We start from the raw sequence: 57,671 nt of genomic DNA, 5'->3' as shown, positions 1-57,671 counted from the left end.
CTGTCGAGCTTCTCCCACGGTGAGCAGGTGACCCTCGGCGGCCTCCTCGCCTACGTCTTCGCGAACCAGCTCGGATGGAACATCTGGCTCGCCGGGCTGGTGACCGTGCTGCTCTGTGCCGCGACCGGGTACCTGCAGGACGCGGGCATCTGGAAGCCCCTGCGGAAGCGCCGGATCAGCCTCACGCAGCTGATGATCGTGACGATCGGTCTCTCGATCGCCGCCCAGTACGCCTTCCAGTACTTCTTCGGGGCCTCGACCGTCCGCATCCAGCAGGGCAACCCCGAGACCGTGACCTTCGCGGGCATCACCCTGACGGTGCAGTCGTACGTCGCGATGGGGATCGCGCTCGTCGTGCTCGTCGGCACGGGGCTGTTCCTCGGCAAGACGCGCTTCGGCCGCGCCACCCGCGCGGTGTCGGACAACCCGGCGCTCGCCGCGGCGTCCGGCATCGACGTCGACCGCGTGATCCGCTTCGTGTGGACGCTCGCCGCCGGTCTCGCCGGTCTGTCCGGTGTGATGCTCGGCCTCGTGCTGAACGGCGTGAACTGGCAGACCGGTCTCCAGCTGCTGCTGCTCATGTTCGCCTCGGTGACCCTCGGCGGTCTCGGGACGGCCTACGGCGCGCTCGTCGGCTCGATGATCATCGGCATCGTCGTGGAGCTCACGAACCTGGTGCTGCCCGGTGACTTCAAGTACGCCACCGCCCTCGTCATCCTCATCCTCATCCTGCTGTTCCGGCCGCAGGGCATCTTCGGCCGTGCCGAGCGGATCGGTTAAGGGAGCACCCGCATGGACTACATCCTCACCCTGCTCACCTCGCTGACGCAGGAGGCCCTCGCCCCGACGACCGCGGCGTTCGCGCTCGCGGCCATCGGCCTCAACGTGCACTTCGGGCTCACCGGCCTGGTCAACATGGGCCAGGCGGCGTTCCTGCTGCTCGGCGCCTACGGCTTCGCGATCTCGATCTCGAACGGCCTGCCCGTCGGCCTCGCGGTGCTCATCGCACTGGCCATCGCGATCGTCTTCGCGGTCATCCTCGGCATCCCGACCCTGCGGCTGCGCGGGGACTACCTGGCGATCGTGACGATCTCCGGTGCCGAGATCATCCGCATGGTCGGCCGATCGAGTCTGCTCACCGACACCACCGGTGGCTCGAACGGCATCACCGGCTCGAGCTACCGCGAACCGTTCAACGCGTTGAGCTTCCTGCCCGACGGGACCACGACCATCCTGTGGTTCACGTACTCGAACAACGGCGTCAACGGCTGGTGGATCCGCATCGTCGGCTGGGGCCTCGTCGCCCTGTTCACCCTCGTGCTGTTCCTGCTCATGCGCAGCCCGTGGGGCCGTGTCGTGAAGGCCATCCGCGAGGACGAGGACGCCGTCCGCTCCCTCGGCAAGAACGTCTACTCGTACAAGATGCAGGCGCTCGTCTTCGGTGGTGCGCTCGGTGCCCTCGCCGGTGTGATCTACGTCCTGCCGAGTTCGGTGCAACCGGACGCGATGGGCCGCTCGATGACCTTCTTCATCTGGACGGCGCTCATCCTCGGCGGCGCCGCGACGGTGTTCGGACCGGTGCTCGGCGCGATCCTGTTCTTCGTCGTCCGTCTCTTCATCCGCACGCTCGCGGGTGACTTCATCCCGAACTCGATCATGAGCGCCCAGCAGGCCGAGCAGTTCTCCTACGTGCTGGTCGGTGTCGCGCTCATGCTCCTCATCGTCTTCCGCCCACAGGGACTCCTGGGGAACAAGAAGGAGCTGACGTTCAGTGTCTGAACCCACCGGAACCACGCCCGGCGTCCCCACCGCCCTGACGGCGGTGCAGCACGCCCCCGGTTCGCCGAAGCCGGACGCCATCCTCACGGTCGACAACATCAGCCGCCGCTTCGGCGGTATGACCGCGGTCGACGTGGACCACCTCGAGGTGCAGCGCGGTGCCATCACGGCCCTCATCGGTCCGAACGGCGCCGGCAAGACCACCTTCTTCAACCTGCTCACCGGCTTCGACAAGCCGACGAGCGGCAAGGAGGCCCGCTGGCAGTTCAACGGGAAGACGCTCGGCAACACCGGGGCTGCGAAGGTCGCCCGCGCCGGCATGGTCCGCACGTTCCAGCTGACGAAGGCACTGTCGCGCCTCACCGTGATGCAGAACATGCTGCTCGGCGCGAAGGACCAGCCGGGCGAGAACTTCTTCGCCGCGCTCGTCAGCCCGCTGTGGCGGAAGCGTGAGCAGGAGATCACGGCGAAGGCCGAGGACCTCCTCGCCCGCTTCAAGCTCCTCGAGAAGAAGGACGACTACGCCGGATCGCTCTCGGGCGGCCAGCGGAAGCTCCTCGAGATGGCCCGCGCGCTCATGTCCGACCCGACGATGATCATGCTCGACGAGCCGATGGCCGGCGTGAACCCGGCGCTGACGCAGTCGCTGCTCGGGCACATCCAGTCCCTCCGCGACGACGGCATGACGGTGCTCTTCGTCGAGCACGACATGCACATGGTCCGACACATCTCGGACTGGGTCGTCGTGATGGCCGAGGGCAAGGTCGTCGCCGAGGGGCCGGCCGCCACCGTCATGGACGACCAGGCCGTGATCGACGCCTACCTCGGCGCCCACCACGACACCGACCTCGGTGACGACTCGCTCCTCACCGAGGAGACCTACGAGGAACTCGCCGACGAGGTCGCAGAAGAGGACGCGGCGGACGCCGCCGACGAAGGGAAGGCGACCCGATGACGGACGCGACGAACGGCACCGGCGCGGACCGGGCCTCCAGTGCGGAGCCGGCAGCGGTGGCCGTCACCCCCGGCAGCACGGGCCCCGCGACCGCGCGCGCCGCGACCGGCGGTGCCACCGCGGTCCAGGACCGCGAGCCGGTCATGCGGGCCGACAACCTCGTCGCCGGGTACCTGCCGGGCGTCAACATCCTCAACGGGTGCGACCTGGTCTGCTACCCGGGCGAGCTCATCGGCATCATCGGCCCGAACGGCGCCGGCAAGTCGACGCTCCTCAAGGCGCTGTTCGGCCTCGTGAACATCCGCGAGGGGTCGGTCACGCTGCAGGGCGAGGACATCACGAACCTCAAGGCGAACAAGCTCGTGCAGGCCGGCGTCGGCTTCGTGCCGCAGACGAACAACGTCTTCCCGTCGCTCTCCATCGAGGAGAACCTGCAGATGGGGCTGTACCTGCGACCGAAGAAGTTCGCCGAGCGGCTCGAGGTCATCTACGACCTGTTCCCCGTCCTCGGGCAGCGCAAGGGCCAGCGTGCCGGGTCGCTGTCCGGCGGTGAGCGGCAGTCCGTCGCGATGGCACGGGCGCTCATGATGGACCCGAAGGTGCTGCTGCTCGACGAGCCGAGTGCCGGCCTCTCGCCGGTGCGCCAGGACGAGACGTTCATCCGCACCCGCCGCATCAACAAGGCCGGCGTCTCGGTGATCATGGTCGAGCAGAACGCCCGTCGGTGCCTGCAGATCTGTGACCGCGGCTACGTCCTCGACCAGGGACGGAACGCCTACTCGGGCACCGGGAAGGAGCTCGCCGACGACCCCAAGGTCATCGAGCTCTACCTCGGCACGCTCGCCAAGGACGTCGACGCCACGAAGTAGGGCCGTCGACACCGCGGGTGCCGCTGTGGGGGCAGCATCCGCGACAGGTGGGGCCGTGCTGGCTGCGCATGCGCGCCGCACGGCCCCACTCTCGTGCTGCGGGGCGGTGTGTGCCCGAGACGCCCCCGTCTGCGCGAGACGCCCCCGTCTGCCGGCGACACCCCCGTCTGCCGGCGACGCCCCCGTCTGCCGGCGACGCCCCTGTCTGCCGGCGACGCCCCCGTCTGCCGGCGACGCCGCGGAAGGCGCGCGACGCCGCGAGATCCGGCGGCGTCTCGCGCACACCACGGCGCCGTCCGCTGACGGGGGCGTCTCGCACGACCGCCACCGGGCCTCCCGTCCGGCCCGGAGGCCCGTCCCGCCTCCGGCGCGTCGGGTACCGTTCCAGCGTGGAACGCTTCTCGGCCCGGGCGATGGACGCCCTCGTGTGGGTGGTGTTCGTCGTGCTCTTCGTCGGCGCGGCCCTGCTCGTGAAGGTCGCCGCCGCGCTCCTCGTCGTGCTGGTCGTGCTGGCGCTGCTGCTCGGGCTCACGCTCCGGGTGCTCCGCCGACGTCGCACGCGCTGACCCCGCCGACCGTCCGGCCGTGCCACCCGCACACCCCGCCCGGTAGGCTTGCCGGGTGAGCGAAGTCGAGATCGGTGCAGGCAAGCGCGGACGTCGGGCGTACGCGTTCGACGACATCGCGGTGGTCCCCTCGCGGCGGACGCGTGACCCGCGTGACGTCAGCGTCTCGTGGTCGATCGACGCGTTCACGTTCGAGTCGCCGATCCTGTCCGCGCCGATGGACTCCGTCGCCTCGCCCGCGACGGTCATCGAGATGGGTCGTCTCGGCGTCCTCGGGGTCCTCGACCTCGAAGGGCTCTGGACCCGCTACGAGGACCCGGAGCCGTACCTGGCCGAGATCCGCACGCTCACCGACGGCAACGTCACGAAGCGCATGCAGGAGATCTACGCCGAGCCGGTCAAGGCCGAGCTGATCACCCGTCGCCTGGCCGAGATCCGCGCCGCCGGGGTGCCGGTCGCCGGCTCGCTCAGCCCGCAGCGCACGCAGGAGTTCTCGCAGACGGTCGTGGACGCCGGTGTCGACCTGTTCGTCATCCGCGGCACCACGGTCAGCGCCGAGCACGTGTCGCAGAACACCGAGCCGCTCAACCTCAAGAAGTTCATCTACGAGCTCGACGTGCCCGTGATCGTCGGCGGGGCCTCCACGTACACGGCGGCGCTGCACCTCATGCGCACCGGTGCCGCGGGCGTGCTCGTCGGCTTCGGCGGTGGCGCAGCATCGACCACCCGAGCAGCGCTCGGCATCCACGCGCCGATGGCCACCGCGGTCGCGGACGTCGCGGGGGCTCGTCGCGACTACATGGACGAGTCCGGCGGCCGGTACGTGCACGTCATCGCCGACGGCGGCCTCGACACCGCCGGGGACGTCGTGAAGGCGATCGCGATGGGCGCGGACGCCGTCATGCTCGGCACCGCCCTGGCCCGTGCGCAGGAAGCGCCGGGCGGCGGCTTCCACTGGGGTGCCGAGGCGCACCACCCGGAGCTGCCCCGCGGCCGTCGCGTCGAGGTCGGCACGATCGGCTCGCTCGAGAGCATCCTGAACGGCCCGACCCCGTCGTGGGACGGCCGTGCCAACCTGGTCGGCGCGCTGCGTCGGTCGATGGCGACGACCGGGTACTCCGACGTCAAGGAGTTCCAGCGAGTAGAAGTGGTCGTGGCGCCCTACCACCGCTGACGGCGGTGCGCCCGTGGACGATCCGCGGGCGCTGCTCCGGCGCCGGACGGCGATGGAGGCGATCATGACAACGACGGTCACGAACGATGCGGCGAGCACCGCGGGGTTCGACCCCGCGACGAAGCTCGGTCCGGACGAGCGTGCGGCCGCGATCGAGACCCTGAAGACGCGGGAGCTCGACGTCCTGGTCGTCGGCGGCGGGATCGTCGGCGGCGGTGCCGCACTCGACGCCGTCACCCGGGGCCTGTCGGTCGGGATCGTGGAGGCCCGCGACTGGGGATCGGGCACGTCCAGCCGGTCGTCGAAGCTCGTGCACGGTGGCATCCGGTACCTCGAGCAGCTCAACTTCACGCTCGTGCGCGAAGCCCTCATCGAACGCGGCCTCCTGCTCCAGCGCATCGCACCCCACCTGGTCAAGCCGGTCCGCTTCCTGTACCCGCTCAACCACCGGGTCTGGGAACGCTTCTACATCGGCATCGGCATGGCGATGTACGACGTCTTCAGCTGGTCCGGCGGTCGCCCGCCCGGTGTGCCGCACCACCGCCACCTCACCCGCACGCAGGTCCTCCGCTCGATGCCGTCCCTGAAGAAGGACGCGTTCGTCGGCGGCATGACCTACTACGACGCCCAGGTCGACGACGCCCGCTACGTCGCCGCGCTCGTGCGCACGGCAGCCTCGTACGGTGCGCACGCCGCCTCGCGGGTCCGGATCGAGGGCTTCATCAAGGTCGGGGAGCGGGTCGTCGGCGCACACGCGCACGACATCCAGACCGGCGAGCACTTCGACATCCGGGCGAAGCAGGTCGTCAACGCGACGGGCGTCTGGACCGACGACACCCAGGCGATGGTCGGCACCCGCGGGCAGTTCAAGGTCCGGGCATCGAAGGGCGTGCACCTCGTCGTGCCGCGTGACCGGTTCCAGTCGAACTCGGGCATGATCCTCCGGACGGAGAAGAGCGTCCTGTTCGTCATCCCGTGGGGCCGCCACTGGCTCATCGGCACGACCGACACCGACTGGTACCTCGACAAGGCGCACCCGGCGGCGACCGCGGCGGACATCGACTACATCCTCGAGCACGTCAACAAGGTGCTCGCGGTGCCGCTCACCCGCGAGGACGTCGAGGGCGTCTACGCGGGCCTCCGACCGCTCCTGGCCGGGGAGTCCGAGGCCACGTCCAAGCTCAGCCGCGAGCACGTCGTCGCGCACACGGCCCCGGGACTCGTGGTCGTCGCGGGTGGCAAGTGGACCACCTACCGGGTGATGGGCAAGGACGCCATCGACGAGGCCGCCGCCGCGATGGACGGCAAGATCCCGGAGTCGACGACGCAGGACATCCCCCTGCTCGGCGCCGAGGGGTACCCGGCCGCCTGGAACAAGCGGGCCCGCACCGCGAAGACGTTCGGCGTGCACAAGGTCCGGATCGAGCACCTGCTCAACCGGTACGGCACGCTGGCGACCGAGGTGCTCCAGCTCGTGCACGAGGACCCCTCGCTCGCCGAGCCGCTGCCCGGTGCCGACGACTACATCGGCGCCGAGGTCGTGTACGCGGCCTCGCACGAGGGCGCCCTGCACCTGGAGGACGTCCTCGCCCGCCGCACCCGCATCTCCATCGAGGCCTGGGACCGCGGCGAGTCCGCGGCGCCGGTGGCCGCGCGGCTCATGGCGGACGTGCTCGGCTGGGACCAGGAGACCACCGAGAACGAGGTGTCGAACTACCTCAAGCGGGTGGCCGCCGAGCGGGAGTCGCAGCTGCAACCCGACGACGAGTCCGCTGACCGCGTGCGGCTCGAGGCGCCGGACATCGCGTTCGGGTTCGAGGAGGACGACGTCGTCGTCGGCGGCGGCCGCTCGAGCGGCGCCGAGGGCGCGACGGCGGACGACGAGCAGGTCGTCGGCGAGAAGACGACCGAGCCCAGCTGACGCGCATCGGACGGGAGGCCCGTGGCGGCGCCGCCACGGGCCTCCCGTCCGACCCGCGGCGACACGCGACGTCGGCGGCAGTGCGCAGCGGTGCTGCGCTGCGAGCGCACGCTGGCGGTGCGTCCGGAGGGTCCTCAGGCGGCGCTGCGGGCGCGGCGGAGGGTCTGCACATTCGTCACGAACAGGACCGCCGGGATCGCGACGAGGGCCGCCAGGCTCGTGCCGTAGAGGACGCCCGCCCACGGGCCGTGTGCCCCGCCGGAGACCCCGAAGGCGTCGGCGACGTCCATGCCGAGGAAGAAGCCCGACTGGAACGTCGCGAGCGCCCCGAGTGCGACGAGGCCGAGGTGCATGACCGCGATCATGTGCGTCGAGTAGCGGTCCGACAGGCCGATGAAGGCACTGGCCACCGCGAGGGCGACGCCGATGCCGACGGTGACGAGCACCCCGACGACGTCCTGCGCCACGGAGTTGCCCATCGCGTCGACGGTGTCGTAGATCTCCGGCAGCGACTTCCCCGGGACCGCGGCGAGCGGGTCGAGGACGAGGGCGTTCACCGCCAGCAGCGCGGCGTACGCGGTGACGACGAGCGTGCCGCTGACGGTGACGGCGGTCCTGGAGGTCATGCTGCCATCCTCGCCAGGCGCGGTGGACCGCCGCGTCCACCGCCGGGATGACCTGTGGAGAACGGAATGGCCGGACCCTCCCGGTGGTTAGCATGGGTGTCCTGGGAAAGGGAGCCAACATGGTCGACGTCCATCGCGTCAAACTCCCCGGCGTCGGCGTGCTGCACAGCTTCTACACCGACGACGGTGGCAAGTGCGGTGTCATCACGCACCGGTCGGGTCACTCCGACCTCATCTCGTTCGCGGACGTCGCCGACGGCGCGGACAAGTCCGAGAAGGTCTCGCTCCGCCTGAGCGAGGACGAAGCACACACCCTCGCCGAGCTCCTCGGTGGGACGCGGATCACCGAGGGCCTCGACAAGCTCGACGAGATCCCCGGCCTGTCGATCGACTGGTTCAGCGTCGACTACGAGGACGCCATCGCCGGCAAGCCCCTGGGTGACCTGCACGACTCCGGCTTCATCGGCCTGACCGTCGTCGCGGTGGTCCGCGGCGACAGCGCCAACCCGGCGCCCTCGTCGGACTTCGTCGTGTTCCCCGGGGACACGATCGTCGTCGCCGGCGCACCCGAGAAGGTCGCGAAGGCGTTCTCCTTCTACCGCAGCGGTCAGTTGGCAGCAGCCGCTGCCGAGGCGCCGCCCCGGAGCTAGGGCATGCACCTGGGTGGTGAGCTGCTGACCATCGGCGGCCTGTTCCTCATCGCCTACGTCCTCGGACGGCTCGGCAAACTGATCGGGCTCCCCGCGATCCCGGTCTACATGGTGGTCGGGCTCATCGCGAGCCCGCACACCCCGTGGATCGGGTTGAGTGTCGAGTCCCACACGATCGAGCTCATCGCGACGTTCGGGCTCATCCTGCTGCTGTTCAACCTCGGGTTGGAGTTCGACCAAGAGGAGTTCTACGGCAACGCCGGCAAGCTCCTCGTGTCGGGCGGCACGTACGTCGCGATCAACATGGGCGTCGGCTTCGCGTTCGGGTTCTCACTCGGGTGGGGGACGCGGGAAGCCCTGATCATCGCGGGCATGACGGCGACGTCGTCGAGCGCCATCGTCACGAAGCTCCTCATCGAGCTCCGGCGCCTGGCGAACGACGAGACACCGATGATCCTCGGCGTCACCGTCATCGAGGACGTCTTCATCGCCGTCTACCTGGCGATCGTGTCCGTGGTGCTCTCCGGCGACACGAACGTCTGGGCGGTGATCGGCAAACTCGCGCTCGCGTTCGGGTTCCTCATCGTCATGTTCAGCCTGGCGCGCTGGGGCGGCAAGCAGGTCTCGCGGATCTTCGCGACCCGCGACGACGAGCTCTTCACCGTGCTGTTCTTCGGGCTCGCGGTGATGTTCGGCGGCATCGGTGACCTGCTCGGCGTGACCGACGCCATCGGTGCCTTCGTGATCGGCCTGCTCTGCGGCGCGACGCGCTACCGGGACCGCATCGAACAGCTGGCGCTCCCGATGCGCGACGTGTTCGCCGCGTTCTTCTTCGTGAACTTCGGCCTCGGCTTGGACATCTCGACCTTCGGCGAGGTCCTCTGGCCAGTCGTCGCCGCGATCGGCATGACCGTCGTGCTCAACGCCGTCGCGGGGCAGCTCGTCGCCCGCATGAACGGCTTCAGCGTCCAGCAGGGCATCAACACCGCGGTCATCCTCGTCAACCGGGGCGAGTTCGCGCTCATCCTCGCGACGCTGTCCGCGGCGGCCGGGCTCGAGGAGCGCATCACCGCGTTCGCCGGGCTCTACGTCCTCATCATGGCGGTGCTCGGTCCGCTGCTCGCGGTGCACTCCGACCGCATCGGCCGGCTCGTGCTCCGGCCGGGCCGGGTGCGGAAGCTCCGCGGGCGCGAGCTGGCGGCAGCGCAGGCCGCGGCCGAGCGCAGGGCCGAGCGTGACCGTCGGTTCGCCGAGGAGATCGCGCTCGTGGAGGCCGCGGGCAGGGAAGAGCGCGAGAATGGGGAACCGGAGACGACGCCGTCGCGCGCACAGCCGGTCGCACCGGAGCCCGTGCGCGTGAGCACGTCGTCGATCGAGATCCCCGCCGAGCGTCCCGAGCGCCCGGTCCGACCACGCGATCCGGAGTACTGACACGCATGTGGGCCGTTGCACGACGTCCGAGGTGGATCGCACTACTCGTCTTGGCGATCGTGCTGGCGGGCGTGTTCGCCGCGCTCGGCAAGTGGCAGCTCGAGCGCAGCATCGAGAACGGCAAGCCGCTGCCGGCCGGGACGGAGACGCGGCGCGCCCTCGATGACGTCACGACGCCCGAGAAGCCCGTCGGCTCGACGCTCGCGGGACAGAAGGTCACCGTCTCCGGGCGGTTCGTCGCCGGGGACACCACGATCCTCACCGGCCGCAGCGGCGGCGGCACCTACCAGACCGTCGGACACCTGGTCGACGACGTGACGGGGGCGAGCCTCCCGGTCGTGATCGGGTGGTCCGACCAGCGGTCGGCAGCCGTCGCCGGGGGTGACCGTCTGACCGACGGCGCGACCATGACCGTCCAGGGCCGGTACTACCCGGCCGAGTCGCCCGACCAGGACGCCTTCGAGCAAGGCGAGTACTCCGCCGTCGCCCCGGCCCGGTTCGTCAACACGTGGAAGGCGTTCGACGACCGGATGTACGGCGGGTACGTCGTCGCCGGTGCCGCCGTCGCGGACGCCGCCGGCCTCGGCACGATCGCCGACCAGGCGCCCACGCGCGAGGTCCAGTTCGACTGGCTCAACCTGTTCTACGCCGTGGAGTGGGTCGTCTTCGCCGGGTTCGCCGTGTTCCTCTGGTACCGCTTCGTCAAGGACGCCTGGGAGCGCGAGCAGGACGAGGAGCGCGAGGCCGCCGAGGCCGCCGCCGGGGCAGCACCCGAGGACGGACCGGTCGTCGAGCTGCCGCCTGTGGACGACGCCCGGGCCGAGCCGGGTCGCCGGTAGGATCGACGGCATGGCTCTGACCGTCCGGACCCGCGACATCCCGAAGATCCCCGGGGCCGTGCGGTTCTACCGCATCTCCGCGTACATCACCGGTGTGCTGCTGCTGGCCCTGATCGTCGAGGTCGTCATCAAGTACACGCCGATCCAGCGCGAGATGCAGCTCGGCGGGGGAGCGTTCTTCGTCCCGAACGGCACCGCGGGTGAGGCGCCCGGCACGTTCAACCTGTCGGTGGCGATCCTCATCGCCCACGGCTGGCTGTACGTCGTCTACCTCTTCGCGGACTTCCGCCTGTGGAGCATCATGCGCTGGCGGCCGACCCGCTTCCTGCTCATCGCCCTCGGCGGGATCATCCCGTTCATGTCCTTCGTGGTCGAGCACCGTATGCAGAAGGCCGCCATGACCACCTACCACGAGCTGACCGCGCAGCAGTCGCGGGAGAAGGAGAGCGCTCGGTGAGCGAGACCGAACAGCGTCCCGTCCTCGTCGTCGACTTCGGCGCGCAGTACGCGCAGCTGATCGCACGACGGGTCCGCGAGGCCAACGTCTACAGCGAGATCGTCCCGCACTCCGTCACGGCGGACGAGATCCGCGCGAAGGACCCCGCGGCGATCGTCCTGTCCGGAGGCCCGTCCTCCGTCTACGAGGACGGCGCGCCGTCCCTGGACAGCGAGATCCTCGACCTCGGCGTCCCGGTGCTCGGCATCTGCTACGGCTTCCAGGCCATGGCGAAGTCGCTCGGTGGCGAGGTCGCACACACCGGCCTCCGCGAGTACGGCGCGACCGACGTCACCGTCAGCGGGACCGACAGCGTCCTGCTCGGCGGGCAGCCGGCATCGCAGACCACCTGGATGTCGCACGGCGACTCGGTCGCGAAGGCTCCGGAGGGCTTCGAGGTCCTCGCCTCCAGCGACTCGACACCCGTCGCCGCCTTCGCCTCCGACGAGCGCAAGCTCTACGGCGTGCAGTGGCACCCGGAGGTCAAGCACTCGGCGTTCGGCCAGGCCGTGCTCGAGAACTTCCTGCACCGTGCCGCCGGGCTGCCGGGAGACTGGAACTCCGCGAACGTGATCGAGGAGCAGGTCGAGCGCATCCGCGCACAGGTCGGCTCGTCGCGCGTCATCGCCGGCCTGTCCGGTGGTGTCGACTCCGCGGTCGCCGCAGCGCTCGTGCACAAGGCCGTCGGTGACCAGCTGACGTGCGTGTTCGTCGACCACGGGCTCCTCCGCGCCGACGAGCGCAAGCAGGTGGAGGAGGACTACGTCGCCTCCACCGGTGTCCGGCTCGTCACGGTCGACGCCCGCGAGCAGTTCCTCGACGCACTGGCCGGCGTCAGCGACCCGGAGCAGAAGCGCAAGATCATCGGGCGCGAGTTCATCCGCACGTTCGAGGCCGCGGCCGAGGCACTCGTGCTCGAAGCACGTGCGTCCGACGGTGACGCCGAGGTGAAGTTCCTCGTGCAGGGCACCCTGTACCCGGACGTGGTCGAGTCCGGCGGCGGATCGGGCACCGCGAACATCAAGTCACACCACAACGTCGGCGGGCTGCCCGACGACATGACGTTCCAGCTCGTCGAGCCCCTCCGCACCCTGTTCAAGGACGAGGTCCGTGCGGTCGGCCGCGAGCTCGGACTCCCCGAGGTCATCGTCGGGCGTCAGCCGTTCCCCGGCCCGGGTCTCGGCATCCGCATCGTCGGCGAGGTCACCGCCGAGCGCCTCGAGATCCTGCGGGCCGCGGACGCGATCGCCCGCGCCGAGCTCACGGCGGCCGGCCTGGACGACGAGATCTGGCAGTGCCCGGTCGTCCTCCTCGCCGACGTCCGGTCGGTCGGAGTGCAGGGCGACGGCCGCACCTACGGGCACCCGATCGTGCTCCGCCCGGTCTCGTCCGAGGACGCCATGACGGCGGACTGGACGCGCCTGCCGTACGACGTGCTCGCGAAGATCTCGAACCGCATCACGAACGAGGTGCGCGACGTCAACCGGGTCGTGCTCGACGTCACGTCGAAGCCGCCGGGGACGATCGAGTGGGAGTGACGCTCCCCTGACGCCCGAGGGCCCGGTACGCATTGCGTACCGGGCCCTCGCTCGTCCTGCCGGGCGCACCCCGCGCCTCCCGTCCCGGCTCGACGGAACCGTTCCGGCGTGCCCGATTGCGCTCCGCCGACCGGTCACGAGTCGTCGTTCCGGTGCGTGCAGAGCGACGAGCCGTGACCGCTCGGCGGAGGTGAGCGGGGCGTCGTGACCTGTCGGGCCGGCCGTCGCGCGCACCTCGCGCCGGCCGTCCGGGCGTGCCCGACTGCGCTCCGCCGACCGGTCACGGGTCGTCGTTCCGGCGCGTGCAGAGCGACGCGCCGTGACCGCTCGGCGGAGGTGAGCGGGGTCGGGCCGGCCGCCGCAGCCCCCTGGGAACGACGGAGGGCCCCGGCGACTGCCGGGGCCCTCCGTGTACTGCGGGCTAGTTGCGCGAGCTGCTGGCGATGATCGCCAGGATGCGCAGGATCTCGAGGTACAGCCAGACGAGCGTGACGATGAGGCCGAACGCCGCCGTCCACGCGTAGATGCGGGGGGCGCCGCGCTCGACACCGGTCTTGATCTGGTCGAAGTCGAGGATGAGCGAGTACGCCGCCATGAGCACCACGAAGATGCCGATCAGGACGCCGAGCGGGATGCCGAACACCGTGACGCCGAGGAGTCCGAACGCCGACTGCGTCACGCCCAGGAGCATGAGCACGACGTTGACGAGCGAGAACGCCATGTAGCCGACCAACGCGACGAGGAAGAACCGCGTGGCCTTCGGGGTCGCGCGGACCTTGCCGGACGTGAAGAGCAGGAGCGTGACCGCGAAGACACCGAGCGTGCCGAACACCGCCTGCGTGACGATGCCGTCCCACATGGTGTTGTACATGCCCGAGATGCCACCGACGAAGAGGCCCTCGAAGAACGAGTACGCCAGCACCAGGGCGGGCGACGGCTTCTTCTTGAAGGTGTTCACCAGCGCGAGGACGAACCCGACGATCGCGCCGACGATCCACACCACCGGCGGGAGGTTCCAGCCGGCGACGGCACCGACGATGAGCACGCCGAATGCCAGGAGCGTCTTGACGATGGTGTCCTCGTACGACATCCGGTCCGTGTCGACCTTGGTCGCCGACGGACGGTCGTACATGTCACGCAGCTGGTCGGGCGAGAACCCGGGCTGCTGCGGCGCCTGGCCCCAGCCGGTCTGGCCGTACGGCGCCTGCGGGTAGCCGCCCTGCTGCGGGTAGCCCTGCTGGGGGTACCCCTGCTGCGTGTTCGAGCCGGCGCCCCATGCGTTCCGGCCCGCGTCGTTGAAGGCGGGGGACTGGTCGAAACCGGGCTTGAAGGCCATGGTGTCCTCTGATTTCCTCTGGTGTGGAGTCGTGGAACCGGTACCCGGATGGCATCGGCTCGTGGGCTCGGGAAGGAGTGCGGCGGAGCCGTTCCTTCGTGTCCTCACAGCGTACGGGCCGAAGGGGCCGGACGGCTGTGGATTCGCGGGAAGCGGAACGTCTCCGTGCTCTCCTGGTGTCGAGCCTATGGACCGCTGCTGTCGGTCCACCGAACGGATTCCGCACACTGCCTGAACGTCTGCGGCGGGCTCGCGCAGACCGTATCGTCGCGTGCATGCAGCCGCTCGTCATCGCCCACCGCGGTGCCTCCGGGTACCGGCCCGAGCACTCCCGCAGCGCCTACGAGCTCGCGATCGAGCTCGGTGCGGACGCGATCGAGCCGGACCTCGTGCCGACGAAGGACGGCGTCCTGGTGCTCCGGCACGAGAACGAGGTGTCCGGCACGACCGACGTCGCCGACCGCCCGGAGTTCCGGGACCGGCGGACGACGAAGACGATCGACGGGCACCGGGTCACCGGCTGGTTCACCGAGGACTTCACCTGGGCGGAACTGCGTACCCTGCGGACCCGTGAGCGCCTGCCGGAGCTGCGCCGGGCCTCCCGGCAGCACGACGGCGAGGACACGGTCCTGCGGCTCGAGGACCTGCTCGCGATCCTGGACGCCGCCCCGCGGCGGGTGGGTCTCGTCGCCGAGGTGAAGCACGCCAGCGCGTTCGCCGCCGCGGGGTTCCCGATGGCCCCGCTGCTGGACGGCGTCCTCGGCGAGGCAGGGTGGCGCGGGGACGACCGGCTGACCGTCGAGTCCTTCGAGAAGGGCGTCCTGCGCGAGGTGGCCGCGCTCCGCACCGGCGGGCGGCTGGTGTACCTCCAGGAGGCCCGGGGCGCGGCCGCGGACGAGGTCGCCACAGCCGGCGCCGCGGCCCCGACGTACGCCGCCGAACGGACGGACGCGGCCCTGGCCCGGCTGGCGAGGGAGTTCCACGGGATCAGCGTGGACCTGCCGACGCTGATGGCCGGCGTGGACACCCGCGCGGTCGAGGACCCGGGACCGGTCCGGAGCGACGTGGTCGAGCGCGCGCACGCCGTCGGACTCGCGGTGTACGCGTGGACGCTCCGACCGGAGAACCGGTTCCTGCCGGCGGCCCTCCGGCGCGGGGGTGACCTGGCGGCGCACGGCGACTGGGAGCGGTGGTTCACCTCGGTCGTCCGGACCGGCGTGGACGGGGTCTTCGCGGACCACGCGGACCTCGCCGTCCGTGCCCGATCGCTCGTCGCGGACGGCGTCCCGCGGGCCTGATGGGTGTCGGGGGACGCGCCTAGACTGTCCCGGACATGACGATCGTGCTCGACCCCTCCGACTCGACGCCCGGCCGCACGAACGGTCCCGGCGCGGGTGACCGTGCGTACGAGGACCCGTTCACCGCGGGCCTGAACCCCCAGCAGAAGGAAGCCGTCGAGTACCGCGGCGAGTCCCTGCTCATCGTGGCCGGTGCCGGTTCGGGCAAGACGAGCGTGCTCACGCGACGCATCGCGCTCCTGCTGGCCAACCGCGAGGCCTGGCCGTCCCAGATCCTCGCGATCACGTTCACGAACAAGGCCGCGGCTGAGATGCGCGAGCGGGTGCAGGCCCTGGTCGGGCAGGCCGCCGAGGGCATGTGGATCTCGACGTTCCACTCGGCGTGCGTGCGCATCCTCCGGCGCGAGGCCGAGCGGTTCGGGTTCCCGCAGTCGTTCACGATCTACGACTCGGCCGACTCCCGGGCGCTGCTGAAGCGGATCATCAAGGACCTCGAGGCGGACTCCCTCGGGTTGACCGTCGGGGCGGCGGCATCGAAGATCTCGAAGCTCAAGAACGAGCTGCAGGACATCGACACCTACGCGCGCAACATCAACACGGACGACCCGCAAGAGGTCATGTTCACCGAGGTGTTCCGGCGGTACACGAGCGAGCTCCGTCGCGCGAACGCGTTCGACTTCGACGACCTCATCGGGCAGACGGTGTTCCTGTTCCGCGCGTTCCCGGAGATCGCCGCGCTCTACCAGCGCCGCTTCCGGTACGTCCTGGTCGACGAGTACCAGGACACGAACCACGCGCAGTACGCCCTCATCCGCGAACTCACCCGGCCCGTGCCGGTCGAGCAGGTGGACAAGCTCGAGGACGCCGGGCAGCACGTCGAGCGGATGCGGGAGACCGACGGGTCGATCGCGCCGGCGTCGCTCACGGTCGTGGGTGACTCCGACCAGTCGATCTACGCCTTCCGCGGCGCGGACATCCGCAACATCGTCGAGTTCGAGCGGGACTTCCCGAACTCGAAGGTGATCCTGCTCGAGCAGAACTACCGATCGACGCAGAACATCCTCGACGCCGCGAACGCGGTCATCGCGAACAACTTCGACCGGCAGGCGAAGAACCTGTTCACGGACGTGGGTGCCGGCGAGAAGATCGTCGGCTTCACCGGGTACACCGGGCACGACGAGGCCCAGTTCGTCGCGGACGAGATCCAGCGTCTGCACGAGGACGGCATGGACTACCGCGACATGGCGGTGTTCTACCGGACGAACTCGCAGACCCGTGCGCTCGAGGAGATCTTCATCCGCGCCGCGATCCCGTACCGGGTGCTCGGCGGCACGAAGTTCTACGAGCGTGCGGAGATCAAGGACGCGATGGCGTACCTGATCACGGTCGCCAACCCGGCGGACCCGCTGTCGCTCCGACGCATCCTCAACGTGCCGAAGCGCGGCATCGGCGCCGTCACCGAGACCGCCCTGCAGCGGTACGCCGACGAGCACGAGGTCTCGATGCGCGAGGCCCTGCGGCACGCGGACGAGCTCGGGTTCGGACCGAAGGTGCGCACCGCGATCACCTCGTTCGCCGGGCTCCTCGACGAGGTCGCCGCCAAGGCCGCGGACCAGCCGGTGGTCGACACCCTCACCCAGCTGCTCGACGGCTCGGGGCTGCTCGACCAGCTCCGGAAGTCCCCGGACGCCCAGGACGCCGCCCGTGCCGACAACATCGACGAACTCGTCGCCGTGACCCGGGAGTTCCAGAAGAACAACCCCGAGGGCACGCTCGCCGACTTCCTCACCGAGGTCTCCCTGGTGGCCGCGGCCGACGAACTCGACGACTCGTCCGGCACGGTGTCGCTCATGACGCTGCACACCGCGAAGGGCCTGGAGTACGACGCCGTGTTCCTGACCGGTGTCGAGGAAGACCTGCTCCCGCACCGGATGTCCGCGAACGAGCCGGGCGGTCCGTCCGAGGAGCGCCGGCTGTTCTACGTGGGCATCACCCGGGCGAAGAAGGTCCTGTTCCTGTCGCTCGCGATGACCCGGGCGCAGTTCGGCGACGTCAACGTGGCGATGCCCTCACGCTTCCTGCAGGAGATCCCCGAGGGGCTCGTGGAGTGGAAGCAGTCACCGGGCATGGCGAACAGTCGCGGCGGCACACAGCCCCGCGCGCTCAACGCCAAGCGCGACGGCGGCTTCGGCGGCGGCACCGGTGGCGGTGGCTACCGGGGCGGTGGCGGCTGGGGCGGCGGGTCCTACGACCGTGCGGCCGCCGCGGCGAAGACGAAGCCGAAGACGGAGTGGGCGAACCGGGTGTCCGGGCAGGTCCGGGACAACGGCGACATGGAGCTGGCCGCGGGCGACCGGATCTCGCACGTCGACTTCGGGCAGGGGACCGTCTCGGCGGTGACCGGTCAGGGCGCCAAGCGGATCGCGGAGATCGCGTTCGACAGCGCCGGGCGGAAGAAGCTGCTCATCAAGATCGCGCCGATCGAGAAGCTCTAGCCGACGGCTCAGCGCACCATCCGGGCGGCGAGGAGCGCGTTGTCGCCCAGCCGTTCGGTCTTCGTCGTTCCGTCGCGTCGGAACCCGTTCCGCCGGTAGAAGGCCTGCGCCCGGGGGTTGTCGTCGGCGACCCACAGGAACGCCGGTGCGTTGCCGAGGACGGCGTCGAGGAGCAGCTGGCCGGCGCCCGACCCGTGCGCCGATGCCAGGACGTAGATGCCGGTGAGCTCGACGTCCCGGATGGCGGGGTCGTCGCGAGCCGGACCCGCGGTGGCCCACCCGACGACGGCGCCGCCGTGCTCGGCGACCGCCACGCTCGTGCCGGCTGCGCTCGCGCCCGCGATCGTCCGCCGCCACCGTGTGGTGCGCACGACGGGGTCGAGTGACGCGAGGAACGCCGCCGGCAGCAGGTGGGCGTACGCCTCGCGCCATGCCTGCACGTGCACGTCGGCGATGCCCGGCGCATCCGTGTCGACGGCTGGTCGGACGGTGAGCTGCTGGACGTGCCCCATGCCCCGACCGTACCGGGAGCCCCGGCCCGGACGCATCCGAGGGTCACTCGCGTCCGCCACGCCCGGTGCCCCGGACGGGTGACAGGGGGAGAAGGTGAGGTTAGCCTCACCTAACATGACCCCGCTCGACACGACCCCGCTCGACACGAACCCGCTCGACCTGATCAGTCCCGAGACGGCGCAGCGCTACCGGCAGGCCGTGGGCGCGACCGTCGACCGACTCGCCGACCGCATCGCCGTCGCCGAGGTCCCGACGACCGACACCCCCGCGGTGGACCTCCACCAGCGCGTCGCCACGGTCGACCTCGACGGACCGGCACTCGGCACCGAGCGTGCGCTCGCCGAACTCGACGACCTGTTCGTCCGCGAGGCCGTCTGGTTCCACACGCCCGGGTACCTCGCGCACCTCAACTGCCCGGTCGCCCTGCCCGCGGTCGCCGCGGAGGCCGTGCTCGCCGCCGTCAACCCCTCGGTCGACACGTGGGACCAGTCGCGCATCGGGACCGACATCGAGCGGCACGTGGTCGACTGGCTGGCCCGACGGATCGGCTTCCCGGCGGGTGACGGGATCTTCACGTCGGGCGGGTCGCAGTCCAACCTGCAGGCCCTCCTCCTGGCGCGGGAGGCCGCGACGGCCGCCCCCGCGACGGTCGCCGCCCCCGCCGCGTCCGCGACGGCTGCCTCCGCGACGCCCGCCCCCGCGCTCGCCGACCTCGCCGTGTTCGCCACCGCGGAGACGCACTTCAGCGTGCGCAAGTCCGCCCGCCTGCTCGGCCTGCCCGACGCCGCGGTCGTCGACGTCGTGACCGACACGTCCGGCCGGATGCTCCCGTCCGCCCTGGCCCTCGCGATCGCCGACGCCCGTGCCGACGGTCGCACCCCGATGGCCGTCGTCGCCACGGCCGGCACGACCGACCGCGGCGTCATCGACCCGCTCGCGCCGATCGCCGACGTGTGCGACCTCGAGGGCGTGTGGCTGCACGTCGACGCCGCGTACGGGTGCGGCCTGCTCGTGTCCCCGACGCGCCGGCACCTGCTCGACGGCATCGAGCGGGCCCGCAGCGTCACGACCGACCTGCACAAGTCCTTCTTCCAACCGGTCTCGTCGAGCGTGCTCGTGGTGCGCGACCCGGCGGACCTGCGCCGGGCCTCCTGGCACGCCGACTACCTCAACCCGGAGGACGCGGCCGAGCCGAACCAGGTCGACAAGTCGCTGCAGACCACCCGCCGGTTCGACGCGCTGAAGCTCTGGGCGACCCTCCGGGCCTCCGGTGCGGACGCGATCGGCCGCGCCTTCGACGCCGTCGTCGACCTGGCCGCCGAGACGCACGCACTCGTCCGAGCCGATCCGGACCTCGTCCTCGTGGCGCCGACGCAGCTGAGCACCGTCCTGTTCCGCTGGCAGCCGGCGGGGGTCACCGACGAGGAGTCGGACGCGATGGTGGCACCGCTCCGGGCAGCGCTCCTGGTGGAGGGGCGGGTGCTCATCGCGAGGACCGTGGTCGACGGGCGACCGTGCAACAAGCTGACCCTGCTCGACCCCGCGACGACGGCGGAGCAGATGCGCGCCTCCCTCGACCACGTCCTCGCCACCGCGGAGCGCCTGCGCGCCGCCTCGACCCAGCCCACCGTGACCGACGGAGCAGTCCGATGACCGCCGTGGACACAGCCACCACGACCCCCGTGCACGACCTCGTCGGCATCGGCATCGGCCCGTTCAACCTCGGCCTCGCCTGCCTGACCGACCCGGTCGACGACCTCGACGCGGTGTTCCTCGACGCGCGTGACGGCTTCGCCTGGCACCACGGCATGATGCTCGACGACGCGACGATCCAGGTGCCGTTCCTCGCCGACCTCGTCACGATGGCGGACCCGACCTCGTCGTTCTCGTTCCTGGCTTGGCTCAAGGAGACCGGTCGGCTCTACCCCTTCTTCATCCGGGAGGACTTCCACCCCCTCCGCAGCGAGTACGACGCCTACTGCCGCTGGGCCGCCGACCGGCTCGACACCCTCCGCTGGGGACGCCGGGTGGTCGCGGTCGAGCACGACGCCGAGCAGGACCTGTTCACCGTGCACGCCGAGACGGCGGACGGTGCCGAGACGTACCGGGCCCGGCACATCGTGGTCGGCGTCGGGACCGAGCCGTCGGTGCCCGCCGCGCTCCGCGACCTGGACGGCCCGGTGCTGCACTCGGCCGACTACCTGCCGAACCGGGACGCCCTCCGCGGTGCCGGGTCCGTCGCGGTGATCGGCAGCGGCCAGTCCGCCGCCGAGGTCTACCGCGACCTCCTCGAGGGCACCCGCGACGGCGGGTACCGCCTGGACTGGATCACCCGGTCGCCGCGGTTCTTCCCGATGGAGGACACGAAGCTCACGCTCGAGATGACGAGCCCGGAGTACACCGACCACTTCCACGCGTTGCCCGAGGACGTCCGGGACCGCCTCGGGCGCGAGCAGCGCGGGCTGTACAAGGGCATCAGCGCGGACCTCGTCAGCGAGGTCTACGACGCCCTGTACCGGATCAGCGCCCGGGGTCCGGTGCCGACGACGCTGCGCACCGAGACGAGCGTCACCGCTGCCGCCTGGGACGCCGACCGCGCCGTGTACCGGCTGACGCTCCGGCACGAGCAGCTCGGTGCGACGTACGAGCACGAAGTGGAGCGCCTCGTCCTCGCGACCGGGTACACACCCCGGCCGCCACGGTTCCTCGACCCGGTCGCGCACCTCGTCGCACGCGACGCCGCCGGTCGGCTCGCCGTCGCCCGTGACCACCACGTGGACACCCTCGGCGGCCGGATCTGGGTGCAGAACGCCGAGGAGCACACGCACGGCCTGACCGCTCCCGACCTCGGCATGGGGGCGTGGCGGAACGCGTCGATCATCCGGTCCGTCACCGGGCGCGAGGTGTACGGCCTGGAGGCCCGGATCGCCTTCCAGGAGTTCGGCCTGCCCGCGTCGGTGCGCGCCGAGCGCGCGGACCACGGCGAGCATGCGATGCGCGCCGAGCGCGCGGAGCTGCGCGCATGAGCGGGGTGCAGCTCGACGCGACCGGCGTGACGGACGCGCTGCCGGGCCTCCTGTCCGTGGCACCCGTGGACCCGGAACGGGACGCCGCCCGCATGCAGTCCTGGCTCGCAGCACCGGCGTCGTCGTGGTGGGGCATGCAGCACGTCGACGTCGACGGTGTGCGGACGTACCTGCGCACGGTGCAGACCGACCCGGCGCAGGACGGCTGGCTCGTCCTGCGTGACGGTGTCCCGTGCGCCTACGCCGAGACGTACGACCCAGCAGCGGTCCTGCTCGTCGACGTGTGGGACGCCCGTCCCGGTGACGTCGGCATGCACCTGCTCGTCGCGCCGCCTCCCACCACGGGACGGGTGCACGGCCTCACGAGCGCCGTCATGCGGGCCGTGGTCGAGCACTGCCGGGACGCCCTCGGGGCCCGGCGCGTGGTCGTCGAGCCGGACGTCGGGAACACCGCCGTGCAGGCGAAGAACGCCGAGGTCGGCTTCCGGACGCTCCGCGAGGTCGACGTCGACGGCAAGCGCGCCCTGCTCTCGGTGCTCGACACCGCATCGATCGGTGTCCCCGACGACGACGGCCCGGCCGCGCACCTCCGGCCCGAGCACCTGGCGGTCGCGCAACGGCACCTGGTGGCGAAGGCCGTCGCGGAGTTCACGCACGAACGACTCGTCACACCGCGGCCGGACGGCGACGGGTGGCTGCTCGACACCGGTGGCTCGCGCTACCGCTTCCGGGCGCGGCGACACGAGCTGGAGCACTGGTCGATCGACGAGCGCTCGCTGCGGCGCGAGTCCGCCTCGGACGCTCCCGCGCCGCTGCCGCTCGACGCGCAGGACCTCGTACTGGAACTGCGCGACGTGCTCGGGATCCCGGACGCCCTGCTCGGGACGTACCTGGAGGAGGTCTCCTCGACGCTCGCGAGTGCGGCCGCGAAGCACCGCCGCGGCGGCCCGTCGGCGCGACAACTCGCCCGCGGTCGACGCGACGGGGACGTGGTCGCCGGGTTCCAGGACGTCGAGGCCGCGATGACCGAGGGGCACCCGGCGTTCGTCGCCGCGAACGGCCGGATCGGGTTCGGCCTGGACGAGTACCGGGCGTACGCACCGGAGTCCGGCGGTCGGTTCCGACTCCGCTGGCTCGCCGCCCGCCGGGAGCACACGCACCTCGCGCTCGCCGCGGACCGGACCGAGGCCGAGCACTGGGCCGCCGAGCTCGACGCCGACACGGTCGCCGAGCACCGCCGGACGCTCACCCGCCGCGGCCTGGACCCCGACGACTACGTCTGGCTGCCGGTGCACCCGTGGCAGTGGCAGCACCGCATCGCCGTGACGTTCGCGCCCGACCTCGGCCGGCAGGACCTCGTCGACCTCGGCGAGGGGCCGGACCTGTTCCAGCCGCAGCAGTCCATCCGCACCGCGTTCGACCGCAGCCACCCGGACCGCTCGTACGTGAAGACGGCGCTCGCCGTGCAGAACATGGGGTTCCTGCGGGGCATGTCACCGGCGTACATGCGCTCCACCCCCGCGGTGAACGACTGGGTCGCGTCGCTCGTGGCAGCGGACCCGACCCTGCGGGACGCCGGGTTCCGGGTGCTGCGCGAACACGCGGCGATCGGGTACACCGGCGATGCCTACCACCGGGTGGACGTCGCGTCCCCGCAGCGGAAGATGCTCGCGGCGCTGTGGCGGGAGAGCCCGGTCCCGCGGACGGCGCCGGGGGAACGGCTCATGACGATGGCGGCACTGCTCCACCGGGACGCCGACGGGTGTGCGGTCGCGTCGGAGCTGGTGCGGGCCTCCGGGCTGGACGCGGCCGACTGGGTGCGGCGCTTCCTCGGGGCGTACCTGCGGCCGGTCGTGCACTGCCTGACCGTGCACGACCTGGCGTTCATGCCGCACGGCGAGAACCTGGTGCTCGTCGTCCGGGACGGTGCCGTGACCGGGGCGTTCATGAAGGACATCGGCGAGGAGGTCGTGGTCCTCGGCGCGCACGACGACCGCCCGGTGCCCGAGGACATCCGCCGCATCGTGCACCCGGTCGACGACGACGAGGCGGCGCTCGCCGTGTTCACCGACGTGTTCGACGGGGTGCTGCGCTTCCTCGCGGCGGTCCTCGACGACGACGGGGTCCTGCCCGGGGACGCCTTCTGGCGGCTCCTCGGCGAGTGCGTCGACCGGCACGCGGCGGAGCACCCGGACCGTCGGCGTCCGCTCGACCTGCGGGTGCCGACGTTCGAGCACTCCTGCCTGAACCGGCTGCAGCTGCGCAACACGCTCGCGATGGTCGACCTGGCGGACCAGTCGTCCTCGCTCATCCGGGCGGGGGCGATGCCGAACCCCATCGGGCGGGGCTGATCCGCCCCGTCGCCGCACGCTCGCGACCCATCGGCGGTTGCCGGGGCGCCCCTGGCGCGCTGCTCTACGGCTGGAGGCGGGTCGCCGACCAGGCGCCGTGGGCGTGCGCGTACTGCAGGCGGCGGTGCATCCGGTCGCGGCTGCCGTGCCAGAACTCGACGAGGTCCGGCTCGAGCCGCCACGCGACCCAGCCGGCCGGGCGCGGCACGTCGTCGTCGGACTCGTCGAGGAGCACGTTCGCGTCGTCGATGAGGTCCTGCAGCGTCCGGGGCTCGAGCACCGCGGACTGGTCGGCGACGGCCGTGGCGGCGCGCGACTTCGGCGACCGGTCGGCGAAGAGCGCGTCGGACTCCGCGTCGGAGAGCTGCACGGCGCGGCCCTCGAAGCGGAGCTGCTGCATCGTCTCGCGCCAGTACACCTGCAGGGCGGCGTGCGGGTTCTCCGCGAGCTGCCGTCCCTTCGGGCTGAGCGTCGAGGTGCCGAACACGAGGCCGCGGTCGTCGATCCGCTTGACGTCGACCGTCCGGGCACCGACCCGGCCGTCCGCACCGGCCGTGGCGAGCGTCATCGAGAGCGGCTCGGACACCTCGTGCTCGGCGGCCTGGTCGAGCCAGGTGCGGGCGAGGTCGAGCGGGTCCGCGGGCGGCGCGTCGAACTCGGGCAGGAGCAGGGAGTCGTCACCGGACAGGGAGGAGGACATGGCCCCACTCAACCGTGGTCGGCGCGGGGACGTCCAGGCTCGCGGGGGACGGACACCCGATCGCTCAGTGGTGCGCGTGCCGGGCCGCGGTGCGGTGCATCCCGCGCAGCAGGAGGACCCGCGGCAGGCGCAGCAGGGGTCCGGGCACGACGGCGCGGACCGCCCGGATGCCGGCGAGGGTGCGTCGCCAGCGTCGTTCCTCGCGGGGTCCCCACGCGAAGCCGTAGTCGTCGCGCACGGCGTCCGGCAGCATGCCGACGGTGACGATCCGCACGAGGGGCATCGCGGAACGGACCCAGAGCGGTGCCGCCCGGGGGTGCAGGAGGTCCCGGACGACACTGCGGGCGTCGTCCGTCACCCGGAGGGTCCCGAGCGTGTCGGCCCAGTACGCCTCGAACGCGGCGACCGACGCCGGCCAGCGGTCCGCTGGGACCCGGAGCGCGGTGGCGATCGGCGCGTAGGCCCGGAGGACCGCCTCCGCCCGCTCGGCGTCGACCGGGGTGCCGAGCAACCGGTGCGTCCGGATCGCGGAGTCGTACAGCGTCGCGGCCACCCACAGCTGTCGGTCGACCTCGTTCGCTCCCGCGACCGGCCGGTGCGCGTGCTCGACGAACGACCGCGCCACGGCGGCGTCCCGCGCGGTGCCGGTCACCACCGCGTACACGTACATGAGGGTGTGGGCCAGCCGCTGCTGCGGTCGCTCCGCGAAGTCGGAGTGCCGACGGACGCCCGCGGCGACGACCGGGTCGGCGATCTGCAGCAGGATCGCGCGGCCGCCCGCGATGACCGGCGTGCTGTCGGCGATGAAGCGGCGGAGCGCGCGGTCCCGGTGACCGGGCCGGTCGCGGTCGTGACCAGGGGACGGACGGGAGCGGCCGCGCACGTCGTGCTCCGGGCCTCCCGTCCGTCGACCGGTCACGTCAGAGGGGCTTCGTGCCCAGGTCGCCGCCGAGGTCCGGACGGTCGTCGCCGTGCTCCCAGAGGTCCGGCGAGCCCTCGCGCGGCGCCCCGCCGGTCGGGCCGTCGTCGGTGCCGTCGCCGAGCTGCGGCTCGACGGTCTCGCCGGCGACCGCGTCGTTCGTCACGGTCTCGAGCGCCTCCTCGGCGTCGTCGGTCTCGTACGCGCCGATGTACTCGCGGTCCACGTCGTCGGCGCGGCCCTCGTCGGCGGAGTCGCTGACGCCGTCGCTGAACTCGTCGCCTGGGGTGATGCCGGGGTCGGACATGTGTCGCTCCTGTCGATCGTGTTGCGTGCTCGTGCGGTGCCCGTCGTGCGCCGACGCGGCCCCACCGGTCCTTGCTACCCGGGTGCCGGTGGGAACGTCCGTGGTGCCCGGGGGACGGCCGGTCGTGCCGATGCGGACAGTGGCCGCCCGGGCCGGGTTCGCCTGCCGTTCACCTGCGGGCCACCACGAGGTCATCCCCGCGGTGTCTACTGCGTGTGCTCGGGGGAGTGGAGCGCGGTCGCCGACGGGTGGTCGAGCGACCGCGCCTTCCCCCGCCGCACCGTCCGCCGCACCTGCCTCAGACGCGCTCGAGCAGGTGCCGCTCGGTCACGTCGGCGAGGGCCAGCGTCCGGTACCCGGCGGACTCGAAGAACACCGTCAACCGGTCGTCCTCGGTGCTCATGACCGTGCCCCGGCCCCACTCGGCGTGCTCGACCGGTGCGTCCGGCGGCCACTCGGCGTCGTGCGAACCGTCCGCCCCGTGCGCGTCGGTGTCGGTCGCGGTGCCCGCCGAGCACGTGTCGCAGTTGCCGCACGGCTCGGGGAGTTCGTCGCCGAAGTACCCGAGCAGGAACTGCCGACGGCAGCCGGTGGTCTCGGCGAAGCGGCGCATCATCTCGATGCGCGACTCCTCCACCCGCTCCCGCTCCTTCGCGTGCGCCTTGGCGAGCTCGACCGCGGCGTCCGCGTCGGCGGGGCCGTCCGGGACACGGCGGAGTCCGTCGGCGGCGTCGGACAGCGCGCCGGCGTCCACCAGGGCGTTGGCGACGCGGGAAGCGGTGCGGGCGGCGAGTCCGGAACGCTCGGCGACCTCCGACCGGGGCAGGACCCCGTCGTCGGGCACCGCGTCGAAGACCGCCCGGAGCGACGCGGGCCGGGGCGATCCGGAGGCGAAGAACCGGCGGAGCCCGAGGTCCTCGGAGCGGTAGTGCAGTGTCGTGAGGCCGACGTCGCCGTCCCGTCCGGCCCGGCCGACCTCCTGGTAGTAGGCGTCGACGGACTCGGGGACGTCGGCGTGCACGACGAAGCGCACGTCCGGCTTGTCGATGCCCATGCCGAAGGCGCTGGTCGCGACGACGACGTCGAGGGTGCCCTCGAGGAACTCGTGGTGCACGTGTTCACGGTCCCGCACGCGCAGGCCCGCGTGGTACGCCTTGGCGCGGCGACCGCTCTCGACGAGTTCGTCCGCGTAGAGCATGGTCTCGGCACGGGTGGCGACGTACACGATCCCCGCGCCCTCGAGTCCGACCACCTGGGCGACGACCGCGTCACGCTTCTCGTCGGCGTCACTGTGCCGCTGGACCTCGAAGCGCAGGTTCGGGCGGTCGAAACCCGTCGCGACGACGAGCGGGTCGCGCATCCCGAGCCGCTCGACGATCTCGTTGCGCACGGGAGTCGAACCGGTCGCCGTCATCGCGAGCACCGGAGGACGTCCGAGCCGCTCGATGACCTCGCCGAGCACCAGGTAGTCCGGGCGGAAGTCATGGCCCCAGCTCGAGACGCAGTGCGCCTCGTCGACCGTGACCAGCGCGACCCCGGCCTCCCGCAGCCGGTCGACGACCTCGTCCTTGGCGAGCTGCTCCGGGGCGAGGAAGACGTACCGTGCCTCCCCGGACGCGACGGCGTCCCACGCCTCCTCGAGCTCCCGGTGCGCCCGCGTGGCGTTGATCGTCACGGCGTGCGGCGCGTCCGGGTGGTCCTCGATCCCGACGACCTGGTCCTCCTGCAGGGCCACGAGGGGCGAGACGACGACGACGGGGCCGTCGAGCGCGAGGGCGGCGACCTGGTAGATCGCGGACTTGCCGGAACCGGTCGGCATGAGGGCCAGGGCGTCGCGGCCCTCGAGGACGGCGTCGACCACGCTCTCCTGCGCGTCGCGGAGTTCCCAGCCGAAGACCTCGGCGGTACGGGTACGGAGTTCGTTCTGCACCCGATCGACGGTGCACGATCCGGCCTGGTCGGTCGCCCGGAGACTGCGTACCCCGGACGACGCGGGGCCGGCGGCGGTGCGGGTGCCGCGCGTTCTCCACCGGGGCACCGTACGTCCACCTGCCAGCGCTAGGCTCGGTCGCGGCCGTTGTCTCGACATCGAGCGACCCTCGATGTGGAGGCGCGACCGGACACCGATGCCGATCGCACGAACCGTGCGGGAAGAAGAACAGCGTGGATCTTTTCGAGTACCAGGCCAGGGACCTCTTCGAGTCCTACGGCGTCCCCGTCCTCCAGGGGATCATCGCCGACACCCCCGAGCAGGCGAAGGCGGCGGCCGAGCAGATCGGCGGCGTCGTGGTCGTCAAGGCGCAGGTGAAGGTCGGCGGTCGCGGCAAGGCCGGCGGCGTCAAGGTCGCGAAGACCCCGGACGAGGCGTACGAGCACGCGAAGGCGATCCTCGGCCTCGACATCAAGGGCCACACGGTCCAGCGCGTCATGGTCGCGCAGGGGGCCGACATCGCCGAGGAGTTCTACTTCTCGGTGCTGCTCGACCGGGCGAACCGCTCCTACCTGTCGCTCGTCAGCGTCGAGGGCGGCATGGAGATCGAGCAGCTCGCGGTCGAGAAGCCCGAGGCGCTCGCCCGCGTCGAGGTGAACCCGCTCACCGGCATCAACGACGCGGCGGCGCAGGACATCGCCCGCCAGGCCGGCTTCCCGGACGAGCTCGTCGACCAGGTCGCCGCCGTGTTCGTGAAGCTCTACGACGTGTTCGCGGGCGAGGACGCCACCCTGGTCGAGGTGAACCCGCTCGTCCGCACGGGCGACGGGCAGATCCTCGCCCTCGACGGCAAGGTCTCGCTCGACGAGAACGCCGACTTCCGCCACGAGGGGCACGCGCAGCTCGAGGACACCGCGAGCGAGGACCCGCTCGAGGCCAAGGCGAAGCAGCACGGCCTCAACTACGTGAAGCTCGACGGCCAGGTCGGCGTCATCGGCAACGGCGCGGGGCTCGTCATGTCGACGCTCGACGTCGTCGCCTACGCCGGTGAGCGTCACGGCGGCGTGAAGCCCGCGAACTTCCTCGACATCGGCGGTGGCGCCTCGGCAGAGGTCATGGCGAACGGCCTCGACGTCATCCTCGGCGACCCGCAGGTGAAGAGCGTCTTCGTCAACGTGTTCGGCGGCATCACCGCCTGCGACGCCGTCGCGAACGGCATCGTCGCCGCACTCGGCATCCTCGGCGACGCGGCCACCAAGCCGCTCGTCGTGCGCCTCGACGGCAACAACGTCGAAGAAGGCCGACGGATCCTGGCGGAGGCGGCGCACCCGCTCGTCACCGTCGCCGAGACCATGGACGATGCGGCCGAGCAGGCCGCCGAGCTCGCCGCGGCCGCGGCGTAAGGAGCACCAGAGCAATGTCGATCTTCCTCAACAAGGACTCCAAGGTCATCGTCCAGGGCATCACGGGTGGCGAGGGCACGAAGCACACCGCGCTCATGCTCAAGGCCGGTACCCAGGTCGTCGGCGGCGTCAACGCCCGCAAGGCCGGCACGACCGTCACGCACGGCGACGTCGAACTCCCGGTGTTCGGCTCGGTGCGCGAGGCCATCGACACCACCGGTGCCGACGTCTCGATCGTCTTCGTCCCGCCGGCGTTCGCGAAGGACGCCGTGATGGAGGCCATCGACGCCGAGATCCCCCTCGTCGTCGTCATCACCGAGGGCATCCCGGTGCAGGACGCCGCGGTGTTCTGGGCGCACGCCGAGGCCCTCGGCGGGAAGACCCGCATCATCGGCCCGAACTGCCCCGGCATCATCACCCCCGGGGAGTCGCTCGTCGGCATCACCCCGGCGACGATCACCGGCAAGGGCCCGATCGGCCTCGTGTCGAAGTCCGGGACCCTGACCTACCAGATGATGTACGAGCTGCGTGACCTGGGCTTCTCGACCGCCATCGGCATCGGCGGCGACCCGGTCATCGGCACGACGCACATCGACGCGCTCGCCGCGTTCGAGGCCGACCCGGAGACCGAGGCGATCGTCATGATCGGCGAGATCGGCGGCGACGCCGAGGAGCGCGCGGCCGACTACATCAAGGCCAACGTCACGAAGCCGGTCGTCGGGTACGTCGCGGGCTTCACCGCGCCGGAGGGCAAGACGATGGGCCACGCGGGCGCGATCGTGTCCGGCTCCGCCGGCACCGCCGAGGCCAAGAAGCAGGCGCTGGAAGCGGCCGGCGTCAAGGTCGGCAAGACGCCGTCCGAGACGGCCGCGCTGCTGCGCGAGGTCATCGCGGCGCGCTGACGCCGCCTCCCGTCCTGGGCGGGGTCGGGCACGTATCCTCGCTGCGATGAACCGCCTCGGAACCGCCCTCCTCGCCGTGATCGAAGCGATCGTGACGGTGGGCGTGGGCGTGGGCATCGCCCTCGTCCCGCTCACCCTGCTGTGGGCGTTCGAGTACGGACTCCAGGTCGACTGGGGCGTCTTCTGGACCGCGGCCGGGAACGTCTGGCTCATCGGGCACGGCGTCGACGTCACGTTCACGCTCGGGGCCGCGGCGGCGAAGGCCACGGGGCTGTCCGGGGCGTCCGCGCCGATCGCCGTCACCATCGCGGTCCTCGGGTTCGCCGTCGTCACCGCATGGCTCGGGGGCCGGGCCGGACGGCGGTTCGCCGAGACGGAGCACCGCGTCACCGGGGTCCTGGTCGGCACCGCGGCGGTCGCCGCCCTCGGCCTGCTGGTCGCCCTCACCGCGACCACGGACGCCACCCACCCGACGGTCTGGCAGGCCGTCGTCCTGCCCGCGCTCTGGTTCGGGGTGCCGGCGGTCGTCACCGCCGAGGTCTGCCGGCGACGGCGGGGCGCGGCGGCCGATCCGCTGACCCTGCGGGTGGTGGACCTGGTCGGTCGGGTCCCGGCCGTCTGGCGCGCCGTCCTCGGCTTCGGGCTGCGCGCCGGCACCGTCGCCACCGCCTGCGTCGTCGCGGTCGCCGGCGTCCTGGTCGGGTTCGCGCTCCTCGGCTCGTTCGCCGAGGTCATCACGCTCTACGAACGCTCGCACGCCGGTCTCGTCGGGGGCATCGCGCTCACCGTCGGGCAGCTCGCGTTCGTCCCGGACCTGATCGGATGGGCCACGGCATGGCTCGTCGGTCCGGGGTTCGCCATCGGTGCGGGTTCGTCCGTGTCGCCGATCGGGACCACGCTCGGCCCGCTCCCGGCCGTGCCGCTGCTCGGGGCGCTGCCGACGTCGGGGCACACGTTCGGTCTGGTCTGGATCCTGGTGCCCGTCGTGGCGGGCTTCGTCGCCGGCGGGCTGCTGCGTCCCCGCCTCGTCCGCGCGCTCGGGTCCGCCGACTCCGCGCTGTACCGGGCACTCGGCGGGGTCGCCACCGGGCTGGTCGCCGGCGTCCTGACCGGTGTCGTCACCGGGCTCACCGCGGGGTCGGTCGGGCCGGGTCGTCTGGCCGCCGTCGGACCGGATGCCCTGGTGGTCGGGGCCTTCGCCGCGCTCGAGGTGGGTGTGCCCGCGGTCGTCGCGCTCGCGATCGGCAGCGACCTGGTGCGACTGCCCGAACGCTCCTGGGTCGGTGAACGCTGGCACGAGGTCGAGGACGACGTCGCCACCGCGGACGCGGGCGCCGAGCACGGGTCGCTCATCGCCGCACTCGAACGCGCCGGTGCCGGGCGGACCACGGACGTGCACCGGTTCTCGGTGGAGGAGGTGCATGACCCGGTGACGCACGCCGGCACGGACTCCGGTGCGGCGCACCGCACGGGTGCCGCGGCCGTCGACCCTGTCGCGGCCGGCGACCGTCCTGTGGCGGAGCGCGCACCCGGCCGGGCGTCGGGCGCGGGCGAGCCCGGACCCGCTGCGGACGCGACGGAGCCTGACGGGACCGACCGGGGCCTCCCGGCCGAGCGGAACGCGACCCCGCCCGTCCCCGACCCCGCGCGGGCCGAGGCCACCGACGTCGACCTGCCGGGATGGGCGCGGACGGACGTCGTCGCAGCCGAGCGCCTGGAGGACTCCGTGAGTACTGCCGCCGGGCCGCGAGCGCGAGCGGGCGGAGCCGTCGACAGCGTCCGGGCGCGCCTGCGGGCCGCCGCCTCCGGTGCCCGCGACCGCGCCGGTGACCTGCGCGACCGCGCTGACGCCCTGCGGCACCGCCCCGGCAGTGCCGTCCCGCCGTCGGCCGATGTTGGACCTGCCCGGTCGGGCGATGCCGCCCCCGTCCCGCCGCGGACGGACGAGCAGCCGGCCTTCCCCTGGAGCACGGAGGAGTTCGTCGCCGGCCGTGACGACGTCGACCCCGAACCGCCCGCACGACCGACACCGCGTGCGACGGCCTGGGACACGACCGACCAGATCCCGGAGGACGAGCTGCCGTGGTGGCGGCGGCCGAAGGACGACGCCTGACCGTCGCCCCACCGCCCAGGCCGGTGCGCGGCCCCGCTAGGGTTGTCCCCGTGCTCGAACTGGTCGTCCTGATCTCCGGTACCGGGTCGAACCTCCGAGCTCTGCTCGAGGCGACCCGCGATGCCGAGTACCCCGCCCGCGTCGTCGCGATCGGGGCGGACCGCGACGCCGAGGGACTGCAGCTCGGCGAGGAGTACGCGATCCCGACCTTCACGGTGCCGTTCACGCGGTACGCGACCCGCGCCGAGTGGGGCGAGGCGCTGGCGGAGCAGATCCGTCCGTGGACGCCCGACCTGCTGGTGCTGTCCGGGCTCATGCGCCTGCTGCCGCCCGCGGTCGTGGCCGAGTTCGGGCCGTCGGTCATCAACACGCACCCGGCGTACCTGCCCGAGTTCCCGGGAGCGCACGGCGTCCGTGACGCCCTGGCCGCCGGCGTGACCGAGACCGGTGCCAGTGTCATCGCCGTGGACGACGGTGTCGACAGCGGGCCGGTCCTGGCGCAGGAGCGCGTCCCGGTCCTGCCCGACGACACCGAGTCGACCCTGCACGACCGCATCAAGCCCGTCGAGCGCCGGCTGCTCATCCAGACCGTCCTCGACATCGCCAACGGACACATCGACCTGAAGGGCACCACCCCCGCATGAGCGTGCACGCCGCCGACCCCAGCCTGTACCGCGACCGGGACGTCGTGCCCGTGCGTCGCGCCCTCATCTCGGTGAGCGACAAGTCCGGCCTGCTCGAGCTCGCCGGCGCCCTCGCCGACGCGGGTGTCGAGCTCGTGTCGACCGGCTCCACCGCGCAGACCATCCGCGACGCCGGGTACGCCGTCACCGACGTCGCGAGCGTCACGGGCTTCCCGGAGTCGCTCGACGGCCGCGTGAAGACCCTGCACCCCGCCGTGCACGCCGGCCTGCTCGCCGACCTGCGGCTCGAGTCGCACGAGCAGCAGCTCACCGACCTCGGCATCGCGCCGTTCGAGCTCGTCGTCGTGAACCTGTACCCGTTCGTCGAGACGGTCGCCTCCGGCGCCGACACCGCGACCGTGGTCGAGAACGTCGACATCGGTGGCCCGGCCATGGTCCGTGCGTCCGCGAAGAACCACCCGAACGTCGCGATCGTCGTCTCGCCCGCCTCCTACGCCGAGGTCGTCGAGGCCGTGCGCGCGGGCGGCACGGACCTCGCCCTCCGCAAGCGCCTCGCCGCGCAGGCCTTCGGCCACACGGCGGCGTACGACACCGCGGTCGCCGGGTACTTCGCGTCCGACGTCGTCGCCGAACCGGTCGCGTCCGGCACCGACGACCGGGAGGCCCCCAGTGCCTTCCCGGAGCAGCTCACCCTGAGCGCGGACCGCACCGCGACGCTCCGCTACGGCGAGAACGCGCACCAGTCCGCGGCGCTGTACACGAGCGCCGACGGCACCGGGATCGCGCAGGCGACGCAGCTGCACGGCAAGGAGATGTCGTACAACAACTACGTCGACGCGGACGCAGCCGTCCGAGCGGCGTACGACTTCACCGAGCCGGCCGTCGCGATCATCAAGCACGCCAACCCGTGCGGCATCGCGGTCGCCGCTCCCGACGCGTCCGACCCGATCGCCTCCGCGCACGCCGCCGCGCACGCCTGCGACCCGCTGTCGGCGTTCGGCGGGGTCATCGCGGCGAACCGTCCGGTCACGCTCGGCATGGCCGAGACGATCGCCGACATCTTCACCGAGGTCGTCGTGGCTCCCGCGTTCGACCCCGAGGCGCTCGAGGTCCTGTCCCGCAAGAAGAACATCCGCCTGCTCACGCTGCCGGGGGACTTCGCGCTCGCCGAGCGTGAGGTCAAGCAGATCTCGGGCGGCTTCCTCGTGCAGGACGCCGACCGCTTCACCGGGTTCGACCAGTCCGCGTGGACCCTGGTCTCCGGCGAGCCGGCCGACGAGCAGACCCTCGCCGACCTGGCGTTCGCCTGGAAGGCCAGCCGTGCGGTGAAGTCGAACGCGATCCTGCTCGCGAACCAGGGCGCGAGCGTCGGGGTCGGCATGGGCCAGGTCAACCGCGTCGACTCGTGCCACCTCGCGGTGAACCGCGCCGGGGACCGCGCTGCCGGGTCCGTCGCCGCGTCCGACGCGTTCTTCCCGTTCGCCGACGGCCTGCAGGTCCTGCTCGACGCCGGCGTCCGCGCGGTCGCCCAGCCGGGTGGCAGTGTCCGTGACGACGAGGTCATCGCGGCGGCCACGGCGGCCGGCGTGACGATGTACTTCACGGGCGAGCGGCACTTCTTCCACTGATCCCGGTCCGCTCGGCGCACATCTGGCACGAGATGCTGGTTGCGCGCTGAGAGTCGCTGCCGATAGTCTGCAAGGCTCCGCGGCACCAGCCGACGACCGCACCAGGGTCGGCGGCACCGCGGCACGACGGTGACGACGACGACGACTGGAGTGACGATGGACACGACGACCGGCACCACGGCAACGGCTGCCCGGACGGCCCGGACGTCCATCGACGGGACCGCTCCCGCCGCACGACCCGCTCGCCGGGTCGAGGCGCACCGGTCCGGGGGCACGCCGGTCGTCCCGGCGCCGCTGACCGCGTAGGGCTGCCCGCACAGCCACCAGGCCGCAGCGGGCCCGCTCCCACCGAGCGCCGGGGAAACGCGTCCCGTCGCTCCCGACCAGATGCCGATGCGGCAGCCGCGTCAACGCCGTCCCGACGGCGGCGACCGCGACAGCGCGAGCGGGCACCCGGCCGACCAGACCACGCAACGCACCCCGGGCCTCCCGTCCGGACAGGGCCAGCCCCTGACCGACCGGACCCGGCACGAAGCACGAGGACGCAGACGCATGTCCCAGGGACCCCACCGGGAACCGGCGCCGACCCCGGCGCGCCCTTCCACCGCCCGCGCACTCGGGCGGCTCTGGCCCTACGTCAGGCCCTACCGATGGCGGCTGCTCGGCGGGATGCTGGCGGCGCTCGGCGCCTCCGTCGTCGCGCTCGCGATCCCGTACGTCCTGCAGGCCCTCGTCGACGGACCGCTCGCGTCCGGCGACGGTGGGCTCATCCTGCCCGCCGGTGCCGCAGTGCTCGGGCTCGGCGTGCTCGAGGCGTTCTTCATCGCCTCGCGCCGGAAGCTCGTCATGCGGCCGTCGACCCGCATCGAGGCGAGCATGCGCAACGCGCTCTACGCGAAGCTGCAGGACCTGCCCGTCGCGTTCCACGACCGATGGGAGTCGGGGCAGCTGCTGTCCCGTTCGGTGTCCGACCTGTCGCTCATCCGGCGGTGGCTGGCGTTCGGCATCGTGCTCCTCGTCGTGAACGTCGTCACGATCGTCATCGGGTTCGCCGTGCTGTTCACCTTCGGGTGGCAGCTCGGCCTCATCTTCTTGGTGGCGTCGATCCCGGTGTGGGTGAACAGCGTCCTGTTCGAGCGGAAGTACTCGATCGTCGCCCGCCGCAGCCAGGACCAGGTCGGCGACCTCGCGACGAGTGTCGAGCAGTCGGTGCACGGCATCCGCGTGCTCAAGGCGTTCGGCCGGGGTCGGTACAAGCTCGACGAGTTCGCCGAGCAGGCCGAACAGCTGCGGGGCACCGAGATCGAGAAGGCGAAGGCGATCGCGGCGATCTGGCTGTGGCTGCTGCTCGTGCCGGACGTGGCGTTCGCGCTCTGCCTGCTCGCCGGCATCTGGCTCGCCAGCCAGGGGGACCTCAGCGTCGGCCAGCTGTTCGCGTTCTTCGCGACCGCCACCGTGCTGCGGTTCCCGATCGAGTCGATCGGGTTCTTCCTGTCGATGACGTTCGACACCCGGACCGCCGTGGACCGGTACTTCGAGGTCATGGACTCCGAGAACACCATCACGGACCCCGCGGAGCCGAAGACCATCGCGGAGCCGCACGGTGCGCTGTCGTTCAACGCGACGCACTTCCGGTACCAGGACTCCCCGCCGCAGTTCCCGGACCTGGTGGACGGCGTCGAGCTGCACCTGCAGCCGGGCGAGACGATGGCGCTCGTCGGGCTCACCGGCTCGGGCAAGACCACGCTGTTGTCGCTCGTGCCCCGGTTGTACGACGTCACCGGCGGGTCCGTCACGATCGACGGCGTCGACGTGCGGGACCTCACCCGCGCCGAGCTGCGCCGACACGTCGCGGTCGCCTTCGAGGACGCGACCCTGTTCTCGTCGAGCGTGCGCGACAACGTCCTGCTCGGGCGGCCGGACCTGTCCGGGGACGAGGCCGAGCGGATCATGCGCGAGGCCCTCGACATCGCGCAGGCGTCGTTCGTGGACGACCTGCCCGAGGGCGTCGACACCCGCGTCGGGGAAGAAGGGCTGTCGCTGTCCGGCGGACAGCGCCAGCGCCTCGCGCTCGCGCGGGCGATCGCGGCGCGGCCGAGCGTGCTCGTCCTCGACGACCCGCTGTCCGCGCTCGACGTCGACACCGAGGCCCGGGTCGAGGCCGGTCTCCGCCGGGTCCTCGCCGACACGACGTCGCTCATCGTCGCCCACCGTCCGTCGACCGTGACGCTCGCCGATCGGGTGGCGCTCATGGAGGACGGCCGCGTCACCGCCGTCGGCACGCACGCCGAGCTGATGGCCACGAACGAGCACTACCGCGCCGTCATCTCGTCGCTCGACGACGACGACGCGAACGACCGAGAGGAGGCGATGGCATGAGCGACGAGACCGACCAGGACGCGCGCGTGACCGTCGACCAGGAACCGACGGGAGGGTCGGTGCCGGTCGCGCAGGTCGGCACCGGTACGCAGGCGGCCGAGGCAGCAGCGCCGGTCACCGCGTCGATCACCGTGCACGGTGTGCGCGGGGAGGAGCGCGAGGACTTCACGAAGGCCGAGAGCCGCCGCCTGCGGCGCCGGTCGCTCGCGCTGCTCGGCTCGCTCGCCGCGCCGCTGCAGGCCCGGCTCTGGGGCATCGCGGTCGTCGTCGTGCTCGCGACGGCCGGACAGGTCGCCGGCCCCGCGCTCATCGCATGGGGCATCGACCACGCGCTCCCCACCGTGCTCGACCGGGACGACTGGGCACCGGCGTTCCTCGTCGTGGGGTCGTACATCACGATCGCGGTCGTCGGGGCCGTCCTCACCGCCTGGTACACGGTGTTGTCCGCGCGGATCAGCCAGGCGATCCTGTTCGACCTGCGGAAGCGGGTGTTCCTGCACACGCAGCGGCTCTCGCTCGAGTTCCACGAGACGTACACGTCGGGCCGGATCATCTCCCGGCAGACGAGCGACCTCGACTCGATCCGCGAACTGCTCGACTCCGGGTTGAACCAGCTCATCCAGGGCGTGCTGTACATGCTCTTCACCGCGGTGGCGCTCGTGCTCCTCGACCCGACCTCCGGCCTGGTGCTCGCGGTCGCCCTCGTGCCGCTGTGGTTCCTGACCCGGTGGTTCCAGCAGCGCTCCCAGCAGCTGTTCCGGTCCACCCGGACGACGAGTGCGCGCGTGATCGTGCACTTCGTCGAGACGATGACCGGGATCCGCGCGGTGCAGGCGTTCCGCAAGGAGTCCCGCAACGAGGTCGAGTACGGCGAGCAGGTCGAGCAGAACCGCCAGGCGAACGCCCGCGTGTTCAACCTGTTCGGGATCTTCGACCCGGGTCTGGTGCTCATCGGGAACGCGACGCTCGCCGCGGTCGTCATCGTCGGCGGCTTCCGGGTCGTCGGCGGATCGCTCGAGATCGGCGCGCTGCTCGCGGTCGCGCTGTACGCCAAGCGGTTCTTCGACCCGGCGCAGGAACTCGCGATGTTCTACAACAGCTACCAGTCGGCCTCGGCGGCGATGGAGAAGATCTCCGGCGTGCTCGAGGAACAGCCGAGCGTCCCGGACCCGACCAAGCCCGTGAAGCTGCCCGACGCCGCCGGCCGGGTCGACTTCGAGCACGTCGCGTTCGCCTACAACGCGGACCGTGTCGTGCTGCCGGAGTTCGACCTGCACATCCCGGCGGGACAGACGATCGCGCTCGTGGGGTCGACCGGTGCCGGCAAGTCGACGCTCGCCAAGCTCATGGCGCGGTTCTACGACCCGACCGCGGGCGCGGTGACGCTGGACGGCATCGACCTGCGCGACCTCGACCCGAAGGACATGCGCCGCGCGGTCGTCATGGTGACCCAGGAGGCGTACCTGTTCTCCGGGTCGGTGGCGGACAACATCGAGCTCGGCCGACCCGGGGCGTCCCGGGCGGACATCGTGGCGGCGGCGAAGGCGGTCGGTGCCCACGCGTTCATCACGGTGTTGCCGGACGGGTACGACACCGACGTGAACAAGCGCGGTGGCCGGGTGTCGGCGGGCCAGCGGCAGCTGCTGTCGTTCGCCCGTGCGTTCCTCGCGGACCCGAAGGTGCTCATCCTGGACGAGGCCACGGCGTCGCTCGACATCCCGTCCGAGCGGCTCGTGCAGGAGGGGCTCGAGACCCTGCTCGCCGACCGCACGGCCGTGATCATCGCGCACCGACTGTCCACCGTCGCGATCGCCCACCGGGTGCTCGTGATGGAGTACGGGCGGATCGTCGAGGACGGCACGCCCGCCGACCTCATCGCCGGGACGGGGCGCTTCTCCCAGCTGCACGCCGCCTGGCGGGACTCGCTGGTCTGACCCGCTCGTCCCGACCCCGCTCCGGCCGTCGCGCCCCGTCCCGACGGGGCGCGACAGCCGTTCCCGGGCGCGGAACGGCGTGCGGCCGTGGTTTGCTGGGGGGATGAGCAACAACGACGTCCAGCCGGGAGGCGTCGCCCTGCGCGATCCCTTCGTCGGCGCCCCCTTCGCCGAGGCCGTCCGGCGGTTCTGGCGGAAGTACACGGTGTTCACCGGCCGGGCGTCCCGCTCCGAGTTCTGGTGGTGGTGGCTGACGTCGTTCGCGATCGGCCTCGTGCTGCAGCTCGTGCCGCAGGCGTTCACCCCGGACGCCCCGCTGCTCGAGAACCCCGTCGGGTCCTACCTGTTCGTGCTCTGGGCCCTCGTGACGCTCGTCGGCGGCCTGGCCCTCGGCGCCCGGCGGCTGCACGACGCGAACCTGTCCGGCTTCTGGCAGTTCCTGCACGTGCTGCCGGGCATCGGCTCGCTCGTGCTCTTCGTGTTCTTCCTGCTGCCGTCGAACCCGAAGGGCACGCGGTTCGACCTGCAGCCCGGTCCGGTGCCGCCCGCGCGGCGTTAGTCCGACCAGCAGTCCCGGGGCGGCGACCAGCGCGCACGGCGCATGTCGAGCCTCCAGGCCGTGTCGTCGTCGACCGCTCGCGTCTGCCGGAGCGGGGTGCCCTCGGCGCGGTAGTGCTCGAGGGCGCGCGCCTCGTGCCGGACCGGGGGCAGCCCGCCGGCCCGGACGACCCGCCACCAGGGCAGGTCGGCGCCCTCGTGCGCCATCACCTTCCCGACCGCACGGGAAGCGCGGGAGCCGAGCACGGCGGCGACGTCCCCGTACGTCATGACGCGGCCGGACGGGATCGACCGGACCACCTCGGCGACCGCCGCGCCGAAGTCGGCATCCGCACCCGGCTGCGGGTCGGGGCGCTCCGCCACGGCAGCGCGGCCTAGAGCGTCAGCGCCGCGAAGTGGTCGCCGTACTGCGTCTCGCCGACGACCGTGAACCCGAGTGCCTGGAAGAACTTCTCAGGGCTGCCGGTGCCCGGCTCGTACACCACGGTCAGGCGTTCGAAGCCGCGCTTGCGGGCCTCGTCGGCCAGGGCGTGCACGGCGAACCGGCCGACACCGCGCCCCTGCGCGTTCGCGGCGACGTTCACCCGCCAGATGCAGCTGCGCAGTTCCTCCTGCGCGTTGTCGGCGTCGAAGCTGCCGATGATGAGCCCGACGACCTCGTCCCCGTCCAGGACGACCCGCGGCCACGAGGCACTCGGCTTCACGTCCGACTCGGCCTGCGCGTACGAGGTCGGCTGGACGAACTGCTCCTGCCCCGGCTTCAGCGTCAGCGAGTTGGCCGCTGCGGCGGTCGCTGCGGAGAGTTCTTCGAGGCGGAGGTCCGTCATGTCGGTCAGGCTAACGGTGCGAGCGGGTCGGATGCCAGCGGTGCGACGGAGGCAGCGCGGTCCGGCGGTATCGTCGCTCGGGTGGCGGAGCATCGACGTGGGGCGAACCTGCCGTCGCTGGGCGGCTTCAACCGCACGGTCGTGCTCGACGCCGTCCGCCGGTCGTCCGACGGCCTCAGCCGCGTGGAGCTCGCGGCCCGCACCGGTCTCAGCCCGCAGACCGTCTCGAACGTCACCCGGTACCTCATCGACGTCGGCATGATCGTCGAGTCCGGCACGGTGGTGTCGGGGCGCGGCAAGCCGCGCACGATCCTCCGCCTGGAGGCCCGCAGCCGTTTCGCCGTCGGGGTGCACGTCGACCCCGCGGTCGTCACCTACGTGCTGCTCGACCTGGCGGGTGCGGTGGTGGCCGAGGCCACCACGTCGACCCCGAGCGCCGAGGACCCCGAGCAGGTCATCCGGACGATGGCCTCCGCCGTCGACGAACTCGTCCGTCGCGCGGGCATCGACCCCGAGGCGGTGCTCGGTGTCGGCGTCGCCTCGCCCGGGCCGATCGACGCGGCCGCCGGCATCGTGCTCGACCCGCCGTTCCTGCCGCGGTGGCGCGACGTGGCGCTGCGGGACGCCCTGGGCGACGCGACCGGCTACCCCGTGTTGCTCGAGAAGGACGTCACGGCGGCGGCGGTCGGGGAGGTGTTCCTGGCGCGGGAGGCGGCGGCGCGGGACTTCGCGTTCGTGTACTTCGGCACCGGGTTCGGCGTCGGGCTGGTCATCGACCACGAGCCCGTGCGGGGATCCGGGGCGAACGCCGGGGACGCCGGGCACATCATGGTCGACCAGGGGAGCCTCGCCGGGACGCCGGACGGCGAGGGAGCGCGTGGTGAGGTCGGGGCAACCGTGACGCCCGACCGGCTCGTGCGGATCGCGGTCGAACGGGGCATCCCGCTCGGTGACGAGGGAGTCCGGGTCGCGGGCGGGGACGGCACCGCGGTGGACCTCGCAGCGGTCGACCGGGCGTGGGACGCGCTCGGCGAGGCAGTCGCGGCGGGTGACCCGCTCGCATCGGCGTTCGCGGCCGAGGTCGGCACGGTCATGGGGCGGGCCGTGGTCGTCATCGTGAACCTGCTCGACGTCGACCGGGTCGTCTTCGGCGGACCGTTCTGGTCGCGGATCGCGCCAGCTGCCCTCCCGGCAGCGACGGCGGCGATCGCGGGGTCGCCGATCCTCGTCCCGAAGCACCCCGTGACGGTGGTCGAGAGCCGGCGCGGGGCGGACGTCGCCGCGGTCGGGGCGGCCTGTCTCGTGCTCGACGCTGCGCTGTCGCCGCGGGCGAGTGCGCTGCTCATCGCGCACTGAGCGTCGCCGCGCTCGGTCGCTGACACCATCCGTTCACCGACGGGACACCGCCCGTCCCACTGGATGCTGAACAGTCGTGCAGGCCCCCGACCCGAAGGACCTCCATGCGCACACCCGCCCTGCGTCTCGGCGCCACGATCGCGACCGGCCTCGTCGTCGCGGCCGGCGTCCTGGCCGCTGCGCCCGCCACGGCAGCCCCCGTCGATGCGCCTGCCGTCGCGGCCAACGGCGTCGTCATCAACGAGATCGAGTCGAACGCGGACGACACCGACTGGGTGGAGCTGAAGAACACCGCGACCGTCGCCGCCGACGTCAGCGGGTGGTCGATGCTCGACGACAGTGACGAGCACACCCGGTACGTGCTGCCTGCAGGCTCCGTGATCGCCCCCGGCGGGTACTTCGTGATCGACCAGCTGACGAGCACGGCGCCCGGGTTCGACTTCGGGCTCGGCAACCCCGACCAGGTCCGGGTGTTCAACGCCTCGGGTGCGCTCGTGCTCGGCCACGCGTACGAGACCCACGCAGCGGTCACGTACGGCCGCTGCCCGGACGGGCTCGGGGCCCTCGTGGACACCACCGCCTCGACCAAGGGCCGGGCGAACGACTGCTCCTCGCCGGTCCGGATCAACGAGGTCGAATCGCAGGGCGGCACCCCGGGCGACTGGGTCGAGCTGACGAACACCGGCACCACGACGGTCGACCTCGCCGGCTACGTGTTCCAGGACGCCGAGGACGACCACGCCTACACAGTCCCCGCGGGCACGACCGTTGCCCCGGGCGGGTTCACCGTCCTCGACGAGGCGGACTTCGGGTTCGGGCTCGGCAAGGCGGATGCCGCGCGCATCTCCACGCCCGCGGGCGTCCTGGCCGACTCGACGAGCTGGAGCGAGCACGCGGCCGTCACGATCGGCCGCAACCCGGACGGGACCGGCGACTTCGCCCCGACGTCCGCGGCGACGAAGGGTGCGGCGAACGCGTTCGCCGGTGTCGTCACCGCGGAGCCGTGGCCCGGCGGCCGGGACGAGACCGTCCTCGACGCCGAGGGCACGTTCTCGGGCGACCTCAGCGGACTCGACTGGCAGTCCTCGTCCACCGCGGTCGGCGGCGGCGTCCTCTGGGGCGTGCAGAACGGCGACGGGCTGCTCTACCGCATGGTCTCCGACGGGAAGGGCGGCTGGGCGCCCTCGAACGCGACCGGCACGACGCTCCGCTACGCCGACGGCTCCGGCACCCCGGACGCCGAGGGCGTCACCGTCACCACGGACGACCCCGGCGCGGTCTACGTCTCCACCGAGCGCGACAACGACCGGTCGTCGACCAGCCGCCCGGCGGTCCTCCGCTTCGCGACGACGGACGGCTCCGAGCGGACGCTGCGGGCCACCGACGAGTGGGACCTGGCCGGCGACTTCCCGGGCCTCGGCGCGAACGCCGGACTCGAAGGCGTCACCTGGGTACCGGACTCGTGGCTCACCGCACAGGGCTTCGTCGACGGGGCGACCGGTGCCGCCTACGCGCCGACGCGGTACCCCGGTCACGGCGAGGGCCTCTTCTTCGTCGGCGTGGAGGGCACGGCGAGCGTCTCCGCCTACGCCCTGATGGCGGACGGCTCGGCGGCGCGCGTGGCCGAGATCGCCACGCCGTTCAGCGTCGTGGCCGAGGTCCAGTTCGACGCGACGCTCGACGCGCTCTGGGTGGCGTGCGACGACGCGTGCGCCGGTCGCACCGCACTGTTCGACGTGCAGGACGGCGTGTTCACCGCAGCGAGCGTGTACGAGGCCCCGGCCGGTGCAGCACGCGACCTGGCCAACGAGGGCTTCGTGATGTCGGACGTGTGCACCGACGGCTCGCGGGCGACCTTCTACGCGGACGACAACGACACCGACGGGTTCTCCCTCCGGACCGGGACGTTCCCGTGCACCGAGGAGACCGAGCCGGGCGACGGCGGCACGACGCCGACGCCGACCCCGACGCCGACCCCGCCGCCCGGCGACGGTACGCCCACGCCGACCCCCACCGCCGGACCGGGCACCGGCGGCGCGACGCCGACCGTGCCGGGCGCCCCGGCCGAGTCGGCCCTGACCGCCGCGGACCGCGGTGGGATCAGCGCCCCGGCAACGGCACGCGTCGGCGAGACGATCACCGTGACGGTGGGGCGCGAGCACGCCGGTGAGCGCGTCGCCGTGTACCTGTACTCGTCACCGGTGCTGCTCGGCACTCCGGTCGTCGGTGCGGACGGCACGGCCGGGGTCACGATCCCGGCCGGCACGACGCTCGGCGCACACCGGATCGCGGTCGTCGGTGCGGACGGCGCGCTGATCGGCTGGGCGCCGATCACGATCACCGCCGCCTCCGGGCAGCAGCTCGCGTTCACGGGTGCCGAGCTCGCCTCGGGCGCCGCGGCCGCCCTGCTCCTGCTCGCCGCCGGTGGCAGTCTGCTCGTCGCACGTCGGCGTCGCCGCACCGCCACCGCCACCGCCACAGTCGAATAGCGGTACCGGCGGTACCGGCGGGAGCCGCCCCGGACAGGAGGCGCGGTGCGGGTCCGACCCGCACCGCGCCTCCCGTCCGTCGTCGTGGGCACCCGCTCGCTACCCTCGGACCGTGCAGTCCGTCGAGGTCCTCCGTTACACCGCGTTCGCCGATCCGGATGCCGGCGCGGCCGGCGGCAACCCGGCCGGGGTCGTGCTCGACGCCGCGGCCCTCAGCGACGACGAGATGCTCGCGATCGCGCAGCGGGTCGGGTACTCCGAGACCGCCTTCGTGACCGGCGCGGACGGGGACCGGATCCGGGTGCGCTACTTCTCCCCGGCCGCCGAGGTGCCGTTCTGCGGCCACGCGACGGTGGCCCTCGCGGTGGCGGTCGCCGAGCGGCAGGGCCCGGGACGACGGGTGTTCGTCACGCAGTCGGGCGACGTCGTGCTCGACACGTCGGACTCCGCGGGCCGCGTGCAGGTCGCGATGACCAGCGTCGAGCCCGCGACCCGAGCGCTGCCGGACGACCGCCTCGTGCCGCTGCTCGACCTGCTCGGACTGGTGCGGGACGACCTCGACGCGGCACACCCGCCCCTCGAGGCCTTCGCCGGCAACTGGCACCCGGTGCTCGTCCTCGCCGACGCGGACCTGTTCCACCAGTTCCGGTTCGCCCCCGCGGCGCTCGCCGACCTCATGCGACGGAGCGGCTGGCCGGCGACCGTGACCGTGCTGCACCCGGTGGTGCCCGGGGAGTACGAGGCGCGGAACCTCTTCCCGGTCGGCCGCATCACGGAGGACCCGGCGACGGGGTCGGCCGCCGCGTCCGTCGGGGCGTACCTGCGGGAGATCGGTGCGGCCGCGCCTGGGGACCGGGTCGTGATCCGGCAGGGGCGGCACGTCGGACGGCCGAGCGTGCTGCTCGTCGACGTGCCCGCGAGCGGCGGCGTCACCGTCACCGGCGGGGCCACCCCGATCCGGTAGCCGCGCTGCCCGGCCCCTGGCTGGACGACCGGGATGCTCCGCGTCGAGCGACACCGTTCGCGCTCGCCGGCCCGTGGGCTGTCGCGCAGCGCAGACCGACGGGCACCGATCGGACCGGACCGGACCGGCCCGCGCCGCCCGCAGGTCACGAACCGGACGCGCTTCGTGTCGAACGCTTGACAACGTTCAAATCCATACGATGGACTAAACCCGCAACGCGGGCAACGGAGTCCGCGACCTTCACCCGTGCAAAGGAGCACCGATGAGACGCACCCGCATCATCGCCGGACTCGCCGCCGTGGCCGTCGCCTCGGTCGGACTCGCCGGCTGCTCGAGCTCGGGGTCCGCCTCGAGCGACACGATCAAGATCGCCTACCAGAAGTTCGGCGCCTTCCAGCAGCTCGACGCCCAGATGAAGGTCGTCAAGAAGGAGTACGAGGACGCGAACCCCGGCAAGGAGGTCGAGCTCGTCCCGATCCAGGCGCAGGAGGACGACTACGCCACGAAGCTCGCGCTGATGAACCGGGCACCCGCGACCGCGCCCGACGTCATCTACGAGGACACGTTCCGCATCAAGGCCGACGCCGATGCCGGCTACCTGCAGCCGATCGACCAGTTCACCGAGAAGTGGGACGAGTGGGACCAGTTCTACGACAACGCGAAGCAGGCGGGTGAGGGAGAGGACGGCAAGATCTACGGCGTCCCGATGGGCACCGACACCCGTGCGCTCTGGTACAACAAGCAGATCTTCGAGGAGGCCGGTCTGCCCGTGCCGTGGGAGCCGAAGACCTGGGACGACGTCCTCGCCGCCGCGAAGACCATCAAGGAGCAGCAGCCGGACGTCATCCCCTTCAACATCTACTCCGGCAAGGCCCAGGGCGAGGCCTCGACCATGCAGGGCTTCGAGATGCTGCTGTACGGCGCGGACGGCGACGGCAACACGCTGTACCGCGACGGCAAGTGGGTCGTCGGCTCGCAGCAGTTCCAGGACTCGCTGCAGTTCATCGAGGACGTCTACCAGGGCGACCTCGGGCCCACCCCGCAGCAGGCCCTCGACACGAACATCGGGACGACGATCACGCAGACGTGGCTGCCGGAGGGCAAGCTCGCGATCGACCTCGACGGCTCGTGGCAGTCCGGCACCTGGCTGGAGTCCGGCACCGCACCGTGGGCCGAGTGGAACGACGTGATGGGCCAGGCGCCCTTCCCGACGCAGAACGGCCAGGAGCCCGGGTACAACTCGATGTCCGGCGGCTGGACGCTCGCGGTCGGTTCGAAGTCGGGGAACCCGCAGGACGCGTTCGAATTCATCACGATGTTCCTCGACAAGGACGGGTCCATCAAGTACGACTCGGAGAACAGCCAGATCGCCGTCCGCAAGGACGTCGCCGAGGACCCGGCGTACACCGACGCGAACCCGACCTTCGAGTTCTTCTCCGGGCTGGTGGAGCACACCAACTTCCGTCCGGCGACGAGCGAGTACGCACAGGTCTCGAACGCCATCCAGGTCGCGATGGAGTCCGTGATGACCGGTCAGCAGTCGCCCGCCGAGGCAGCGGCGGTCTACGACAAGGCCGTGGAGGGTGTCGTCGGCAAGGACAACACCGTCTCCGGCTGACCGGCCGGCACACCACCTGACGGGAGGCGCGGTGGCGCCCGCCCCGCGCCTCCCGTCAGTCCCCATCCCCGGAACCCTCTCCGCACCCGGAAGGCATCCACCGTGTCCAGCACCCCCCTCGCGCCGACGCTGTCGGCCCCCGGTTCGCCGAACCGAGCCGACCCACCGGCGCCGCGGAAGCGGCGCCCGATGCGGAACGCAACGCGCATCGTCCCGCTCCTGCCCGCCGTCGTCCTGCTCATCGTGTTCCTGCTCGGGCCGGTCATCTCGTCGTTCTACGGCTCCTTCACGAACGCGGCGCTCACCGGCGTCGACGCCGCGAACCAGCAGTTCGTCGGCTTCCAGAACTACGTCGAGCTCTTCCAGGACCCGGACTTCCCGAAGTCCGTCATCCTGACGGTCGTGTTCCTCATCGCCTCGGCGGTGGTGGGGCAGAACGTGCTCGGCCTCGGCCTCGCGCTGCTCATGCGCAGTGCGAACCGGGTCGTCCGCGGCGTCGTCGGCACCTTCGTCGTCGCCGCCTGGGTGCTGCCCGAGATCGTCGCGTCGTTCGCCGCGTACGCGTTCTTCCACGACGAGGGAACGCTCAACACGTTCCTGGCGTCGCTCGGCGTCAGCGGGCCGAACTGGCTCTACACGTACCCGATGATCGCGGTCATCCTCGCGAACGTCTGGCGCGGGACGGCGTTCTCGATGCTCGTCTACTCGGCCGCCGTGCAGGAGGTCCCCGAGGAGATCACCGAGTCCGCCGAGGTCGACGGCGCCACCGGCTGGCAGCGTCTCGTCTACATCACGCTGCCGGTCATCCGTCGCAGCATCTCGACGAACCTCATGCTCACGACGCTGCAGACCCTGTCGGTCTTCACCCTCATCTTCGTGATGACGGGCGGCGGACCGGGCACGAACTCGTCGACCCTGCCGATCCTGGCCTACCAGGAGGCGTTCCAGTTCTCGCAGCTCGGCTTCGGGACGGCGATCGCGACCATCCTGCTCGTGGTCGGCGCGGTCTTCTCGATCATCTACATCAAGGCACTGAAGCCGGAGGTGGACTGACCATGGCCCTCACCGCTGACCGTCCGGTCTCGAACGTCACCCGCTCGGTGACCGCCCCGGGCTCGCTCCACATGACCTCGCCCCGGGGTCGCACCCTGCGGTGGGTGTCGAACGTCGTCCTGCTCGTCATCGCGGTGTGCTTCGCGGTGCCGCTGCTCTGGCTCGTGCTCGCATCGGTGGACACGCAGGCGTCGCTGTCGGTGAAGCTGCCGTCGCAGTTCACGCTCGACAACTTCGCGCAGGTGCTCACCCCGGAACTGTCGTTCATCCCCCTCGCGAACAGCCTGCTGCTCTCCGGCGGCACGGCCGTCGTGACGGTCGTCGCCGCGCTCCTCGCCGCGTACCCGCTGTCCCGGTACAAGCTGCGCGTGAACAAGCCGTTCCTGTACAGCATCCTGTTCGGCACCGGTCTGCCCATCACCGCGATGATGGTCCCCGTCTACGCGCTCTTCGTGTCGCTCAACCTCATCGACAACATCTGGGGCTGCGTCTTCTTCCTCGCCGCGACCAGCCTGCCGATGGCGATCTGGATGGCGAAGAACTTCATGGACTCGGTGCCGATCTCCCTCGAGGAAGCGGCCTGGACCGACGGCGCCTCGATGTTCACGACGCTGACCCGCATCGTCGTGCCGCTCATGCGACCCGGCATCGCCGTGGTGTTCATCTTCGTGTTCATCCAGGCGTGGGGGAACTTCTTCGTCCCCTTCGTCCTGCTCCTCTCACCCGACAAGGTGCCCGCCGCGGTGAGCATCTTCAACTTCTTCGGCCAGAACGGGGCCGTCGCGTACGGGCAGCTCGCGGCGTTCTCGATCGTCTACTCCGTGCCCGTCATCGCCCTCTACGTGCTCGTGTCCCGCGGCCTCGGTGGGGGCAACGCCCTCGCCGGCGGCATCAAGGGCTGACCACCGCACACCCCAGCCGCGCCCACCACGCGGAACGAAAGGACCCCCATGCACCAGGACGAACCGCTCGTCGAGGCCCGGATCGCACGACTCGTGCGGGACCGCGTCGACCCGAACGTCCACCGACGGGCCTCGCCGGTGACGATCGAGGCCTGGCAGGTGCCGGACGAACCGGTGCCCTTCGCCGAGGCCGTGCAGCAGACCTACACGCCGTTCACCGTCGGTGAGCCGTGGGGCGCCCGGCCGTGGGGCACCACGTGGTTCAAGGTCACCGGCACCGTGCCCGCCGACTTCGGCACCGCGGACGGCACCACCGCCGAACTCCTCGTCGACCTCGGGTTCAGCAAGCGCCAGCCCGGGTTCCAGGCCGAAGGGCTCGCGTTCCGCCCGGACGGTTCCACCATCAAGGCCATCGAGCCGCGCAACGACACCGTCCCGCTGCAGGTCGGCCCGGGGGAGTCGTTCGAGCTCTACGTCGAGGCCGGCGCGAACCCCGACATCGGCGGCGACGACTTCCAGGGCGCCACCCCGCTCGGCTCGAAGCACACCGCGGGTGACACCCCGATCTACCGGCTCCGCGCGCTCGAGGTCGTCGAGCGCGACGACACGGTCTGGGAGCTGCAGCAGGACCTCTGGGTGCTCCGCGGTCTCATGGCCGAGCTGCCGACCGACGGCACCCGCGGCGCCGACGTGCTCCGCGTGCTCGAACGGGCTGCGGACGCACTCGACCCCGACGACGTGGCCGGGACCGCCGCCGACGCCCGCGCCGTGCTGGCGACGGCGCTCGCCGTGCCCGCCAGTGCTGCTGCGCACCGCGCGATCGCCGTCGGGCACGCGCACATCGACTCCGCCTGGCTCTGGCCGGTGCGGGAGACGAAGCGCAAGTGCGCCCGCACGTTCTCCAACGTGCTCGACCTGATGGACCGCGATCCCGACTTCACGTTCGCGTGCTCCTCCGCCCAGCAGTACGCCTGGATGCGGGACGAGTACCCCGAGGTGTTCGGCCGGATCAAGCAGCGCGTCGCCGAGGGGCGGTGGATCCCGGTCGGCGGCATGTGGGTCGAGTCGGACACGAACCTGCCCGGTGGCGAGGCCCTGGCCCGGCAGTTCGTCGCCGGCAAGCGGTTCTTCCTCGAGGAGTTCGGCATCGACACCCCCGAGGCATGGCTCCCCGACTCGTTCGGGTACACCGGCGCGCTCCCGCAAATCGTGCGCGCCGCGGGGTCGAAGTGGTTCGTCACGCAGAAGCCGTCGTGGAACGAGACGAACGTCATCCCGCACACGTCCTTCCTGTGGGAGGGCATCGACGGGTCCCGGGTCCTCACGCACCTGCCGCCGGCGGACACCTACAACTCCGACGTCTCCCCTGCGGACCTGCACCGGGGAGAGCGGCAGAACAAGGAGCGCGGCGTCGCGAACACCTCGATGCTGCTGTACGGCTTCGGTGACGGCGGTGGCGGTCCGACCCGCGAGATGGTGGCCGCGGCCCGACGCCAGCACGACCTGGACGGCTCGCCCCGGGTCGACCTCGGCACCCCGGCGCAGGTGTTCGAGGAACTCGAACGGGCGCTGCCGAACCCCGGCGTCTGGTCGGGGGAGATGTACCTCGAGTTCCACCGCGGCACGTACACGTCGCAGGTGCGCACGAAGCAGGGCAACCGTCGCTCCGAGCACCTGCTCCGTGAGGCCGAGCTCTGGGCGTCCACCGCGGCCGTGCGGATCGGGCAGACGTACCCGTACGACGAGCTCGAGTCGGCCTGGCACACGGTCCTGCTCCAGCAGTTCCACGACATCCTGCCGGGCTCGTCCATCGCCTGGGTCTACGAGAACGCGGAGGCCGAGTACGCCCGCGTCGCAGGTGTCCTCGAGGAACTGATCGGCACGGCGACCTCCGCACTCGCCACCGGCGGCACGGCCACCGCGGACCAGCCGGGAGTCCCGACCGCCTCCGCCTCCCAGGTCCGGTTCAACGCGTCCCCGGTGGTCGCCGACGGCATCACCGCGCTGGGAGCCGCGCCGGTCGACGCTGCGCGCCCCGTGCCTCCCGAGCGGGACGGCGACCGCTTCGTCTTCGACACCGGTACGGTCGTCGCGACCGTCGACGCAGCCGGCCACGTCGTGTCGCTCGTCGACCGGGCCACCGGGCGGGATGCCGTCGCCCCGGGTGCCGCAGCCGCGGAGTACACCGTGTTCCGGGACACCCCGAACCAATGGGAGGCGTGGGACATCGACCGCGCCTACCAGCGCCACGGGTCCGCGCTCACCGCGACGAGCGTCACGGTCGAGGGCGACGCGCTCGTCGTCGTCCGTCCGTTCGGCAGCTCGACCGTGACCACCCGGTACACCGCGACCGCGGGGCAGCCGGAACTCGTCGTCGAGACCGAGGTCGACTGGCACGAGCAGCAGAAGCTCCTCAAGCTGGCGTTCCCGCTCGACCTCAAGGCCGACCAGGCGTCGAGCGAGATCCAGTTCGGGCACATCGACCGGCCGACGCACCAGAACACCTCATGGGACTTCGCACGGTTCGAGACAAGTGCGCACCGGTGGGTGCACGTCGCCGAGCCGGGCTTCGGGGTCGCGATCGCGAACGACTCGACGTACGGGCACGACGTCACGAGGAGCACCCGGCCGGACGGCGGGACGACCACGCAGGTGCGGGAGTCGCTCGTGCGCGGGCCGAAGTTCCCCGACCCCGAGGCCGACCAGGGACACCACGTGTTCCACACGGTGCTGCGCGTCGGCGCCTCGGTGCTCGACGCCGCCGACTCCGGCTACCGGCTCAACCTGCCGGTGCGGACGGTACCCGGGGACACCGCCGTCGAGCCGCTCGTCACGGTGTCGTCGTCCCAGGTGTTCGTCGAGGCCGTGAAGCTCGCCGAGGACCGGAGCGGGGACGTCGTCGTGCGGCTGTACGAGGCGCTCGGCGGACGGGCCGCCGACGTCGGCGTCGAGTTCGGCTTCGACGTCGCCGGGGTCGCCCGGGTGGACCTGCTCGAACGACCGCTCGACGACGGGACGTGGGAGGACGGCGAACCCGTCGTGCTGACGCTCCGGCCGTTCGAGATCGTCACCCTGCGGGTGCGACGGCCGTAGGCGGGCGGCACGACCGCGGCGTCGGACGGGGCTCTGGGTGCACCCGTCCGACGCCGCTCGTGCGCGGTACCCCCTGCACTGGGGGTGCCGCGCGGGCCGCGAGGCTCCCGAGCGTGTGTGCGACCTGGGAGTCCGGGCGGGACCGGACGGTTTCCGGCGACTCCGCCCTGTTCCGCAGAGAAGTGACGCATACTCCGGAGACCGGAGATCATGCGCCCGTCGTCGACGAACGCACTGTGCCTCTCCCTCTCAGACAGGTGCCTCCATGGCCGCGTCACCGTTCCTCCGCAGCGTCCTGACGGGTGGTGCCGGCCTGGGCCTCGCAGTGTCGCTCGTCCTCGCGGCCTCTTCCGGCGCCTCCGCGGCCACCGAGATCGACGGGCCCGTCACGCTCGGGACCGCCGCCACCTACGGCGTCCTCGGGGCCAGCGCCGTCACCAACACCGGACCGACCGTCGTCAACGGTGACCTCGGCGTCTCGCCCGGCACCGCGGTCACCGGGTTCGGAGCGGCACCGGACGGCGTCGTCACCGGCACGGTCCGGTCCCGCACCGAGGCCGCACAGGCGCAGCAGGACGCACGGACCGCGTACGACGCGGCCGCGGCGCTCACGCCGAGCGGCGTCGACGTCACCGACCTCGACGACCGTGCGCCGCTCGTCCCCGGGGTCTACTCCGGGGGTGCACTGGACCTGTCGGACGGCAACACGCTCACCCTGGACGGTGACGCGCAGTCGACCTGGGTGTTCCAGGCCGCGTCCACCCTGGTCGTCGGGACGGACACCCGGATCCTCATCACCGGTGGCGCGAGCTCGTGCAACGTCTTCTGGCAGGTCGGCAGTTCCGCGACCATCCAGAGTGGCGCGCAGTTCCAGGGCACCGTCCTCGCCCAGCAGTCCGTGACCGCGGTCACCGGCGCGACCGTGCAGGGCCGACTGCTCGCGCTGAACGGTGCCGTGACGCTCGACACGAACACGATCACCCCGTCGCAGGCCTGCCCGCCGCCTCCCACCCCCACCCCGACCGTCGCGCCGGCGATCACCTCCGGGACGCCCACGGACGCGACGACCGGACAGCCCTACCGCTACACCGTGATCGCCACCGGGACGCCGACGCCGACCTTCACCGCCACCGGACTGCCCGCCGGTCTCACGATCGACAGCGCCACCGGCGTGATCTCGGGCACCCCGACCGCCGCGGGCTCGTCGACCGTGACGATCACCGCATCGAACGGGACCGCCCCGGCCGACACGCAGGTCGTCACCGTCCGGGTCGTGGCACCGACCCCGACCCCGACACCGACCGTTCCGGTCCCGACCCCGACCGTTCCGGTCCCGACGCCGACCACCCCGGCTCCCGGGACGACGCCCACCACACCGGCCGGGACGACGCCCACCACACCGGCCGGGACGACGCCCACCGACGGCCCGACGGCCGCGGGCCTGGTCACCGGTGACGGTCGGACTCCTCCCGGGACGCTGGCCTTCACCGGCAGCGACCCGACGCTCCCGCTCGGCATCGCCGTCGTCCTGCTCGCCGCGGGCACCGGACTGGCGGTCGTCGCCCGACGCCGTCGAGCCAGCCGCGCCTGACCCCGACCGCGATCCGACGCACACGGCACCGCTCGTCCCCCGACGGGCGGTGCCGTGTGTGTCCGTGCGTCGGCGCCGCTCGCCTCCCGGCCGGCCCTGCCGCGTGCGGCTGCATGTCGGGCCGGGGCCGCGCCCGCCCGGGAACCGACCCAGCGCCTCCCGGATAGCGTGGCCGCCATGGCCGTCACCGAGATCTGGCTCGTCCGCCACGGCGAGTCCACCGCCAACGTCGCTGCAGCCCGGGCGGAGGCCGCGGGGGCCGACGTCATCGAGGTCGACCACCGTGACGCCGACGTCCCGCTGAGTCCCCTCGGCGAGGAGCAGTCCCGAGCCCTCGGCACCGAACTCGCCGAACGCGGGGTCGACGACGTCCCGGTCGTGCTCTGGGTCTCCCCGTACCGACGCGCGCAGCAGACGATCGGCATCGCGCTCGAGGCCGGCGGCCTCGCCGAGCCCCCGCGGCGCGTCGACGAGCGACTCCGCGACCGTGAGCTCGGCGTGCTCGACCGGCTCACCCGGACCGGCTCGGCGAACCTGCACCCCGACGAGGAACAGCGCCGGCAGTGGCTCGGCAAGTACTACCACCGACCCGCGGGCGGTGAGTCCTGGGTGGACGTCATGCTCCGGCTGCGCTCGCTGCTCGCCGACGTGGACCGGATCGACGGTGCCGACCGTCTCGTCATCGCCGCGCACGACGCCGTCGTCATGCTCGTCATCGCCGTCTGCCTCGACCTCGACGAGCCGGAGCTCATGGACTTCGCGGAGACGCACACGGTGGCGAACGCCTCGCTGACGCGACTCCGGCGGGACGCCCTCGGGAGCCGCTGGTCCCTCGAGGAGTTCGCCGGCACCGACCACCTCGACGAGGACCCGGGCGCCACCGTCACCGAACACGAAGGCCGGAAGGACGACGCACGTGTCTGAGCCCGTCCCCGTCACCCCGAACCTGCTCCGCGAGTGGGCCCTGCCGGAGGTCGGCGGGAGCAAGTACGGCCGCGGCCAGGTGCTCGTCGTCGGCGGCGCCGCGAAGACCCCCGGCGCCGCGATGCTGTCCGCGACCGCAGCGCTCCGCGTCGGTGGTGGTCGACTGACGCTCGCCGTCGCGGCGAGCGTCGCCCCGCACGTCGCCGTCGCCCTGCCCGAGTCCGGCGTGCAACCACTTCCCCAGGACGACGACGGCCACGTCGCGGTCGGCGCGGTCGACACGCTGACGGACGACCTCGCCAGTGCCGACGCCGTGCTCGTCGGTCCCGGGCTGGACGAACCCGACGGCAGCCGCGACCTCGTCGCCGGACTCGCCGCAGCCGTCGGCGACGAGACGATCGTGGTGCTCGACGCCTTCGCGCTCGGTGTCGCGGCGGACCTCGTGGACGAACTCGCGCTCCTGCGCGGACGACTCGTGATGACCCCGAACTCCGGCGAGGCGGAACGGCTCCTCGGTCGCGCCTGCGCCGACGACCACACCGACGCCGCCGAGATCGCCGAGCGCTTCGGGGCCGTCGTGTCCCTCGGCGGGGTCGTCGCCGCGCCGGACGGCCGTGCGTGGGCGAAGGGCACCGGTGCGGGCGGACTCGGGACGAGCGGCAGCGGGGACGTGCTCTCGGGGGCGATCACCGGCCTGCTGGCGCGCGGGGCCGACGTCGCCCAGGCCACCGTCTGGGCGACCCAGGTGCACGCGGCGGCCGGCGACCGACTGGCCGTGCAGGTCGGGCCGATGGGGTACCTGGCGAGCGAGCTGCTCGGCGAGATCCCGCGGGTCCTGGTCGAGTTCGGCGCCTGACCGGGTCACCCCCGGAGCGACGCCACCGCCCTCTCGATCCGCCGCGCGCGGGTCTCCGGCGCCTTCGCCTGCTCGACCGGTTCGACGAGCGCCCGCTGTCGTGACCCCGACAGGGTGTCGAACGCCGCACGGACCCCCGCTGCGGTGAGGGCCGCGTCGAGGTCGGCCGGCACGGTGACCGTCCGCGGCAGGGAGTCGACCTCGAGGGACACGGTCACGCTGTCCCCGGCGGCGATCCCGGCAGCCGTCCGGTGCTCCGCGGACAGCGGGACGAGGAACTCCCCACCCATGACACCGATCGTCGACCGGTAGGTGTACCCACCGTCGATCGTCACGACGACGGCCGGGCGCTTCCCGGATCCGAGTCCCTCGACGACCTCGGCGGGGACGGGCAGTCCGGTCGCGTCGACGCGCGCCTGCCGGACGGTCGTCGTGAACTGCATGCGGGCCTCCAGGGCGGTGCGGCGTCAGCCGCGGTCTCCGGCGCGCGCGTCACGCACCACTGCGGATCACCACGACGGTACCTGCGCGGGTGGCGTCCCGCCACCGACCGTCAGCGCTCGAAGCGGGCCGCGACCTCGTCGGCGAGGGCTGCCTCGACCCGTCGGCGCATGTTCGCCGGCATGTCCGGGAGGCCCGTGACCGGTGCCCAGAACGCCTCCGTGTTCTCGCCGTCGGCCGGGTACGGGTCCCCGGAGACCCAACGGCAGGCGAAGACGAGGTCCATGTACTGGGCGCGGTCGCCGTTCGGGTAGGTCATCGGCTCGAGCGTCTGCACCCAGGCCAGGCGTTCGGCGACGGCGACGACGTCGGCTTCCTCGAGGACCTCGCGCTCGGCGGCGACGGCGGGTTCCTCGCCCGGGTCGACGATGCCGGTGACCGGGGTGAGCGCGCCGGTGTCAGCCCGACGGACGACGAGCAGCTCGCGGTCGTCGCCCTCCCCGCGGGTGACGACGGCGGTGACGCCGGTGAGCCAGAGCAGGTCGTTGCCGACCTTCTCGCGCAGGGACAGGACGAAGTCGGGGGTGGGCATGTCGTCACGCTACCGGCCGCTCTCCGCGCCCTGTCGAGAACTGGTCATGACCAGTAGGCTGACGGCGTGGAGATCATCATCCTGCCCACCCCGGCGGAGGTCGGTCGCGTCGCCGCGGCCAAGATCGCGTCGGTCGTCACCACGAAGCCCGCAGCGGTCGTCGGACTCGCCACCGGGTCGAGCCCGCAGGGCATCTACGCCGACCTGCGCCGCCGGGTCGAGGCCGGCGAGCTGTCGTTCGCGCAGGCGCGCGGGTTCGCCCTCGACGAGTACGTCGGCATCCCGCTCGAGCACCCGGAGTCGTACGCGAGCGTCATCGCTCGCGATGTCGTCGAGCCGCTCGGCTTCGACCCTTCGCGCGTACGGGTGCCGGACGGCCGCGCGGGGGACCTGGCGTTCGCCGCGAAGGAGTACGACGCGGCGATCCGCGCTGCCGGCGGTGTCGACGTGCAGATCCTCGGCATCGGGGCGAACGGGCACATCGGGTTCAACGAGCCGACGTCCTCGTTCGCGTCCCGCACCCGGATCAAGACGCTCGCGCCGAGCACCCGCGAGGCCAACGCGCGGTTCTTCGACTCGCTCGACCAGGTGCCGACGCACTGCATGACCCAGGGGCTCGGCACCATCCTCGAGGCCCGGGAGCTCGTCCTCGTCGCCCAGGGCTCGGCGAAGGCGGACGCGGTCGCCGCGGCCGTCGAGGGGCCGCTGTCGTCCTTCGTCCCGGGCTCCGCGCTGCAGCTGCACGAGCACGCCACGGTCGTCGTGGACGAGGAAGCGGCCGCGGGCCTGCAGCTCGCCGATTACTACCGCTACACGTACGCGAACAAGCCGGAGTGGCAGCGGTTCGAGTAGCGGTCCGTCCTCGGCCCGCGGTGACTGCGCGAGACGCCGGCGTCTCCGCGGGACGCCGCCACGTGCCCGGGACGCCGCCGAGTTCGGCGGCGTCCCGCCGAGCGCGGGGCGTCTCGCACTAACGGGGGCGTCTCGCGCGGCGCCGGTCAGCGGGCGGCGGCCAGGCGCGCGAGCCCCTCGCGGAGGGTCTCCTCCGAGCAGCCGAAGTTGAGCCGGACGTGCCCGATGCCCTGCCGCCCGAAGTCCCGCCCGTTCGACAGCGCCACCTGCGCCCGGTCGACCAGGAGCGGCGCGGGGTCGTCGCCCCACGGCAGGGCCCGCAGGTCGAGCCAGGCCAGGTACGAGGCCCGCGGCTGCCGGTACCCCGCGCCGGGCAGCGCGGCGCCGAGTTCCTCCGCGAGGACCCGGCGGTTCGCCGCGAGTTCGGCGAGCAGGGACGCCAGCCACGGGCCGCCCTCCGTGAACCCGGCGACGCTCGCGGTGTAGCCGAGGATCCCGGTGCGCTCGACGACCTCGCCCGGCAACCCGTCGAACCACCCGCGAGCCCGGTCCGACGCACCGACCATGAGGGCGCACTTCGTGCCGGCGAGGTTGAACGCCTTGCTCGCGCTCGTCAGGGCGACCCCGAGGGCGGCGGCCTCCGGGCAGGAGTCGAGGAACGGCGTGAACACGGCGTCGGCGTGCACGAGCGGGGCGTGGATCTCGTCGGACACCACCACGGCGTCCCACTCCGCGGCGAGCCGGGCGAGTGCCGCCAAGGACTCCCGGTCGTGCACGAGCCCGAGCGGGTTGTGCGGGTTGCAGAGCAGCACGGTCCGGGCACCGTCCGCGAA

The 57,671-nt window shown here is 72.1% G+C and carries 48 protein-coding genes (2 of these 48 only partly in view); 36 read left to right on the top strand and 12 right to left on the bottom strand.

Annotated features, from left to right (window positions below):
* The 7 genes from DEI91_RS11275 to DEI91_RS11250 all read left to right on the top strand — a co-directional run.
* Nucleotides 1–780 carry the 3' portion of a branched-chain amino acid ABC transporter permease gene (locus DEI91_RS11275; protein WP_111052390.1) on the top strand. The gene continues 549 nt to the left of window position 1, outside the view, so the window shows 780 of its 1,329 coding nt (coding positions 550–1,329); its start codon lies beyond the left edge, outside the window; its stop codon occupies nt 778–780.
* 12 nt (nt 781–792) lie between these two features.
* Nucleotides 793–1,779, top strand: a complete 987-nt coding sequence (locus tag DEI91_RS11270; protein WP_110824198.1) for a branched-chain amino acid ABC transporter permease — start codon at nt 793–795, stop codon at nt 1,777–1,779.
* Nucleotides 1,772–2,734: an ABC transporter ATP-binding protein gene (locus DEI91_RS11265; RefSeq protein ID WP_110824197.1), complete on the top strand. Its 963-nt coding sequence runs from the start codon at nt 1,772–1,774 to the stop codon at nt 2,732–2,734. Before DEI91_RS11270 ends, DEI91_RS11265 begins: the two co-directional genes overlap by 8 nt.
* Before the next feature lie 143 nt (nt 2,735–2,877).
* The gene (locus DEI91_RS11260; protein ID WP_258365862.1) at nt 2,878–3,603 is read left to right on the top strand and encodes an ABC transporter ATP-binding protein; all 726 of its coding nucleotides are present in this window, start codon (nt 2,878–2,880) and stop codon (nt 3,601–3,603) included.
* Nucleotides 3,604–3,992: 389 nt separating this feature from the next.
* On the top strand, nt 3,993–4,169 hold the full coding sequence (locus DEI91_RS16310; RefSeq protein ID WP_181439580.1) for a hypothetical protein: 177 nt from the start codon (nt 3,993–3,995) through the stop codon (nt 4,167–4,169).
* Between the two features lie 55 nt (nt 4,170–4,224).
* The gene (locus DEI91_RS11255) at nt 4,225–5,343 is read left to right on the top strand and encodes a GuaB3 family IMP dehydrogenase-related protein (protein WP_111052388.1); all 1,119 of its coding nucleotides are present in this window, start codon (nt 4,225–4,227) and stop codon (nt 5,341–5,343) included.
* A gap of 64 nt (nt 5,344–5,407) precedes the next feature.
* Nucleotides 5,408–7,264: a glycerol-3-phosphate dehydrogenase/oxidase gene (locus tag DEI91_RS11250; RefSeq protein WP_111052399.1), complete on the top strand. Its 1,857-nt coding sequence runs from the start codon at nt 5,408–5,410 to the stop codon at nt 7,262–7,264.
* Nucleotides 7,265–7,398: 134 nt separating this feature from the next.
* Here the strand turns inward: DEI91_RS11250 and DEI91_RS11245 are convergent, their stop codons facing one another.
* Entirely contained in the window at nt 7,399–7,890 is a 492-nt protein-coding gene (locus DEI91_RS11245; RefSeq protein WP_111052387.1) for a hypothetical protein, read from the bottom strand.
* Between the two features lie 119 nt (nt 7,891–8,009).
* Between DEI91_RS11245 and DEI91_RS11240 the strand changes: the two genes are divergently transcribed.
* From DEI91_RS11240 to guaA, 5 genes are read left to right on the top strand one after another with little or no spacing between them, the layout of a single operon-like run.
* Nucleotides 8,010–8,540 (top strand): cation:proton antiporter regulatory subunit, encoded by a 531-nt coding sequence (locus DEI91_RS11240; protein ID WP_111052386.1) that lies wholly within the window; start codon nt 8,010–8,012, stop codon nt 8,538–8,540.
* Nucleotides 8,541–8,543: 3 nt separating this feature from the next.
* A complete protein-coding gene (locus tag DEI91_RS11235) occupies nt 8,544–9,971 on the top strand; it encodes a cation:proton antiporter (RefSeq protein WP_111052385.1) in 1,428 nt (475 codons plus the stop codon).
* A 59-nt stretch (nt 9,972–10,030) separates the two neighbouring features.
* On the top strand, nt 10,031–10,810 hold the full coding sequence (locus DEI91_RS11230; protein ID WP_258374398.1) for an SURF1 family protein: 780 nt from the start codon (nt 10,031–10,033) through the stop codon (nt 10,808–10,810).
* Nucleotides 10,811–10,820: 10 nt separating this feature from the next.
* Nucleotides 10,821–11,267 (top strand): DUF3817 domain-containing protein, encoded by a 447-nt coding sequence (locus DEI91_RS11225; RefSeq protein ID WP_111052383.1) that lies wholly within the window; start codon nt 10,821–10,823, stop codon nt 11,265–11,267.
* Nucleotides 11,264–12,844 carry a glutamine-hydrolyzing GMP synthase gene (gene guaA, locus DEI91_RS11220; RefSeq protein WP_111052382.1) on the top strand — a complete coding sequence of 527 codons (1,581 nt, stop codon included), beginning with the start codon at nt 11,264–11,266 and terminating at the stop codon, nt 12,842–12,844. The genes DEI91_RS11225 and guaA overlap by 4 nt, the downstream gene beginning before the upstream one ends.
* A 421-nt stretch (nt 12,845–13,265) precedes the next feature.
* Here guaA and DEI91_RS11215 read toward each other — a convergent pair whose 3' ends face one another.
* Nucleotides 13,266–14,180 carry a Bax inhibitor-1/YccA family protein gene (locus DEI91_RS11215; protein WP_111052381.1) on the bottom strand — a complete coding sequence of 305 codons (915 nt, stop codon included), beginning with the start codon at nt 14,178–14,180 and terminating at the stop codon, nt 13,266–13,268.
* 275 nt (nt 14,181–14,455) lie between these two features.
* Here DEI91_RS11215 and DEI91_RS11210 point away from each other — a divergent pair, with 275 nt between their 5' ends.
* Entirely contained in the window at nt 14,456–15,478 is a 1,023-nt protein-coding gene (locus DEI91_RS11210; RefSeq protein ID WP_111052380.1) for a glycerophosphodiester phosphodiesterase family protein, read from the top strand.
* Nucleotides 15,479–15,513: 35 nt separating this feature from the next.
* Nucleotides 15,514–17,973 carry an ATP-dependent helicase gene (locus tag DEI91_RS11205; RefSeq protein ID WP_111052379.1) on the top strand — a complete coding sequence of 820 codons (2,460 nt, stop codon included), beginning with the start codon at nt 15,514–15,516 and terminating at the stop codon, nt 17,971–17,973.
* An 8-nt stretch (nt 17,974–17,981) separates the two neighbouring features.
* On the opposite strand, the gene DEI91_RS11200 is transcribed toward DEI91_RS11205, so the two are convergent.
* Complete coding sequence (locus DEI91_RS11200) at nt 17,982–18,485, bottom strand: GNAT family N-acetyltransferase (protein WP_111052378.1); 504 nt, start codon at nt 18,483–18,485, stop codon at nt 17,982–17,984.
* 115 nt (nt 18,486–18,600) lie between these two features.
* Between DEI91_RS11200 and DEI91_RS11195 the strand changes: the two genes are divergently transcribed.
* From DEI91_RS11195 to DEI91_RS11185, 3 genes are read left to right on the top strand one after another with little or no spacing between them, the layout of a single operon-like run.
* On the top strand, nt 18,601–20,139 hold the full coding sequence (locus DEI91_RS11195) for a pyridoxal-dependent decarboxylase (RefSeq protein WP_111052377.1): 1,539 nt from the start codon (nt 18,601–18,603) through the stop codon (nt 20,137–20,139).
* Entirely contained in the window at nt 20,136–21,512 is a 1,377-nt protein-coding gene (locus DEI91_RS11190) for a lysine N(6)-hydroxylase/L-ornithine N(5)-oxygenase family protein (protein WP_111052376.1), read from the top strand. The genes DEI91_RS11195 and DEI91_RS11190 overlap by 4 nt, the downstream gene beginning before the upstream one ends.
* A complete protein-coding gene (locus DEI91_RS11185) occupies nt 21,509–23,863 on the top strand; it encodes a GNAT family N-acetyltransferase (RefSeq protein ID WP_111052375.1) in 2,355 nt (784 codons plus the stop codon). Before DEI91_RS11190 ends, DEI91_RS11185 begins: the two co-directional genes overlap by 4 nt.
* 64 nt (nt 23,864–23,927) lie before the next feature.
* On the opposite strand, the gene DEI91_RS11180 is transcribed toward DEI91_RS11185, so the two are convergent.
* The 4 genes from DEI91_RS11180 to DEI91_RS11165 all read right to left on the bottom strand — a co-directional run bounded on the left by DEI91_RS11180 (nt 23,928) and on the right by DEI91_RS11165 (nt 27,719).
* The gene (locus DEI91_RS11180) at nt 23,928–24,563 is read right to left on the bottom strand and encodes a pyridoxal 5'-phosphate synthase (protein WP_111052374.1); all 636 of its coding nucleotides are present in this window, start codon (nt 24,561–24,563) and stop codon (nt 23,928–23,930) included.
* Nucleotides 24,564–24,627: 64 nt separating this feature from the next.
* Entirely contained in the window at nt 24,628–25,446 is an 819-nt protein-coding gene (locus DEI91_RS11175) for an oxygenase MpaB family protein (protein WP_220038080.1), read from the bottom strand.
* Nucleotides 25,447–25,483: 37 nt separating this feature from the next.
* On the bottom strand, nt 25,484–25,789 hold the full coding sequence (locus DEI91_RS11170; protein WP_111052372.1) for a hypothetical protein: 306 nt from the start codon (nt 25,787–25,789) through the stop codon (nt 25,484–25,486).
* A 298-nt stretch (nt 25,790–26,087) separates the two neighbouring features.
* Entirely contained in the window at nt 26,088–27,719 is a 1,632-nt protein-coding gene (locus DEI91_RS11165) for a RecQ family ATP-dependent DNA helicase (protein ID WP_111052371.1), read from the bottom strand.
* 233 nt (nt 27,720–27,952) lie between these two features.
* On the opposite strand from DEI91_RS11165, the gene sucC reads away from it, so the two are divergent.
* The 8 genes from sucC to DEI91_RS11125 all read left to right on the top strand — a co-directional run bounded on the left by sucC (nt 27,953) and on the right by DEI91_RS11125 (nt 39,281).
* Nucleotides 27,953–29,122 (top strand): ADP-forming succinate--CoA ligase subunit beta, encoded by a 1,170-nt coding sequence (sucC, locus tag DEI91_RS11160; RefSeq protein WP_111052370.1) that lies wholly within the window; start codon nt 27,953–27,955, stop codon nt 29,120–29,122.
* A 14-nt stretch (nt 29,123–29,136) separates the two neighbouring features.
* Nucleotides 29,137–30,024 carry a succinate--CoA ligase subunit alpha gene (gene sucD / locus DEI91_RS11155; RefSeq protein WP_111052369.1) on the top strand — a complete coding sequence of 296 codons (888 nt, stop codon included), beginning with the start codon at nt 29,137–29,139 and terminating at the stop codon, nt 30,022–30,024.
* A gap of 46 nt (nt 30,025–30,070) precedes the next feature.
* The gene (locus DEI91_RS16305; RefSeq protein WP_181439577.1) at nt 30,071–32,137 is read left to right on the top strand and encodes a DUF6350 family protein; all 2,067 of its coding nucleotides are present in this window, start codon (nt 30,071–30,073) and stop codon (nt 32,135–32,137) included.
* 50 nt (nt 32,138–32,187) lie between these two features.
* On the top strand, nt 32,188–32,781 hold the full coding sequence (purN, locus tag DEI91_RS11145) for a phosphoribosylglycinamide formyltransferase (RefSeq protein WP_111052368.1): 594 nt from the start codon (nt 32,188–32,190) through the stop codon (nt 32,779–32,781).
* Entirely contained in the window at nt 32,778–34,409 is a 1,632-nt protein-coding gene (gene purH / locus DEI91_RS11140; protein ID WP_111052367.1) for a bifunctional phosphoribosylaminoimidazolecarboxamide formyltransferase/IMP cyclohydrolase, read from the top strand. Before purN ends, purH begins: the two co-directional genes overlap by 4 nt.
* 552 nt (nt 34,410–34,961) lie before the next feature.
* Nucleotides 34,962–36,788 (top strand): ABC transporter ATP-binding protein, encoded by a 1,827-nt coding sequence (locus DEI91_RS11135; RefSeq protein ID WP_111052398.1) that lies wholly within the window; start codon nt 34,962–34,964, stop codon nt 36,786–36,788.
* A 125-nt stretch (nt 36,789–36,913) separates the two neighbouring features.
* Nucleotides 36,914–38,722, top strand: coding sequence for an ABC transporter ATP-binding protein (locus tag DEI91_RS11130; RefSeq protein WP_111052397.1), 1,809 nt, complete (start codon nt 36,914–36,916; stop codon nt 38,720–38,722).
* 103 nt (nt 38,723–38,825) lie between these two features.
* Nucleotides 38,826–39,281 carry a DUF805 domain-containing protein gene (locus DEI91_RS11125; protein WP_111052366.1) on the top strand — a complete coding sequence of 152 codons (456 nt, stop codon included), beginning with the start codon at nt 38,826–38,828 and terminating at the stop codon, nt 39,279–39,281.
* Here the strand turns inward: DEI91_RS11125 and DEI91_RS11120 are convergent.
* Together DEI91_RS11120 and DEI91_RS11115 are read right to left on the bottom strand one after the other, a co-directional pair.
* Nucleotides 39,278–39,643 (bottom strand): MGMT family protein, encoded by a 366-nt coding sequence (locus DEI91_RS11120; RefSeq protein ID WP_111052365.1) that lies wholly within the window; start codon nt 39,641–39,643, stop codon nt 39,278–39,280. The two genes, DEI91_RS11125 and DEI91_RS11120, sit on opposite strands and share 4 nt — an antisense overlap.
* A gap of 11 nt (nt 39,644–39,654) precedes the next feature.
* A complete protein-coding gene (locus DEI91_RS11115; protein WP_111052364.1) occupies nt 39,655–40,107 on the bottom strand; it encodes a GNAT family N-acetyltransferase in 453 nt (150 codons plus the stop codon).
* 81 nt (nt 40,108–40,188) lie between these two features.
* Between DEI91_RS11115 and DEI91_RS11110 the strand changes: the two genes are divergently transcribed.
* From DEI91_RS11110 to DEI91_RS11065, 10 genes are all read left to right on the top strand, one after another.
* Nucleotides 40,189–41,463 (top strand): ROK family transcriptional regulator, encoded by a 1,275-nt coding sequence (locus DEI91_RS11110; protein WP_111052363.1) that lies wholly within the window; start codon nt 40,189–40,191, stop codon nt 41,461–41,463.
* A gap of 104 nt (nt 41,464–41,567) precedes the next feature.
* Nucleotides 41,568–43,952 (top strand): lamin tail domain-containing protein, encoded by a 2,385-nt coding sequence (locus tag DEI91_RS11105; protein WP_111052362.1) that lies wholly within the window; start codon nt 41,568–41,570, stop codon nt 43,950–43,952.
* 112 nt (nt 43,953–44,064) lie between these two features.
* Nucleotides 44,065–44,916 carry a PhzF family phenazine biosynthesis protein gene (locus tag DEI91_RS11100; RefSeq protein ID WP_111052361.1) on the top strand — a complete coding sequence of 284 codons (852 nt, stop codon included), beginning with the start codon at nt 44,065–44,067 and terminating at the stop codon, nt 44,914–44,916.
* Between the two features lie 262 nt (nt 44,917–45,178).
* Nucleotides 45,179–46,534 (top strand): extracellular solute-binding protein, encoded by a 1,356-nt coding sequence (locus DEI91_RS11095; RefSeq protein WP_111052360.1) that lies wholly within the window; start codon nt 45,179–45,181, stop codon nt 46,532–46,534.
* Nucleotides 46,535–46,723: 189 nt separating this feature from the next.
* Entirely contained in the window at nt 46,724–47,587 is an 864-nt protein-coding gene (locus DEI91_RS11090; protein ID WP_258374396.1) for a carbohydrate ABC transporter permease, read from the top strand.
* 71 nt (nt 47,588–47,658) lie between these two features.
* Nucleotides 47,659–48,489: a carbohydrate ABC transporter permease gene (locus DEI91_RS11085; RefSeq protein ID WP_375537683.1), complete on the top strand. Its 831-nt coding sequence runs from the start codon at nt 47,659–47,661 to the stop codon at nt 48,487–48,489.
* A gap of 48 nt (nt 48,490–48,537) precedes the next feature.
* The gene (locus tag DEI91_RS11080; protein WP_111052357.1) at nt 48,538–51,582 is read left to right on the top strand and encodes a glycoside hydrolase family 38 C-terminal domain-containing protein; all 3,045 of its coding nucleotides are present in this window, start codon (nt 48,538–48,540) and stop codon (nt 51,580–51,582) included.
* 265 nt (nt 51,583–51,847) lie between these two features.
* Nucleotides 51,848–53,173, top strand: coding sequence for an ice-binding family protein (locus DEI91_RS11075; RefSeq protein WP_111052356.1), 1,326 nt, complete (start codon nt 51,848–51,850; stop codon nt 53,171–53,173).
* Between the two features lie 177 nt (nt 53,174–53,350).
* Entirely contained in the window at nt 53,351–54,097 is a 747-nt protein-coding gene (locus DEI91_RS11070; RefSeq protein ID WP_111052355.1) for a histidine phosphatase family protein, read from the top strand.
* Nucleotides 54,090–54,953: an NAD(P)H-hydrate dehydratase gene (locus tag DEI91_RS11065; protein ID WP_111052354.1), complete on the top strand. Its 864-nt coding sequence runs from the start codon at nt 54,090–54,092 to the stop codon at nt 54,951–54,953. Before DEI91_RS11070 ends, DEI91_RS11065 begins: the two co-directional genes overlap by 8 nt.
* A gap of 5 nt (nt 54,954–54,958) precedes the next feature.
* On the opposite strand, the gene DEI91_RS11060 is transcribed toward DEI91_RS11065, so the two are convergent.
* Together DEI91_RS11060 and DEI91_RS11055 are read right to left on the bottom strand one after the other, a co-directional pair.
* Nucleotides 54,959–55,396, bottom strand: coding sequence for a YdeI/OmpD-associated family protein (locus tag DEI91_RS11060; protein WP_111052353.1), 438 nt, complete (start codon nt 55,394–55,396; stop codon nt 54,959–54,961).
* Between the two features lie 110 nt (nt 55,397–55,506).
* The gene (locus tag DEI91_RS11055) at nt 55,507–55,986 is read right to left on the bottom strand and encodes an NUDIX domain-containing protein (protein ID WP_111052352.1); all 480 of its coding nucleotides are present in this window, start codon (nt 55,984–55,986) and stop codon (nt 55,507–55,509) included.
* Between the two features lie 66 nt (nt 55,987–56,052).
* Between DEI91_RS11055 and nagB the strand changes: the two genes are divergently transcribed.
* On the top strand, nt 56,053–56,838 hold the full coding sequence (gene nagB / locus DEI91_RS11050; protein ID WP_111052351.1) for a glucosamine-6-phosphate deaminase: 786 nt from the start codon (nt 56,053–56,055) through the stop codon (nt 56,836–56,838).
* Between the two features lie 146 nt (nt 56,839–56,984).
* Here nagB and DEI91_RS11045 read toward each other — a convergent pair whose 3' ends face one another.
* Nucleotides 56,985–57,671, bottom strand: partial view of a MalY/PatB family protein gene (locus DEI91_RS11045; RefSeq protein WP_111052350.1) — the 3' portion only. 483 nt of this gene lie beyond the right edge of the window; 687 of the gene's 1,170 nt are visible here — the last part of the coding sequence; the start codon falls outside the window, past its right edge; its stop codon occupies nt 56,985–56,987.

Origin of the sequence: Curtobacterium sp. MCBD17_032, from assembly GCF_003234855.1 — a bacterium.
Taxonomy (GTDB): domain Bacteria; phylum Actinomycetota; class Actinomycetes; order Actinomycetales; family Microbacteriaceae; genus Curtobacterium.
Note: the sequence above shows the minus strand (reverse complement) of the source record. Positions and strands in the feature narration are given on the sequence as shown.

Coding starts and splice junctions, on each gene's coding strand:
- DEI91_RS11270 (WP_110824198.1), top strand. CDS start 793: ATGGACTACATCCTCACCCTGCTCACCTCGCTGACGCAGGAGGCCCTC.
- DEI91_RS11260 (WP_258365862.1), top strand. CDS start 2,878: ATGCGGGCCGACAACCTCGTCGCCGGGTACCTGCCGGGCGTCAACATC.
- DEI91_RS11250 (WP_111052399.1), top strand. CDS start 5,408: ATGACAACGACGGTCACGAACGATGCGGCGAGCACCGCGGGGTTCGAC.
- DEI91_RS11245 (WP_111052387.1), bottom strand. CDS start 7,890: ATGACCTCCAGGACCGCCGTCACCGTCAGCGGCACGCTCGTCGTCACC.
- DEI91_RS11240 (WP_111052386.1), top strand. CDS start 8,010: ATGGTCGACGTCCATCGCGTCAAACTCCCCGGCGTCGGCGTGCTGCAC.
- DEI91_RS11235 (WP_111052385.1), top strand. CDS start 8,544: ATGCACCTGGGTGGTGAGCTGCTGACCATCGGCGGCCTGTTCCTCATC.
- DEI91_RS11225 (WP_111052383.1), top strand. CDS start 10,821: ATGGCTCTGACCGTCCGGACCCGCGACATCCCGAAGATCCCCGGGGCC.
- DEI91_RS11215 (WP_111052381.1), bottom strand. CDS start 14,180: ATGGCCTTCAAGCCCGGTTTCGACCAGTCCCCCGCCTTCAACGACGCG.
- DEI91_RS11210 (WP_111052380.1), top strand. CDS start 14,456: ATGCAGCCGCTCGTCATCGCCCACCGCGGTGCCTCCGGGTACCGGCCC.
- DEI91_RS11205 (WP_111052379.1), top strand. CDS start 15,514: ATGACGATCGTGCTCGACCCCTCCGACTCGACGCCCGGCCGCACGAAC.
- DEI91_RS11200 (WP_111052378.1), bottom strand. CDS start 18,485: ATGGGGCACGTCCAGCAGCTCACCGTCCGACCAGCCGTCGACACGGAT.
- DEI91_RS11195 (WP_111052377.1), top strand. CDS start 18,601: ATGACCCCGCTCGACACGACCCCGCTCGACACGAACCCGCTCGACCTG.
- DEI91_RS11190 (WP_111052376.1), top strand. CDS start 20,136: ATGACCGCCGTGGACACAGCCACCACGACCCCCGTGCACGACCTCGTC.
- DEI91_RS11185 (WP_111052375.1), top strand. CDS start 21,509: ATGAGCGGGGTGCAGCTCGACGCGACCGGCGTGACGGACGCGCTGCCG.
- DEI91_RS11180 (WP_111052374.1), bottom strand. CDS start 24,563: ATGTCCTCCTCCCTGTCCGGTGACGACTCCCTGCTCCTGCCCGAGTTC.
- DEI91_RS11170 (WP_111052372.1), bottom strand. CDS start 25,789: ATGTCCGACCCCGGCATCACCCCAGGCGACGAGTTCAGCGACGGCGTC.
- sucD (WP_111052369.1), top strand. CDS start 29,137: ATGTCGATCTTCCTCAACAAGGACTCCAAGGTCATCGTCCAGGGCATC.
- DEI91_RS16305 (WP_181439577.1), top strand. CDS start 30,071: ATGAACCGCCTCGGAACCGCCCTCCTCGCCGTGATCGAAGCGATCGTG.
- purH (WP_111052367.1), top strand. CDS start 32,778: ATGAGCGTGCACGCCGCCGACCCCAGCCTGTACCGCGACCGGGACGTC.
- DEI91_RS11135 (WP_111052398.1), top strand. CDS start 34,962: ATGTCCCAGGGACCCCACCGGGAACCGGCGCCGACCCCGGCGCGCCCT.
- DEI91_RS11125 (WP_111052366.1), top strand. CDS start 38,826: ATGAGCAACAACGACGTCCAGCCGGGAGGCGTCGCCCTGCGCGATCCC.
- DEI91_RS11115 (WP_111052364.1), bottom strand. CDS start 40,107: ATGACGGACCTCCGCCTCGAAGAACTCTCCGCAGCGACCGCCGCAGCG.
- DEI91_RS11105 (WP_111052362.1), top strand. CDS start 41,568: ATGCGCACACCCGCCCTGCGTCTCGGCGCCACGATCGCGACCGGCCTC.
- DEI91_RS11095 (WP_111052360.1), top strand. CDS start 45,179: ATGAGACGCACCCGCATCATCGCCGGACTCGCCGCCGTGGCCGTCGCC.
- DEI91_RS11090 (WP_258374396.1), top strand. CDS start 46,724: ATGCGGAACGCAACGCGCATCGTCCCGCTCCTGCCCGCCGTCGTCCTG.
- DEI91_RS11085 (WP_375537683.1), top strand. CDS start 47,659: ATGACCTCGCCCCGGGGTCGCACCCTGCGGTGGGTGTCGAACGTCGTC.
- DEI91_RS11080 (WP_111052357.1), top strand. CDS start 48,538: ATGCACCAGGACGAACCGCTCGTCGAGGCCCGGATCGCACGACTCGTG.
- DEI91_RS11075 (WP_111052356.1), top strand. CDS start 51,848: ATGGCCGCGTCACCGTTCCTCCGCAGCGTCCTGACGGGTGGTGCCGGC.
- DEI91_RS11070 (WP_111052355.1), top strand. CDS start 53,351: ATGGCCGTCACCGAGATCTGGCTCGTCCGCCACGGCGAGTCCACCGCC.
- DEI91_RS11060 (WP_111052353.1), bottom strand. CDS start 55,396: ATGCAGTTCACGACGACCGTCCGGCAGGCGCGCGTCGACGCGACCGGA.
- DEI91_RS11055 (WP_111052352.1), bottom strand. CDS start 55,986: ATGCCCACCCCCGACTTCGTCCTGTCCCTGCGCGAGAAGGTCGGCAAC.